Origin of the sequence: Bacillus sp. FSL W7-1354 (assembly GCF_038002405.1) — a bacterium.
Lineage (GTDB): Bacteria > Bacillota > Bacilli > Bacillales > Bacillaceae > Bacillus > Bacillus paralicheniformis.
On sequence record NZ_JBBOCL010000001.1, the window covers coordinates 626,400 to 683,080 of the forward strand.

The 56,681-nt window shown below is 46.4% G+C and carries 63 protein-coding genes (1 of these 63 only partly in view); 43 read left to right on the forward strand and 20 right to left on the reverse strand.

Features of this window, described 5'->3' with window-relative positions:
- The 3 genes from MKZ04_RS03335 to mreBH all read right to left on the reverse strand — a co-directional run.
- A protein-coding gene (locus MKZ04_RS03335; protein WP_341045300.1) for an aminopeptidase crosses the window boundary here: on the reverse strand, positions 1-599 show its 5' end (the start). Its footprint begins 634 nt before the window's first position; the window shows 599 of its 1,233 coding nt (coding positions 1-599); its start codon is at positions 597-599; its stop codon lies beyond the left edge, outside the window.
- An 89-nt stretch (positions 600-688) separates the two neighbouring features.
- Positions 689-820 (reverse strand): protein YkpC, encoded by a 132-nt coding sequence (locus tag MKZ04_RS03340; protein WP_003181378.1) that lies wholly within the window; start codon positions 818-820, stop codon positions 689-691.
- Between the two features lie 73 nt (positions 821-893).
- The gene (gene mreBH / locus MKZ04_RS03345; protein ID WP_020451234.1) at positions 894-1,901 is read right to left on the reverse strand and encodes a rod-share determining protein MreBH; all 1,008 of its coding nucleotides are present in this window, start codon (positions 1,899-1,901) and stop codon (positions 894-896) included.
- Positions 1,902-2,206: 305 nt separating this feature from the next.
- Here mreBH and MKZ04_RS03350 point away from each other — a divergent pair, with 305 nt between their 5' ends.
- From MKZ04_RS03350 to ade, 4 genes are all read left to right on the forward strand, one after another.
- Positions 2,207-2,494: an AbrB/MazE/SpoVT family DNA-binding domain-containing protein gene (locus MKZ04_RS03350; protein WP_020451235.1), complete on the forward strand. Its 288-nt coding sequence runs from the start codon at positions 2,207-2,209 to the stop codon at positions 2,492-2,494.
- Between the two features lie 167 nt (positions 2,495-2,661).
- On the forward strand, positions 2,662-3,999 hold the full coding sequence (locus MKZ04_RS03355) for an ATP-binding protein (protein ID WP_095290392.1): 1,338 nt from the start codon (positions 2,662-2,664) through the stop codon (positions 3,997-3,999).
- A gap of 63 nt (positions 4,000-4,062) precedes the next feature.
- Positions 4,063-4,725 (forward strand): potassium channel family protein, encoded by a 663-nt coding sequence (locus MKZ04_RS03360; RefSeq protein WP_020451237.1) that lies wholly within the window; start codon positions 4,063-4,065, stop codon positions 4,723-4,725.
- A 127-nt stretch (positions 4,726-4,852) separates the two neighbouring features.
- Complete coding sequence (ade, locus tag MKZ04_RS03365; RefSeq protein WP_020451238.1) at positions 4,853-6,574, forward strand: adenine deaminase; 1,722 nt, start codon at positions 4,853-4,855, stop codon at positions 6,572-6,574.
- Between the two features lie 46 nt (positions 6,575-6,620).
- Here ade and rnjA read toward each other — a convergent pair whose 3' ends face one another.
- Both rnjA and MKZ04_RS03375 read right to left on the reverse strand, forming a co-directional pair.
- Positions 6,621-8,288, reverse strand: a complete 1,668-nt coding sequence (rnjA, locus tag MKZ04_RS03370) for a ribonuclease J1 (protein WP_020451239.1) — start codon at positions 8,286-8,288, stop codon at positions 6,621-6,623.
- A 4-nt stretch (positions 8,289-8,292) separates the two neighbouring features.
- Entirely contained in the window at positions 8,293-8,502 is a 210-nt protein-coding gene (locus MKZ04_RS03375; protein WP_020451240.1) for a DNA-dependent RNA polymerase subunit epsilon, read from the reverse strand.
- A 397-nt stretch (positions 8,503-8,899) separates the two neighbouring features.
- Between MKZ04_RS03375 and MKZ04_RS03380 the strand changes: the two genes are divergently transcribed.
- Entirely contained in the window at positions 8,900-9,676 is a 777-nt protein-coding gene (locus tag MKZ04_RS03380; RefSeq protein ID WP_020451241.1) for a Cof-type HAD-IIB family hydrolase, read from the forward strand.
- 37 nt (positions 9,677-9,713) lie between these two features.
- Here the strand turns inward: MKZ04_RS03380 and def are convergent, their stop codons facing one another.
- Together def and MKZ04_RS03390 are read right to left on the reverse strand one after the other, a co-directional pair.
- Entirely contained in the window at positions 9,714-10,268 is a 555-nt protein-coding gene (gene def, locus MKZ04_RS03385) for a peptide deformylase (RefSeq protein WP_025811364.1), read from the reverse strand.
- Positions 10,269-10,388: 120 nt separating this feature from the next.
- Positions 10,389-10,520, reverse strand: a complete 132-nt coding sequence (locus MKZ04_RS03390) for a YjcZ family sporulation protein (protein ID WP_003181399.1) — start codon at positions 10,518-10,520, stop codon at positions 10,389-10,391.
- A gap of 257 nt (positions 10,521-10,777) precedes the next feature.
- Between MKZ04_RS03390 and MKZ04_RS03395 the strand changes: the two genes are divergently transcribed.
- The 5 genes from MKZ04_RS03395 (at position 10,778) to lpdA (ending at position 16,809) form a co-directional block, all read left to right on the forward strand.
- Entirely contained in the window at positions 10,778-11,446 is a 669-nt protein-coding gene (locus MKZ04_RS03395) for a YkyA family protein (protein WP_256163735.1), read from the forward strand.
- Positions 11,447-11,843: 397 nt separating this feature from the next.
- Positions 11,844-12,959 carry a pyruvate dehydrogenase (acetyl-transferring) E1 component subunit alpha gene (pdhA, locus tag MKZ04_RS03400; RefSeq protein WP_020451244.1) on the forward strand — a complete coding sequence of 372 codons (1,116 nt, stop codon included), beginning with the start codon at positions 11,844-11,846 and terminating at the stop codon, positions 12,957-12,959.
- A gap of 3 nt (positions 12,960-12,962) precedes the next feature.
- Positions 12,963-13,940 carry a pyruvate dehydrogenase complex E1 component subunit beta gene (gene pdhB / locus MKZ04_RS03405; protein ID WP_020451245.1) on the forward strand — a complete coding sequence of 326 codons (978 nt, stop codon included), beginning with the start codon at positions 12,963-12,965 and terminating at the stop codon, positions 13,938-13,940.
- Between the two features lie 159 nt (positions 13,941-14,099).
- Entirely contained in the window at positions 14,100-15,392 is a 1,293-nt protein-coding gene (locus tag MKZ04_RS03410) for a dihydrolipoamide acetyltransferase family protein (protein ID WP_020451246.1), read from the forward strand.
- A 4-nt stretch (positions 15,393-15,396) separates the two neighbouring features.
- The gene (lpdA, locus tag MKZ04_RS03415) at positions 15,397-16,809 is read left to right on the forward strand and encodes a dihydrolipoyl dehydrogenase (protein WP_020451247.1); all 1,413 of its coding nucleotides are present in this window, start codon (positions 15,397-15,399) and stop codon (positions 16,807-16,809) included.
- A 92-nt stretch (positions 16,810-16,901) separates the two neighbouring features.
- On the opposite strand, the gene MKZ04_RS03420 is transcribed toward lpdA, so the two are convergent.
- Entirely contained in the window at positions 16,902-17,282 is a 381-nt protein-coding gene (locus tag MKZ04_RS03420) for a hypothetical protein (RefSeq protein WP_020451248.1), read from the reverse strand.
- A 377-nt stretch (positions 17,283-17,659) separates the two neighbouring features.
- Here MKZ04_RS03420 and MKZ04_RS03425 point away from each other — a divergent pair, with 377 nt between their 5' ends.
- Positions 17,660-17,779, forward strand: a complete 120-nt coding sequence (locus MKZ04_RS03425) for a GapA-binding peptide SR1P (protein ID WP_020451249.1) — start codon at positions 17,660-17,662, stop codon at positions 17,777-17,779.
- Positions 17,780-17,824: 45 nt separating this feature from the next.
- Here the strand turns inward: MKZ04_RS03425 and MKZ04_RS03430 are convergent, their stop codons facing one another.
- On the reverse strand, positions 17,825-19,297 hold the full coding sequence (locus MKZ04_RS03430) for an aminotransferase class I/II-fold pyridoxal phosphate-dependent enzyme (RefSeq protein ID WP_095290397.1): 1,473 nt from the start codon (positions 19,295-19,297) through the stop codon (positions 17,825-17,827).
- Positions 19,298-19,545: 248 nt separating this feature from the next.
- Here MKZ04_RS03430 and MKZ04_RS03435 point away from each other — a divergent pair, with 248 nt between their 5' ends.
- Positions 19,546-19,821 carry a UPF0223 family protein gene (locus tag MKZ04_RS03435; protein ID WP_020451251.1) on the forward strand — a complete coding sequence of 92 codons (276 nt, stop codon included), beginning with the start codon at positions 19,546-19,548 and terminating at the stop codon, positions 19,819-19,821.
- A 52-nt stretch (positions 19,822-19,873) separates the two neighbouring features.
- Here the strand turns inward: MKZ04_RS03435 and MKZ04_RS03440 are convergent, their stop codons facing one another.
- Positions 19,874-20,509: a YktB family protein gene (locus MKZ04_RS03440; protein ID WP_050820754.1), complete on the reverse strand. Its 636-nt coding sequence runs from the start codon at positions 20,507-20,509 to the stop codon at positions 19,874-19,876.
- A gap of 243 nt (positions 20,510-20,752) precedes the next feature.
- Here MKZ04_RS03440 and MKZ04_RS03445 point away from each other — a divergent pair, with 243 nt between their 5' ends.
- The 7 genes from MKZ04_RS03445 to MKZ04_RS03475 all read left to right on the forward strand — a co-directional run bounded on the left by MKZ04_RS03445 (position 20,753) and on the right by MKZ04_RS03475 (position 25,449).
- Positions 20,753-20,941, forward strand: coding sequence for a hypothetical protein (locus MKZ04_RS03445; protein ID WP_020451253.1), 189 nt, complete (start codon positions 20,753-20,755; stop codon positions 20,939-20,941).
- Between the two features lie 141 nt (positions 20,942-21,082).
- Complete coding sequence (locus MKZ04_RS03450) at positions 21,083-21,877, forward strand: inositol monophosphatase family protein (protein WP_020451254.1); 795 nt, start codon at positions 21,083-21,085, stop codon at positions 21,875-21,877.
- Complete coding sequence (locus MKZ04_RS03455; protein WP_048350112.1) at positions 21,870-22,325, forward strand: GNAT family N-acetyltransferase; 456 nt, start codon at positions 21,870-21,872, stop codon at positions 22,323-22,325. Before MKZ04_RS03450 ends, MKZ04_RS03455 begins: the two co-directional genes overlap by 8 nt.
- A 122-nt stretch (positions 22,326-22,447) precedes the next feature.
- The gene (locus MKZ04_RS03460; protein ID WP_048350113.1) at positions 22,448-24,370 is read left to right on the forward strand and encodes a hypothetical protein; all 1,923 of its coding nucleotides are present in this window, start codon (positions 22,448-22,450) and stop codon (positions 24,368-24,370) included.
- A complete protein-coding gene (locus tag MKZ04_RS03465) occupies positions 24,360-24,632 on the forward strand; it encodes a hypothetical protein (RefSeq protein WP_020451257.1) in 273 nt (90 codons plus the stop codon). Before MKZ04_RS03460 ends, MKZ04_RS03465 begins: the two co-directional genes overlap by 11 nt.
- A complete protein-coding gene (locus MKZ04_RS03470) occupies positions 24,633-25,148 on the forward strand; it encodes a sigma-70 family RNA polymerase sigma factor (protein WP_048350114.1) in 516 nt (171 codons plus the stop codon).
- Between the two features lie 4 nt (positions 25,149-25,152).
- Positions 25,153-25,449 carry an anti-sigma factor family protein gene (locus MKZ04_RS03475; protein ID WP_020451259.1) on the forward strand — a complete coding sequence of 99 codons (297 nt, stop codon included), beginning with the start codon at positions 25,153-25,155 and terminating at the stop codon, positions 25,447-25,449.
- Positions 25,450-25,526: 77 nt separating this feature from the next.
- Here the strand turns inward: MKZ04_RS03475 and MKZ04_RS03480 are convergent, their stop codons facing one another.
- A complete protein-coding gene (locus tag MKZ04_RS03480) occupies positions 25,527-25,715 on the reverse strand; it encodes a YlaF family protein (RefSeq protein ID WP_020451261.1) in 189 nt (62 codons plus the stop codon).
- A 160-nt stretch (positions 25,716-25,875) separates the two neighbouring features.
- Here MKZ04_RS03480 and typA point away from each other — a divergent pair, with 160 nt between their 5' ends.
- Both typA and MKZ04_RS03490 read left to right on the forward strand, forming a co-directional pair.
- Positions 25,876-27,714, forward strand: a complete 1,839-nt coding sequence (typA, locus tag MKZ04_RS03485) for a translational GTPase TypA (RefSeq protein ID WP_020451262.1) — start codon at positions 25,876-25,878, stop codon at positions 27,712-27,714.
- 57 nt (positions 27,715-27,771) lie between these two features.
- Positions 27,772-28,092 (forward strand): YlaH-like family protein, encoded by a 321-nt coding sequence (locus MKZ04_RS03490; protein WP_003181448.1) that lies wholly within the window; start codon positions 27,772-27,774, stop codon positions 28,090-28,092.
- A 21-nt stretch (positions 28,093-28,113) separates the two neighbouring features.
- Here MKZ04_RS03490 and MKZ04_RS03495 read toward each other — a convergent pair whose 3' ends face one another.
- The 4 genes from MKZ04_RS03495 to MKZ04_RS03510 form a co-directional block, all read right to left on the reverse strand.
- On the reverse strand, positions 28,114-28,620 hold the full coding sequence (locus tag MKZ04_RS03495; protein WP_023857268.1) for a MarR family transcriptional regulator: 507 nt from the start codon (positions 28,618-28,620) through the stop codon (positions 28,114-28,116).
- Positions 28,621-28,692: 72 nt separating this feature from the next.
- Positions 28,693-30,189 carry a monooxygenase gene (locus MKZ04_RS03500; RefSeq protein ID WP_020451264.1) on the reverse strand — a complete coding sequence of 499 codons (1,497 nt, stop codon included), beginning with the start codon at positions 30,187-30,189 and terminating at the stop codon, positions 28,693-28,695.
- A gap of 138 nt (positions 30,190-30,327) precedes the next feature.
- A complete protein-coding gene (locus tag MKZ04_RS03505; protein WP_003181456.1) occupies positions 30,328-30,534 on the reverse strand; it encodes a YlaI family protein in 207 nt (68 codons plus the stop codon).
- Positions 30,535-30,653: 119 nt separating this feature from the next.
- Positions 30,654-31,268: a YhcN/YlaJ family sporulation lipoprotein gene (locus MKZ04_RS03510; RefSeq protein WP_020451265.1), complete on the reverse strand. Its 615-nt coding sequence runs from the start codon at positions 31,266-31,268 to the stop codon at positions 30,654-30,656.
- Between the two features lie 155 nt (positions 31,269-31,423).
- Between MKZ04_RS03510 and MKZ04_RS03515 the strand changes: the two genes are divergently transcribed.
- Positions 31,424-32,752: a PhoH family protein gene (locus MKZ04_RS03515; protein WP_020451266.1), complete on the forward strand. Its 1,329-nt coding sequence runs from the start codon at positions 31,424-31,426 to the stop codon at positions 32,750-32,752.
- 142 nt (positions 32,753-32,894) lie between these two features.
- Here the strand turns inward: MKZ04_RS03515 and MKZ04_RS03520 are convergent, their stop codons facing one another.
- Positions 32,895-33,377 (reverse strand): hypothetical protein, encoded by a 483-nt coding sequence (locus MKZ04_RS03520; RefSeq protein WP_020451267.1) that lies wholly within the window; start codon positions 33,375-33,377, stop codon positions 32,895-32,897.
- A 102-nt stretch (positions 33,378-33,479) separates the two neighbouring features.
- Here MKZ04_RS03520 and glsA point away from each other — a divergent pair, with 102 nt between their 5' ends.
- The 4 genes from glsA to pyc all read left to right on the forward strand — a co-directional run bounded on the left by glsA (position 33,480) and on the right by pyc (position 39,905).
- Positions 33,480-34,424, forward strand: a complete 945-nt coding sequence (gene glsA / locus MKZ04_RS03525) for a glutaminase A (protein ID WP_371268713.1) — start codon at positions 33,480-33,482, stop codon at positions 34,422-34,424.
- Between the two features lie 132 nt (positions 34,425-34,556).
- Entirely contained in the window at positions 34,557-34,838 is a 282-nt protein-coding gene (locus tag MKZ04_RS03530) for a YlaN family protein (RefSeq protein ID WP_003181465.1), read from the forward strand.
- Between the two features lie 333 nt (positions 34,839-35,171).
- Positions 35,172-36,383 carry an FtsW/RodA/SpoVE family cell cycle protein gene (locus tag MKZ04_RS03535; RefSeq protein WP_020451269.1) on the forward strand — a complete coding sequence of 404 codons (1,212 nt, stop codon included), beginning with the start codon at positions 35,172-35,174 and terminating at the stop codon, positions 36,381-36,383.
- Positions 36,384-36,461: 78 nt separating this feature from the next.
- Positions 36,462-39,905, forward strand: a complete 3,444-nt coding sequence (gene pyc / locus MKZ04_RS03540) for a pyruvate carboxylase (protein ID WP_020451270.1) — start codon at positions 36,462-36,464, stop codon at positions 39,903-39,905.
- A gap of 81 nt (positions 39,906-39,986) precedes the next feature.
- Here the strand turns inward: pyc and MKZ04_RS03545 are convergent, their stop codons facing one another.
- Positions 39,987-40,895 carry a COX15/CtaA family protein gene (locus tag MKZ04_RS03545; protein ID WP_020451271.1) on the reverse strand — a complete coding sequence of 303 codons (909 nt, stop codon included), beginning with the start codon at positions 40,893-40,895 and terminating at the stop codon, positions 39,987-39,989.
- Between the two features lie 402 nt (positions 40,896-41,297).
- On the opposite strand from MKZ04_RS03545, the gene cyoE reads away from it, so the two are divergent.
- The 6 genes from cyoE (at position 41,298) to ctaG (ending at position 47,360) form a co-directional block, all read left to right on the forward strand.
- Positions 41,298-42,224, forward strand: coding sequence for a heme o synthase (gene cyoE, locus MKZ04_RS03550; protein ID WP_341045311.1), 927 nt, complete (start codon positions 41,298-41,300; stop codon positions 42,222-42,224).
- A 278-nt stretch (positions 42,225-42,502) separates the two neighbouring features.
- A complete protein-coding gene (coxB, locus tag MKZ04_RS03555) occupies positions 42,503-43,570 on the forward strand; it encodes a cytochrome c oxidase subunit II (RefSeq protein WP_020451273.1) in 1,068 nt (355 codons plus the stop codon).
- Between the two features lie 32 nt (positions 43,571-43,602).
- A complete protein-coding gene (ctaD, locus tag MKZ04_RS03560; RefSeq protein ID WP_020451274.1) occupies positions 43,603-45,471 on the forward strand; it encodes a cytochrome c oxidase subunit I in 1,869 nt (622 codons plus the stop codon).
- Positions 45,471-46,094, forward strand: coding sequence for a cytochrome c oxidase subunit III (gene ctaE / locus MKZ04_RS03565; protein ID WP_020451275.1), 624 nt, complete (start codon positions 45,471-45,473; stop codon positions 46,092-46,094). The genes ctaD and ctaE overlap by 1 nt, the downstream gene beginning before the upstream one ends.
- 2 nt (positions 46,095-46,096) lie before the next feature.
- The gene (ctaF, locus tag MKZ04_RS03570; protein WP_020451276.1) at positions 46,097-46,426 is read left to right on the forward strand and encodes a cytochrome c oxidase subunit IVB; all 330 of its coding nucleotides are present in this window, start codon (positions 46,097-46,099) and stop codon (positions 46,424-46,426) included.
- Between the two features lie 34 nt (positions 46,427-46,460).
- Entirely contained in the window at positions 46,461-47,360 is a 900-nt protein-coding gene (gene ctaG, locus MKZ04_RS03575) for a cytochrome c oxidase assembly factor CtaG (protein ID WP_025811368.1), read from the forward strand.
- Positions 47,361-47,416: 56 nt separating this feature from the next.
- On the opposite strand, the gene MKZ04_RS03580 is transcribed toward ctaG, so the two are convergent.
- On the reverse strand, positions 47,417-47,776 hold the full coding sequence (locus tag MKZ04_RS03580) for a YugN family protein (protein WP_020451278.1): 360 nt from the start codon (positions 47,774-47,776) through the stop codon (positions 47,417-47,419).
- A gap of 168 nt (positions 47,777-47,944) precedes the next feature.
- On the opposite strand from MKZ04_RS03580, the gene MKZ04_RS03585 reads away from it, so the two are divergent.
- The 10 genes from MKZ04_RS03585 (at position 47,945) to coaD (ending at position 52,824) form a co-directional block, all read left to right on the forward strand.
- Positions 47,945-48,391, forward strand: coding sequence for a CBS domain-containing protein (locus MKZ04_RS03585; RefSeq protein WP_023857262.1), 447 nt, complete (start codon positions 47,945-47,947; stop codon positions 48,389-48,391).
- 141 nt (positions 48,392-48,532) lie between these two features.
- A complete protein-coding gene (locus MKZ04_RS03590; protein ID WP_020451280.1) occupies positions 48,533-49,576 on the forward strand; it encodes a CAP domain-containing protein in 1,044 nt (347 codons plus the stop codon).
- A 178-nt stretch (positions 49,577-49,754) separates the two neighbouring features.
- The gene (locus tag MKZ04_RS03595; protein WP_020451281.1) at positions 49,755-50,153 is read left to right on the forward strand and encodes a YlbD family protein; all 399 of its coding nucleotides are present in this window, start codon (positions 49,755-49,757) and stop codon (positions 50,151-50,153) included.
- A 14-nt stretch (positions 50,154-50,167) separates the two neighbouring features.
- The gene (locus MKZ04_RS03600; RefSeq protein WP_020451282.1) at positions 50,168-50,407 is read left to right on the forward strand and encodes a YlbE-like family protein; all 240 of its coding nucleotides are present in this window, start codon (positions 50,168-50,170) and stop codon (positions 50,405-50,407) included.
- A gap of 78 nt (positions 50,408-50,485) precedes the next feature.
- Positions 50,486-50,614: a hypothetical protein gene (locus tag MKZ04_RS03605; protein ID WP_256163750.1), complete on the forward strand. Its 129-nt coding sequence runs from the start codon at positions 50,486-50,488 to the stop codon at positions 50,612-50,614.
- A gap of 72 nt (positions 50,615-50,686) precedes the next feature.
- Complete coding sequence (locus MKZ04_RS03610; protein WP_020451283.1) at positions 50,687-51,136, forward strand: YlbF family regulator; 450 nt, start codon at positions 50,687-50,689, stop codon at positions 51,134-51,136.
- Positions 51,137-51,206: 70 nt separating this feature from the next.
- The gene (locus MKZ04_RS03615) at positions 51,207-51,479 is read left to right on the forward strand and encodes a YlbG family protein (protein WP_009328559.1); all 273 of its coding nucleotides are present in this window, start codon (positions 51,207-51,209) and stop codon (positions 51,477-51,479) included.
- A 108-nt stretch (positions 51,480-51,587) separates the two neighbouring features.
- Positions 51,588-51,722 carry a hypothetical protein gene (locus MKZ04_RS03620; RefSeq protein WP_256163752.1) on the forward strand — a complete coding sequence of 45 codons (135 nt, stop codon included), beginning with the start codon at positions 51,588-51,590 and terminating at the stop codon, positions 51,720-51,722.
- A gap of 48 nt (positions 51,723-51,770) precedes the next feature.
- Positions 51,771-52,337 (forward strand): 16S rRNA (guanine(966)-N(2))-methyltransferase RsmD, encoded by a 567-nt coding sequence (rsmD, locus tag MKZ04_RS03625; protein ID WP_020451284.1) that lies wholly within the window; start codon positions 51,771-51,773, stop codon positions 52,335-52,337.
- Positions 52,330-52,824: a pantetheine-phosphate adenylyltransferase gene (gene coaD, locus MKZ04_RS03630; RefSeq protein ID WP_020451285.1), complete on the forward strand. Its 495-nt coding sequence runs from the start codon at positions 52,330-52,332 to the stop codon at positions 52,822-52,824. Before rsmD ends, coaD begins: the two co-directional genes overlap by 8 nt.
- Positions 52,825-52,832: 8 nt before the next feature.
- Here the strand turns inward: coaD and ylbJ are convergent, their stop codons facing one another.
- Positions 52,833-54,053, reverse strand: a complete 1,221-nt coding sequence (gene ylbJ, locus MKZ04_RS03635) for a sporulation integral membrane protein YlbJ (protein ID WP_020451286.1) — start codon at positions 54,051-54,053, stop codon at positions 52,833-52,835.
- Between the two features lie 322 nt (positions 54,054-54,375).
- On the opposite strand from ylbJ, the gene MKZ04_RS03640 reads away from it, so the two are divergent.
- Positions 54,376-55,398, forward strand: a complete 1,023-nt coding sequence (locus MKZ04_RS03640; RefSeq protein WP_020451287.1) for a SepM family pheromone-processing serine protease — start codon at positions 54,376-54,378, stop codon at positions 55,396-55,398.
- Positions 55,399-55,417: 19 nt separating this feature from the next.
- On the opposite strand, the gene MKZ04_RS03645 is transcribed toward MKZ04_RS03640, so the two are convergent.
- Positions 55,418-56,668, reverse strand: a complete 1,251-nt coding sequence (locus MKZ04_RS03645; protein WP_035338835.1) for a nucleotidyltransferase — start codon at positions 56,666-56,668, stop codon at positions 55,418-55,420.
- Between the last annotated feature and the right edge of the window lie 13 nt (positions 56,669-56,681).

Here is a 56,681-nt window from a genome sequence, read left to right on the forward strand (position 1 = left end):
CTTACTTTATCGCGCAAAGTTTGATCGTGGTCTTTCCACGCCTGGACAGGATCTTCACGGTCGACGCGGGTCGTTTTGAAGATCTCATTCCACAGCTTTTGCATCGCTGTCTTTTCATCTGCGTCAGGGAATACTTTTTTGGCCCAGGCCGGTGAAGGTGCTGCGACGACAGTCCAGCTGACTTTATCCGATTGAATCATTTGCCTGTATGTATGCATCGCCTTTCCGGCGGCTTTTTGCTGGGTCGCGATTTTTTTGGAATCGATGCCTTTCAAAAGATCAGGGCTTGAAGAGACAATGGAAATAAAAGCGGCGCCTTCCTTAGCGAGCGTCTCCAGACCTTTCGCTTCCCACTCAGGGAATTCTTCAAAGGCTTCCGTTGGGGCCAGCTCATATTTCAGCCTTGTCACCTCATCATCCTGCCAGCGGACCGTTACGTTTTTTGCCCCTATTTGATAGGCGCTTTTGACGAGGAGCCGTGCAAAATCGCGTACTTCTGTTGACGCGTTGATAACGACTTTCTGTCCTTTTTGAACGTTTACACCGACTTCGGCTACAAGCTTCGCATATTTGCTCAGTTTATCAGTAAACGAATTCATTGGCAAAACCTCCTTTATTGTCCATAACATCATATCAAATATTTGATTGAAAAGAAAAAAAGACGCAGCCCGGTAAGGCTGCATCTTTTTTAACGGTTGATTTTGGCCGTTTGGCCGGGGGGCGAGCTTGGCATGTTTGCAAGGGAGATGCTCATCCCCCCGAGAATAATACCGCTTAAAATAACGGTGATGGCCAGGCGTCTTCCCATATCTCTAAGCATGTTCTTCCTCCTTATCGTTTCTCCATTCCTCACGATATGAAAGAAGCAGGGAAAAAAGACGCGAAAACAAAAATTATTTAGCCGCTTTTTGCAATTTATCGATCACTTCAAGAGAGCGGCCCGTTCCGATGGCGACAGACTCGAGCGGATTTGCAGCAACATGCACGGGCACAACGATTTCCTGTGATAGCCATTCTTTGATGCCGTTCAATAGCGCGCCTCCTCCGGTTAAAATCACGCCCCGGTCGACAATGTCTCCGCTCAGCTCGGGAGGACAGTCTTCAAGCGTCGCTCTGATGGCTTCGATAATATGAAGGAGCGATTCGCGCATCGCCTTCTGAATCTCTATTGATTCCAGGGTAATCGTTTTCGGCAGGCCTGTGACAAGGTCGCGCCCTCTGACTTCCATCGTTTTCGTCTCATGGTCAATCAATGCGTAGCCGATCTCAATCTTGACTTCTTCGGCCGTCCGTTCACCGATCAGCAGGTTGTATTTTTTTCTGACGAATGACACGATGTCTTCATCAAGCTGGTCGCCGCCGATCCGGATCGAGTGGCATGAGACTACGCCTCCGAATGAAATGATCGCCACTTCTGTCGTGCCGCCGCCGATATCGACGACAACGTTTGCGACAGGTTCATCGACAGGCAGGTCTGCGCCGATGGCGGCAGCGACAGGCTCCTCAATCAAATGGACTTGCTTGGCTCCGCAGTTTTTGACAGCATCGCTGATCGCACGCCGTTCAACCGCGGTTGAACCGGATGGCGTGCAGACGACGACGCTCGGCTTTCTGAAAGTAAAGCCGATGTTCTTTCCGGCTTTTTTCATAATCTGCTTCAAGAGGTCTGTCGTCATGTCATAATCGGCGATGACTCCGTCTTTCATCGGTCTGACCGCGACGATTTTTCCCGGTGTCTTTCCGATCATGTTTTTGGCTTCTGTTCCGACCGCCAATACGCTCTTTGTTTCCGTATCCACGGCGACAACGGAAGGCTCATTTAAAATGATTCCTTTGTTTTTGCTGTAAACCAATATGTTAGCTGTGCCTAGATCAATTCCGATCTCGGTTGTTTGAAACATGTTTTCACCCAATCTCTATTTAAAATTTTTCCGAAAAACGAAATTTTCTTCGTGCTGAAAAAATGAATTTCATTTAAATTTTCTCAAATGATCGGCGATTTTTGGGGGTTTGTGACGAGTTTGAAACCAATCTGTAAAATGCTGTCCTCATATTGACATGATGAGAAAAATATTCATTTTTATGACCGAATTTTTGTCAAAGAAACGTTCAATAAGGGAAACCTTTTTCAGTCTTCATTCGTCTATCGTTATGCTAAGACAATATCTTAGAAAAATAGAAACAAAAGAGGAAGTAGGCGAAAGTTTTGAAAGCAATTGGAGTTGTGAGAAAAGTAGACGAACTCGGCCGGATCGTGATGCCGATTGAATTGAGAAGAGCTTTGGATATTTCGATCAAGGACAGCATCGAATTCTTTGTCGACCAAGATAAAATTGTCCTGAAAAAATATAAACCGCACGGTGTGTGCCTGATGACCGGTGAAATCACTTCTGAAAACCGCGAGTACGGAAACGGGAAAATTACGCTGAGTCCTGAGGGGGCCGAATTGCTTTTGGAAGAAATAAAAGCTGCCTTAAACGAAGTGAAAGCATAAGATTTGAAGCCCTTCATCAGAAGGGCTTTTTCTTGCGTCGGCAGAAGATAAAACCGCCGTCACTGAAAAATTCAGCCATAGAGACGATAAATACTTCGAACAATCCTCTCAAATGTGGTGTAAAGAATGTTACAATTGACTGAGAAATACAAGTGGCAGGTGGGGGTATGAAAAGATATCAAGGACGAATCATTGCAACCGTGCTGGCAATGACTTTTATCATGTTTTGGAATTTTTTATTCTATGGGGTGTTGGGAAATAAAATCAATTGGACGGTTGATCTGCTGTTTACACTGGTGACATTAATCAGCGTTTGGTGGCTCACGCTTTATATCGATGAGTCCAATCAGCTTGTCTATAAACTGAAGGAGAGCGAAAAGAAATATAAAGAACTTTCTTCAGAAACCAACCGCATCATGGATAACCTTCAGGAAATCGTCTTTCAGACGGACCGGATAGGATACATTACATTTTTGAATCAGGCGTGGACAACGTTGACCGGATACAGTGTTGAAGAGAGTCTTGGAACGATGTACAACGATTACTTTGACCATGAAGAACGGATCTCGAATCACCTGATCGCCCAGCTGAAGAACAAGGAGCCTGAAGGCAGGATCGAGGTGCTCTACCATCGCAAAGACGGAAGCAAGTTCTGGGGCGAAGTTCACTATAAACTTTATTATAAAAACGGTCAATTTACGAGCAGCTTGGGGACGCTGACTGATGTGACGGAACGGAAAAAAGCGGAGATGGAATTGTTCAAGTCGAATCAGCGGCTGGCTATGCAGTCTCAGAAGCTGGCGATGGCCGGGCAGCTCGCCGCGGGAATCGCTCACGAAGTCAGGAACCCGCTGACATCGGTAAACGGATTTTTGCAGCTGATGAAAGCGGAATATCCCGACCGGAAAGATTACTTTGACATTATTTTCTCAGAGATTAAACGAATCGATTCCGTGCTCGGCGAACTGCTTGTACTGGCCAAACCGCACCAGGTTCAATTTAAAAAGATCAACATCAATTCGGTTCTTCAGCAGGTGACAACGCTTCTTGAGACCAACGCCGTGCTTTCCCACATTAAGATCGAAAAAGCGTTTCAGCACGGGGAGGAGTGGGAAATAAACGGCGATGAAAATCAAATCAAACAGGTATTCATCAATTTAATAAAAAACGGGATAGAAGCGATGCCTGACGGTGGAAAAATCACGATCTCCTCGGAGGTTGAAGGTGACTATGTGAAAATCAGCATCAAAGACGAAGGGGGCGGCATTTCCCAAGCCGATTTGGCAAAGCTCGGGGAGCCTTTCTTCTCAACGAAAGAAGAAGGGACGGGTCTTGGGCTGACGATTTGCCTGAATATTATCGGCGCTCACAACGGAGAAATGAAAATCGACAGCGAATTGGGCGAGGGAAGCACATTCCACATCCTGCTTCCGATCGACAAAGGGGCGGCATCTGAAGAAAACGATATTCAGCAAGGATGCTGCAGCCGCGCAACGATAAAATAAAAGAGGGAAAATTCCACTTCATATGATAGAATTTGTTCAGATTGACCCATGGAGGAATTACCGATGAAAAAAGAATTTGCAGTAATTGGACTCGGCCGGTTCGGCGGCAGCATTTGTAAAGCATTGAGTGAAGAAGGGCTTGAGGTAATGGCGATCGACAGAGATGAAGATCGCGTAAACGAATACGCCAAAATTGCCTCACATGCTGTGATAGGAGACACTACAGACGAATCAGTGCTGAAAAACCTTGGACTGCGCAATTTTGACCACGTCATTGTAGCGATCGGGGAGAACATTCAAGCGAGCATTTTGACAACGCTGATTTTGAAAGAGCTTGGTGTGAAAATGATTACCGTCAAAGCTCAAAACGATTATCACGAAAAAGTATTATCCAAAATCGGAGCGGACCGGATCGTTCATCCGGAGCGTGAAATGGGAAAAAGAATCGCCCACAACATCGTCTCCAACAATGTGCTTGATTATCTTGAACTTTCTGATGAACACAGCCTTGTCGAAATCGCAGCGAACGGCAAACTGGCCGGAAATACGCTGCTTGATCTTGATATCCGGGCCAGATACGGAATTAATATTGTCGCGATCAAGCGGGGGAAAGAAGTCATCGTATCTCCGCTTGCCACCGAAGAGATTCAAAAAGACGATATTTTAATCGTCATCGGCTCAAATCCTGACATTGAGAGATTTGAAAAAAAAGTTTTTCAACATTAAAATGCCATCGATCAGCCGCGGGAACCCCACTGCCCGCGGTTTTTTTGATCTTTTCATTGACTGTTTCAAACGATTCGGCTACGATATTGAACCATATCCATATAAAAATGAGAGGGGACATATATCTTTGGACAATGAGATGTTCATTCACCGGCTTGGCGCCGCCAGTCATCGCAAAAAAGCGGATACTGTAATTAAAAACGGAAAGATCATGGATGTTTTTAATCAGGAATGGTTGAAGACAGACATAGCTATCACAGACGGGGCCATCGTCGGTTTGGGCGATTATGAGGGGGAGAATACCATTGACGCAGAAGGACAAATGATCGTTCCAGGCTTTATCGACGGTCATGTCCACATTGAGTCTTCAATGGTGACGCCGCCCGAATTTGCCAAAGCGGTGATTCCCCACGGTGTAACAACCGTTGTCACCGATCCCCATGAAATCGCGAATGTCTCAGGAGTGAGGGGTCTTGAGTTCATGTTGGAGCAGGCTAAGATGACAAGGCTGAACATTCGTTTTATGCTCCCTTCTTGTGTGCCTGCGGCACCATTTGAAAAATCGGGTGCGGTTTTGAACGCTGCGGATTTACATCCTTTTTACAGCCGCGAAGAGGTGCTCGGGCTTGCGGAAGTGATGGACTATGTGGCCGTTGAAGCGGGAGAGCCGGATATGGTGCAAAAACTCATGGATGCCCATAAAGCGGACAAGCGGATCGACGGACATCTGGCCGGCTTGTCAGCTGGGTTCGTCAATGTCTACAGAGCGGCGGGCGTGCTGACAGACCATGAGGTCACGACACCTGAAGAGGCGCTTGAACGGGTCAGAAGAGGAATGTACGTCATGCTGAGAGAAGGCTCTGCGGCAAAGAATACACGTCATGTTTTGCCTGCGGTTAATGAGAAAAATGCGAGACGCTTCTTTTTCTGTACGGATGATAAGCATTTGGATGAACTGGTCGATGAAGGAAGCATTAACCATCAGGTCAAGCTTGCCATTCAAGAGGGACTTGACCCGTTTCTCGCATATCAAATGGGCAGCCTCAATGCAGCGGAATGCTTCGGGTTAAAGACGAAGGGAGCGGTTGCCCCGGGTTATGACGCAGACCTCCTTTTCATCAGCGATTTTGAGAACGTCAGCATTTCAAAGACGATGATCAACGGCGTGATCTGGAGCGGGGCAGAACAAAGCGAATGGACGGACGGCAAAGCGGCACCTGCTCTGCTCAAATCTGTCCATCTCCCTGATTTACATGAGGATGATCTGGAAATTCCGATCGTTCAAGGGAGTGAAATCAGGGTCATTGACATTATCCCCAATCAGCTTGAAACAAAGCTGTCCCTGACCAAGCCGAAAAGCGGCGCTTTTTTTCAGCCGGATCTGGAAAGCGATCTGTTGAAAATTGCAGTGATTGAGCGCCATCGCGGCGTTAAAGGAATCGGACTCGGCGTTGTCAGGGGCTTCGGTTTAAAAGAAGGCGCCATCGCGACAACGATTTCTCATGATTCCCACAATTTAATCGCTGTCGGTACAAATGATCAAGACATCTTAAAAGCGGTTGAACGTCTCGGAGAAATCGGGGGAGGCCTCACCATTGCAAAAGGAGGGAAGGAGCTTCAATCCGTCGCTCTGCCGATTGCCGGCCTCTTGTCGGACAAACCGCTTGAGACGGTAAACGAAAGCTTAAAATCTCTTCATGTAGCATTAACGGAGACAGGATTTTCAGGAGCGTTTAATCCTTTTCTGACGCTTTCTTTTTTAGCGCTTCCTGTTATCCCCGACATTAAAATGACGACAGAAGGCTTGTTTGATGTTAAAGCGTTTAGGCATATCCCGATTCAACCATAAAAAAACGGATGCACACCGGTGCATCCGTTTTTTGTTCAAGCCGCGATTAGACTTCCATAATAATCGGAAGGATCATCGGGCGGCGTTTTGTTTTTTCGTAGAGGAACGGAGCGAGCGTGTCTGTGATCTCGTTCTTAATTTCAGACCACTGCGTCGTTTTGCGTTCCATCACTTTTTTAAGGTGTCCTGCAATCAGGTCCTGGGCATCGTTGATTAAATCACCGGATTCTCTCATGTAGACAAATCCTCTGGAAATTAAGTCAGGTCCTGCGGACACTTTGAACTCTTTCATGTTGATGCTGACAACGACAATGACAAGCCCTTCTTCAGAAAGAATCCGGCGGTCGCGAAGCACGATGTTCCCGATGTCGCCGATGCCGCTTCCGTCAATATAGACATTGCCTGACGGGATTTTACCTGCGACTGAGGCTTCTTCGCTTGTCAAAGCAAGCACTTCGCCGTTGTCCATAATAAAGCAGTTTTCCTCAGGAATTCCGCAGTCTGTCGCAAGTTTGACGTGCATTTTCTGCATTCTGTATTCACCGTGAATCGGCATGAAAAACTTTGGCTTGATGAGGCGGAGCATCAGCTTTTGCTCTTCCTGTCCGCCATGTCCTGATGTATGAATGTTAGTCACAGCTCCGTGGATGACATCGGCGCCCGCCCGGTAAAGCTGGTTAATTGTGCGACTAACGCTGATTGTATTGCCCGGGATCGGAGATGATGAAAATACGACCGTATCCCCGGGAATGATGGAAATTTGCCGGTGTGTGCCGTTAGCAATTCGGGATAGCGCAGCCATCGGTTCACCTTGGCTTCCGGTACAAAGAATCGTCACTTTGCCGGCAGGAAGCCTGTTGATTTCATTCGCTTCAACAAACGTATTTTTCGGACACTTAATATACCCGAGCGTTTGGCCGATTTCAATCGCCGACTCCATGCTTCGTCCAAATACGGCAACCTTCCGTCCGTTTGCAACAGCTGCTTCGATCACCTGCTGCAGGCGGTGGATGTTTGACGCGAAGGTTGCGAAGATGATCCGCCCTTCAACTTTTCGGAAAATATCATCAATGCTTTCTCCGACTTTGCGCTCTGACATCGTGAAATCAGGGATTTCACTGTTGGTGCTGTCAGAAAGCAGGCAAAGCACGCCTTCTTTTCCGATTTCGGCCATCTTGGTCAAGTTGGCAGGTTCGCCTACCGGTGTAAAATCGAATTTAAAGTCACCGGTATGTACGATGTTTCCTTGCGGTGTTTTTACGACAATCCCGTATGAGTCCGGAATGCTGTGGGTCGTCCTGAAAAAAGAAACCGACGTTTTTCTGAATTTGACGATATCGTCTTCTTCAATGATATGAAGCTTTGTTTGACGCAGCAGACCGTGCTCTTCAAGCTTCTTTCTGAGAAGGCCGATGGCGAGCTGTCCGCCGTAAACGGGAATGTTCACCTGTTTGAGCAGGTACGGAATTCCGCCGATATGGTCTTCGTGGCCGTGCGTAATAAAAAGACCTTTGATTTTTTCTTCGTTTTTGACTAAATAAGTGTAGTCGGGGATGACATAGTCGATTCCGAGGAGCTCGTCTTCCGGAAACTTAATCCCCGCATCGATGAGCACGATCTCGTCCTGAAACTGGACCCCGTACGTGTTTTTGCCGATTTCCCCAAGTCCTCCAAGGGCAAATACAGCCGTTTGATCATTTTTTACAAATTTCATTCATTCATAACTCCAATACTTTAAAATTTTCGCTTTGCTTTTCATATTCTAAAAAAGCGTCTTCAACTTGCTGTATAAACTCAATATTGTAGTTGTATTGTTTTAATTTAGATCTGACTTCACGTTCAGATTGAGCTTCCACAAAAATTGAATCTGTTTTTTCACGAACAGGTACTTCGTCATTGCTTGCTTGATAAAATACCTTATAGATCATCCAAATCTCTCCTTAACTGCCGATTGTTAGACTCATCTTTCTATTATATTCGAAATTGCCTCATAAGAAAAGCGCTTGAGAAAAAAAGGACTCTTCCACATGAGTGAAGGTCCTTTTAGGCAATCGACTTTCTGCGCATCATGCCATTCAGCTGTTTTTTTAATTTTTTCCGCAGTCGGCGTAGCATACGGATTCCTCCTTTCTCTGACTTGTCCGGTCACTACCGTATCTCTTTAGTTCTATTATATGATGAATCCGTCTATTGTTACATGGATATTATTGGCATGTTGATTTTGTTTTGATTTTGGAGTGAAAAGGTTTTCTCGCGTACGCAGTTTTTGTATGATGTACAGGAGAACCATCAATCATACTAGCTAAGGGAGAAGGATTCACTGCCATGGATAAAAAGCTGATTTTCTTTGATATCGACGGAACGATTTATGATCATGATAAACGGATTCCCGACACCGCGAAACAGGCTGTCTCCGATTTAAAAGCGCAAGGCCATCATGTTTTCATCGCATCAGGCCGGGCGCCGTTTATGGTCAGGCCTGTGCTTGAAGAATTGGGCATCGATTCTTTTGTCTCTTATAACGGACAATATGTCGTTTTTGAAGGAGAGGTCATTTATAAAAACCCCATTGCCGAACAGTCACTGGAAGCGCTGCTTGCGCATTCGGACAGCTGCGGCCATCCCCTCGTCTTCATGGGAGAAGAGGGGATGCGCACTACATCTGCCGGCCATCCGTTCGTCCACGAAGGAATCGGCAGCTTAAAAGTCAATCCGCCGGAAGAGGACCGCGCCTATTTTAAAGGTAGGGACATTTTTCAGGTCCTCTTGTTCTGTACGCAAGACGAGGAAGAGCGGTACAGCCGGTTTCAGGAGTTTGATCTCGTCCGCTGGCACGAGCGCTCCACAGATGTGCTGCCTTCTGGCGGTTCGAAAGCGGAAGGAATCAAAAAAGTCATTGAAAAGCTTCCGTTCGACAGAGAGGATACTTACGCGTTTGGAGACGGTCTGAACGACCTGCAGATGATCGAGTTTGCGGGAACCGGAGTGGCGATGGGCAACGCTGTGCCCGAGCTGAAAAAAATAGCCGACTTTGTCACAAAGCCCGTCGATGAAGACGGCATTCAATACGCGGTAGAAGCCCTCGGGCTTTTGAAACCATAAAAAAACGGATCATGTCTGATCCGTTTTTTTATGTGCATTATCTGCCGACAGGCGTTGCGTTTTCGGGTTGTTTCAGAGGGTTTTCTTTGTCGATATGGTCGTAAAACATAATGCCGTTTAAATGATCGATTTCATGCTGGAATACGATTGCCGGAAATCCTTTTAAGCGGATGTCGACGTTTTCGCCATCAAGTGTCGTTCCTTTGACCCGGATCCGTTCATAGCGCGGAACATATCCGGGAATCGGTTCGTCGACAGACAGGCAGCCCTCGCCGCTTGTCAAATAGCATTTTTGAACAGAGTGGCTGACGATCTTCGGATTGAAAAGCGCATAGCTGTAAAGTGTCCCGTCTTCATTTTCGGCATGAACTGCGATCATTCGTTTATTGATATTAATTTGCGGAGCGGCTAGGCCGACACCAGGACGAAGGTTGTACTTTTGAGCGATTTCAGGGTCCTGGCTGTTTTTGACAAACTCGATCATGTTGCTCAGCTGTTTGATTTCTTCTTCGCTAGCTGGCAATTGAACTTCTTCGGCGACGGTTCTTAAAGCGGGGTGCCCGTCGCGGACAATGTTTTCCATTGTGATCAACATCTTCACTCCCAACGATTCATTATGTAAAGTATAGCGGATCTTGCTCTTTTCGCGCAATCTCTGTGCATGATAAAATGACCAGCCGAAGGAGGCTGGTCATGACGGATTCATCAGGGGCTAGCAGCCTAAATAAGCGGCCCCTACAATAATCAGCAAAATAAAGAGAACGACGATCAAAGCGAATGTGCGGCCGTAGCCGTATCCATAACCGCCGCCGTACCCGTATCCAGGGCAGCAATAACCGTACATATGAAGACCTCCTCCGTTATTTTACGCCAGCCTTTTCTTTTTGGTAGGCATGGCGTCTAATATAAATTATGTAAAAGTCCAACGGTTGTATAGTCGAATGCCCAACTTCAAGGAATTTTCCCTAAATGTTTTGGTCTAAAAGCGAAGGCGGCGGCATACCGATCTGATATCGGCTTGTCCATACGCTTTAGACTTCTGTTGTCAAACAAACGAATTCATTTTATAGTGGAATTTGTCGAGATTGGGGGAAGTTCGAAGTGAAATTTTCAAACATGCGGGTGCCAGCAGGCATCGTTGTTCTTTTCACGGCAGCATTTGTACTATCAGGCTGTCTCTGGAAAGATCCTGTCGAGTCTTTTCACGGCTCGCTGGAGAAGATCGTGGAATTGGAAGAGCCTTTTAAACAAGAGCAGGGTTCCCTTAAAAGTCTGGAAAAGGCCGAATCTAAGCTTTACGAGGAAATGATCAGGCTCAATATGGATGATTTTGACCGAATCGCTGCGCTCTCCGACAAAGCGCTCAAGACAGCCGGAAACCGCGAGAAGCACTTGAATTCTGAGAAAGAAAGCATAGACGAAGCAAAGCAGGAGTTTGAAGCGAATAAAGCGTCGGCGGAAAAAATCGAAGATCAGAAGGTCAGGAAAAAAGCTGAGAACGCTGCTTCTTTTATGGAAAAGCGCTACAAAGCCTACGACTCGCTTTATGACGCCTATCAGAACGCAATCGGCCTTGACAAAGAGCTGTACAAGCTGCTCAAAAACAAAGGTCTTAAACTGGATGACCTTGAGGCACAGCTGAAAAAAATCAATCAATCGTATGACAAAGTGCTGAAAGAAAGCAAACATTTCAATGAGTATACAAAGGATTACAACAAAGCCAGAAAGGATTTTTACAAGGCTGCGGGATTTGAGATGAAAGAGGGCTGAATATTCAGCCCTCTTTTTTCGACAAAATCTGTATTGCTATTGTAATACAGAATGCTGTCTATACTAGAACAGTTTGAAACAGTCTGAACAGCGCTGAAACAGAAATTCAGTAAAGCGAATACATTTATTGAATTTCAGGAATGAAATCGATTGACGAGCATGATCGACTGGTGTAAACTTAGCCTTGGTGGAACTTGTTGTATTAGTTTGTCATAAACTATAAATGATACAGTTTTAGAACGCGTTGTGCTGTCCTTACATAAAAGTTTCGACAACCATCAAAGCGGCTAATAAGAAATAAATATGAGTTGCGCCCGTCAATTTAGGACACCCTAATTCTGTATGTATAAGGGATACACGTCTATGACTGTCAAAAGAAAGGAAGAGGTGACTTTATATGGCTGCAAAAACGAAAAAAGCAATCGTTGATAGCAAAAAGCAATTCGATGCCATTAAAAAGCAGTTCGAAACGTTTCAAATTTTGAATGAAGAAGGCGAAGTCGTTAATGAAGCGGCAATGCCTGATCTATCTGATGATCAATTAAAAGAATTAATGCGCCGCATGGTGTATACACGCATTTTGGATCAGCGTTCTATTTCTTTGAACAGACAAGGCCGCCTTGGCTTCTACGCGCCGACTGCCGGTCAGGAAGCGTCTCAAATTGCTACGCATTTCGCGCTTGAAAAAGAAGACTTTGTTCTTCCGGGCTACCGTGATGTTCCGCAGCTGATCTGGCACGGACTTCCGCTTTATCAAGCATTCTTGTTCTCTCGTGGACATTTCCGCGGCAACCAAATGCCGGATGATGTCAATGCGCTGTCGCCGCAAATTATTATCGGTGCGCAATACATCCAGACGGCTGGTGTTGCACTCGGCTTGAAAAAACGCGGCAAACAGGCTGTGGCGATCACTTATACTGGAGACGGCGGTGCTTCCCAAGGTGACTTCTACGAAGGCATCAACTTTGCCGGTGCGTATAAAGCTCCAGCTATTTTCGTTGTTCAAAACAACCGCTATGCGATTTCTACACCTGTTGAGAAGCAATCAGCAGCTCAAACAATCGCACAAAAAGCTGCGGCTGCAGGTATCGTCGGCGTTCAAGTAGACGGCATGGATGCCCTTGCTGTATACGCTGCGACACGCGAAGCACGCGAGCGCGCTGTAAACGGCGAAGGCCCTACCCTGATCGAAACGCTTTGCTTCCGTTACGGTCCTCATACTATGGCCGGTGACGACCCGACGAAATACCGTACGAAAGAAATCGAGAATGAGTGGGAGCAGAAAGATCCGCTTGTCCGTTTCCGCAAATTCTTGGAAAACAAAGGCCTTTGGTCTGAAGAAGAAGAAAGCAAGGTAATTGAAGAAGCGAAAGAAGAAATCAAGCAGGCGATCAAAAAAGCTGACGAAGAGCCGAAGCAAAAAGTGACCGACCTGATCGACATCATGTATGAAGAGCTTCCTTACAACCTTGCAGAACAAAAGGAAATTTATAAAGAGAAGGAGTCGAAGTAAGCCATGGCGCAAATGACAATGATTCAAGCAATCACTGATGCGTTACGCACAGAACTGAAAAATGACGAAAATGTCTTAGTTTTCGGAGAAGACGTCGGTGTTAACGGCGGCGTGTTCCGTGCGACTGAAGGATTGCAAAAAGAGTTTGGTGAGGATCGCGTATTTGACACTCCTCTTGCTGAATCTGGTATCGGCGGCCTTGCACTCGGCTTAGGCTTACAAGGCTTCCGTCCTGTAATGGAAATTCAATTTTTCGGCTTTGTGTACGAAGTGATGGACTCAGTTTCCGGACAAATGGCACGGATGCGCTACCGTTCCGGCGGCCGCTGGACTTCACCAGTGACAATCCGCTCTCCGTTCGGCGGCGGTGTTCATACGCCTGAACTTCACGCGGACAGCTTGGAAGGACTCGTTGCACAGCAGCCTGGACTTAAAGTCGTCATTCCTTCAACTCCGTACGATGCTAAAGGACTTTTAATCTCCGCGATCCGCGATAACGATCCGGTTGTCTTCCTTGAGCATATGAAACTTTATCGTTCATTCCGTCAGGAAGTTCCTGAAGAGGAATACACAATTGAAATCGGCAAAGCCGATGTGAAACGCGAAGGAACAGACCTTTCCATCATCACATACGGAGCGATGGTTCACGAGTCATTAAAAGCTGCGGAAGAGCTTGAAAAAGAAGGCGTATCTGCTGAGGTTGTCGACCTTCGCACAGTCAGCCCGCTTGACATCGACACGATCATCGCATCTGTGGAAAAAACAGGCCGCGCGATCGTCGTTCAAGAGGCGCAAAAACAGGCTGGAGTGGCTGCAAACGTTGTTGCCGAAATCAACGACCGCGCGATTTTGAGCCTCGAAGCTCCGGTGCTTCGCGTCACTGCTCCTGATACGGTATTCGCATTCTCTCAAGCTGAAAGCGTATGGCTTCCAAACCATAAAGACGTGCTTGAAACTGCGAAAAAAGTATTGGAATTCTAATAAGATCTGAACAATAAGGGAAAAGCTGATACCAGCCTTTTTCCCTTCATGCATTTCCACAGTCAGTCGGAGAAACTGTAGCCGTCTACTGACAGTCAGCCTAAATAAGCAGGCTGACCATTATATCAACTACGTAATAATCTTAGGAGGTCGAAAACTGTGGCATTTGAATTTAAACTTCCGGATATCGGGGAAGGAATCCACGAAGGCGAAATCGTAAAATGGTTCGTCAAGCCAAACGACGAGGTAAACGAAGATGACGTTTTGGCAGAGGTCCAAAACGATAAAGCAGTTGTAGAAATTCCTTCACCTGTTAAAGGAAAAGTATTAGAATTAAAAGTTGAAGAGGGAACAGTCGCAACCGTTGGGCAGACAATCATCACATTTGATGCACCAGGTTACGAAGATCTTCAATTCAAAGGCGACGAATCAGGCGAAGCGAAAGCGGAAGAAGCTGACAAACAAGAAACTGATGCACCAGCAGAAGCAGCGGAAGCAAACGAGCAAGCGGATGCAGATCCGAATAAGCGCGTCATTGCAATGCCATCTGTACGCAAGTATGCCCGTGAAAAAGGCGTTGATATCGTGAATGTTTCAGGTTCGGGCAAAAATGGCCGCGTTCTGAAAGAAGATATCGACAGCTTCTTAAACGCAGGAACTGCCGGAAACGCTCAGGCTGCTCAAGCTGAAGAAAAAGCAGAGCCTGCTGCACAAAAACCTGCAGCGGCGGTTCAAGTGCCTGAAGGCGAATTCCCTGAAACACGCGAGAAAATGAGCGGAATCCGCAAAGCCATCGCAAAAGCTATGGTCAACTCAAAACATACCGCTCCACACGTTACACTAATGGACGAAGTCGATGTGACAAATCTTGTCGCTCACCGCAAGCAGTTTAAACAAGTTGCGGCTGATCAAGGAATTAAGCTGACTTACCTGCCTTACGTGGTAAAAGCTTTAACATCAGCTCTGAAAAAATATCCAGTCCTGAATACATCAATTGACGACAATACAGATGAAGTGATTCAGAAGCACTACTACAACATCGGTATTGCGGCAGACACTGACAAAGGCCTGCTTGTGCCGGTCGTTAAAAATGCGGACCGCAAAGCTGTTTTTGAGATTTCAAATGAAATCAACGAACTTGCGACAAAAGCACGCGACGGCAAACTTGCTCCTGCTGAAATGAAAGGCGCTTCTTGCACAATTACGAATATCGGCTCTGCCGGCGGGCAATGGTTCACACCGGTTATCAACCATCCGGAAGTTGCGATCCTTGGAATCGGCCGCATTGCTGAGAAAGCTGTCGTTCGTGACGGCGAAATCGTCGCTGCACCTGTTCTGGCTCTTTCTCTAAGCTTCGACCACCGTATGATCGACGGCGCAACTGCACAAAACGCATTAAATCACATCAAGCGTTTGCTGAACGATCCACAATTAATTTTAATGGAGGCGTAATGTAATGGTAGTAGGAGATTTCCCTATTGAAACAGATACTCTTGTCATTGGTGCGGGACCTGGCGGCTATGTAGCTGCCATCCGCGCTGCTCAGCTTGGACAAAAAGTAACAATCGTTGAAAAAGGCAATCTTGGAGGCGTATGTCTGAATGTCGGATGTATCCCTTCAAAAGCGCTGATCAATGCAGGCCACCGCTATGAGAATGCAAAGCATTCTGAAGAGATGGGGATCACTGCTGAAAACGTAAAAGTTGACTTTACAAAAGTTCAAGAATGGAAAGCCTCTGTCGTTAATAAGCTTACCGGCGGTGTGGAAGGCCTTCTGAAAGGCAACAAAGTCGACATCGTAAAAGGCGAAGCGTACTTTGTAGACAGCAATTCTGTACGCGTGATGGATGAGAATTCAGCTCAGACATACACGTTCAAAAATGCGATCATTGCAACGGGTTCTCGCCCTATCGAATTGCCAAACTTCAAATATAGCGACCGCGTACTGAATTCAACAGGCGCGCTTGCACTGAAAGAAATTCCTAAGAAGCTCGTTGTCATCGGCGGCGGCTACATCGGAACTGAGCTCGGTACTGCATATGCAAACTTCGGCACTGAAGTTGTCATTCTTGAAGGCGGAGAAGAAATCCTTCCAGGCTTTGAGAAGCAAATGAGCTCTCTTGTTAAACGCAACCTGAAGAAAAAAGGCAACGTTGAAATCCATACAAAAGCTATGGCTAAAGGCGTAGAAGAAAAAGCTGACGGCGTAACCGTTACGTTCGAAGTGAAAGGCGAAGAGCAAACGATCGATGCGGACTACGTACTTGTCACTGTCGGCCGCGTTGCAAACACGGACGAGCTTGGACTTGAACAAGTAGGCGTTGAAATGACGGACCGCGGCATCATCAAAACGGACAAACAATGCCGTACAAACATTCCGAACATCTATGCGATCGGTGACATCATCGAAGGTCCTCCGCTTGCACATAAAGCTTCTTATGAAGGTAAAATCGCTGCTGAAGCGATTGCCGGAGAAGCAGCGGAAATCGACTATCTCGGAATTCCTGCGGTCGTCTTCTCTGAGCCTGAACTTGCATCTGTAGGTTACACTGAAGCACAGGCTAAAGAAGAAGGTCTTGCAGTGACTGCAGCCAAATTCCCGTTTGCTGCAAACGGACGTGCGCTGTCATTAAACGAAACTGACGGTTTCCTTAAACTTGTAACACGCAAAGAAGACGGTTTAGTCATCGGTGCACAAATTGCCGGAGCAAGCGCTTCTGACATGATTTCTGAGCTGAGCTTGGCAATCGAAGCAGGCATGACTGCTGAAGATATCGCCATGACAATCCATGCTCACCCTACATTGGGAGAAATCACAATGGAAGCTGCAGAAGTTGCCATTGGCATGCCGATTCACGTTGTAAAATAATTAAATAAAAAAACCCCCTATCAGGGGGTTTTTTTATGTATTTTAGCAATCGCTCAAGATAGAAAATCCCCTAGCACATACACAGGGGATTTTTAATGCTTCAATTCTTTTTGAAGAAGCTTTACAATTTTATCTTTATCTTTTATTTTTCCTTCAATTTTAACCAGTACTTTTTTATCATGAACAAGCAGCAAGCTTGGAAAGATTTTAACCTCTTTTTTCCACTGGCCTTTTTCATGTGAAATTTCCATATTTGAAACCTGTTCGGGAAATTCTTTTTTTAAATCCAAAAGCGCATCATAGTAAGCCACTTCCTGCCCCATATGCTCGTCATCGGAAAAAAAGATGAGCTTGAGGTGGCGTTGGTTGGCGCTTTGCTGCTGCTCATGGTCAGGCATGATGTGAGATAAAGAACATCCACTCGTCAAAAAAAGGAAACAAATTGCGGCGGTGAATATCGCTCGAAACCACATGACGTCTCCTCACCTCTCTATATAATGCAAGCCGATTTTCCTGTTCGATTAGTAAACAATTCCTATTTTATCATGATAATTGAAATAATCTTTCGTTGTTACCCATTTGTTACACAATTGATAACTGCTGTTTTATTTATGAGACGTTGCAGATTGAACGGATTTAATGGGTACATAGTCGGAATCAGCAGGGAAGCGTTCTGCATAAGCTTTAAGCAGGAATACATATATAACATGAATGGCCTTTTTTTAAAAAAAAGAGCAAAAATGATTTAAATGTGTTATACAATTAACCGTTGACAATATTAATGTGACATAATATTATAAAGGTAACAAATTTAAACGCTTCCATTTTGAAAAGAAAAGGGGAATGAAAGATGGGCACGATCGTTTGTCAAGACTGCAATGAAACCATTCAGCATTTTGAAGATGAGAAAGTGACGATTCTTTACGGAACGTGCGGACAGTGCAACTGCCATCTTAGAGAGGAAGAATAGAAAAAAGCATGCGGCCATTTACAGTGCCGCATGCTTTTCTGTTTTTTACAGGATTGCTTGCTGTTCTTTAATGACGCGGATCATATGGAGGGTGTCATCTTCCGGTCCCTGAACAGGCAGCCCTGCTTCGAGGTTCTTTTCGATGTAGTTGATATTATCCTCGGTAATGATCTCGCCTGGAATGAAGATCGGTATCCCTGGCGGATAAACCATCACAAATTCGGCAATGATTCTGCCGGCGGCTTTTTTAAACGGAATAATTTCCGTATTTGCATAAAAAGCGTCACGCGGTGTCATTGCAAGCGCTGGAATGTTTGGCAGAAGCACTTCAGGCTTGCGTCTGTTTTCCGCAGCAGAGGCGGCCTGTTGAGCGATGTCGGCTAAGCCTTTGATCAGCGCATCCGCATCCTCTTTCCGGTCTCCCGGTGTAAAAATGCACAGGATGTTGTATAAGTCAGAAAGCTCCACTTCGATTTGACATGACTCGCGCAGCCATTTTTCCACATCATGCCCGGTCAGCCCGAGGTCTTTCACAGATATGATCAATTTGGTCGGATCATAGTTAAAAGCCGCTTTGGAGCCGAGGATTTCCCTCCCGACGCATGAAATACCGTTGATTTCATTGATGCGATCCCTTGTTTCATCAGCGAGCTTAATCGTTTGTTCGATCAGTTCGTGTCCCTCTGTGGCTAAGCGTTTTCTTGCGACATCAAGTGAAGCGAGCAATAAATAGGAGGTCGATGTCGTCGTCAGCATGCTTAAAATCGATTGAACTCTTTCTTTTGAAACAAGACCTTCTTTCATATTGAGAATCGAGCTCTGTGTAAGGGATCCTCCGAGCTTATGAACGCTCGTCGCCGCCATATCCGCTCCGGCCTGCATGGCAGAAAGAGGCAGATCTTCGTGGAAATGGATGTGAACGCCGTGTGCTTCGTCAACAAGCACAGGGATATGAAATGAATGAGCCAGCTCCACGATGCTTCTTAAGTCTGCAGCTATGCCGAAATAAGTCGGGTTGATGACAAGAAGCCCCTTTGCGTCAGGATGCTCAAGCAGCGCTTTTTTCGCTGATTCAGGGGTGATTCCGTGTGAAATTCCCAACTCATCGTCAATTTCCGGATGGATGAAGATCGGTACTGCGCCTGAGAAGACGATCGCTGACATGACCGATTTATGAACATTTCTCGGCACGATGATTTTGTCTCCGGGTCCGCATACGGCCATGACCATCGTCATGATAGCGCCGCTCGTTCCCTGAACGGAAAAAAACGTGTAGTCGGCTCCGAATGCTTCAGCCGCCAGATCCTGCGCCTGTTTGATAATTCCTTTCGGTGCGTGCAGATCGTCGAGAGGCTCGATATTGATTAAATCTATGCTTAATGCGTTTTCTCCGATAAACGCCCTGAATTCAGGGTCCATCCCGGAGCCTTTTTTGTGCCCGGGTATATGGAACTGGATCGGGTTTTTGCCGGCGTGTTTTTTTAATCCGGTATATAGGGGTGTTTCGTGCTGCAACAATTGTTTTCCCACCTTCATGATAAACCTGCTATTTCCTTAAAGACTATTCTTTATCAAAAATCGTTGAGTTATTTTGCGTTTTTGCTTGATGGCATAAAACAAATGAATTATATTATGTTCTTGAAAGAATGTAAAGAACATTTTATCATCTTTAAGGCTTCTCTGTCCCTTTGGATAGTCGCAAAAAAGAAAACCAATACTAAAGCCAAACAAGCCGTCAGGCCGAACTGCACAAGGAGATGAACCAAATGGAAGAAGGATACCAATATCCGATGAATGAAGACTGGAGCACAGAGGAAGCGATAGACGTCATATCGTTTTTTCAGACGGTTGAGCTCGCTTATGAAAAAGGCGTAGAGCGCGATGTACTAATGAGTGCTTACCGCCGCTTTAAAGAAATCGTTCCGGGAAAAGCCGAGGAAAAAAAGCTCTGCAGTCAGTTTGAAGAAGCGAGCGATTACTCTCCGTATCAGGCAGTCAAAAAAGCAAAGGAACAAACGGAAAATACGAAAATTAAAATGTAATGAGAAAATCCAAAACAAAAAGGGATGGGCACAACAGGCCATCCCTTTTTGTTTAAACCGATACTTTCTGCGTCAGGCGGTAAAGGAAGGCGAGCTTTTCAAAAGCCGCTTCGATTTCGGATAGAAACGCCTCTTCACTCATTTGCAGGACTTCGTCTTTTGCAAGCTGAATACCGCAAAGCGCTTCTGCTTTCTTCACGTTGACGAGCCGTTCAAACAGGTTCTCCAGCTCTTTATCGTCCATCTCAGACTGTCTTATGACGCCCGGTTTCGTATGATCGGCCGACCAGACAAAACGGCTTGGAATGTTGCTTTCAATGTCCGGCAGATGCTTTTTAAACAGCTGGCCGTATTCCTGCTTGAGAGGAGACTCATAGATCAATGCAAACCATACGAACACGTGGGTTTCCCATAAACCAATTTGGAAATGAGGCAGCTTTTTATAGCCGCGCTTATTGTTTGCAAAAGCAACCCAGCTGTCGTCCGGCGGATTGACCGAGCGGCGCGCGTGCTTTGCGACGTGGACAAACATTTCATCTCCTGTCAATGCGGACAGTACAGGCGCAAAATGATCGCCGAGCCCTTCAAGTTTCGGGCGCACGGTTTCTTTCAGAACGCTCATCCGCGCATCTAAACCTTCTATTGTAAATGTACGAAAATCCTCTTCAGTAAAACGCAGACTGCTCATTGTGTTCCTCCTTGTCCAATCAGTAAAGATATTGTATCACAGTCGGCTTTTCAAACAAAAAATTACGTTTCGCTTCGCGGATTTTGGGGAATCGTTAGGTAAACACACAATTTTTAGAATAACGTTGCGAATGTTTGAGCACTTCATACGATATGAATAAGAAATTAATATAAATCACGCTTAGGACTAAAACCAGAAGGATTCTCTTTGACATCAATTTTCTCTGGAGGGGGCGTAGGGCACATGAAACCAATTGTGAAACAAGGATTGAAAGAGGAAAAAGACAATCGGGCCGCTGTTTGGAGGCTTGAGGTCGATTATGAACTTGCAACGCTTTTTGAAGCCATGGAAAAAAAGGATGAAACCCAAATCGAGTTGAGCAAGCGCAAACTGGAACGACTCAGAAAAGAATGGATTAGATTATATGGTTGAAACCATAATAAAAACGAACCGTTTGAGAGGTTCGTTTTTATCTGGGCCGCCTGATCATTTGTCATTTTTCTTGATTTTTCCCGGCTAATATCAGTATGCTATGAATAAATCAACAGGTATACATAGAAAAGAGGTAGTGTGATGACAAACTGGAAGGAAATCGACCGCCTGGCGAAAAGCTGGGTGAAAGAAGCTGGTCAGAGAATTCAGCAGTCAATGAAAGAAAAGATGACAATCGAAACGAAATCGAATCCAAATGACCTTGTCACAAACATTGACAAGGAAACAGAGCGTTTTTTCATTGAAAAAATCCAATCGGTTTTTCCGGATCATCATATTCTTGGCGAAGAAGGCCAGGGGGACAAGCTTACATCTTTGGATGGCATCGTTTGGATCATCGATCCGATCGATGGCACGATGAACTTTATTCATCAAAAACGCAATTTTGCGATTTCAATCGGCATTTTTGAAAACGGAAAAGGCAAAATCGGTTTGATTTATGATGTGACTCACGACGAGCTTTATCATGCTTTTCAAGGCGAAGGTGCTTACATGAATGATACAAAGCTCGGCAAGATGAAAGAAGTGCCGCTTGAAGAATCGATTCTGGCCATCAATGCGACATGGATCACCGAGAACAGACGGATCGATCCAAGCGTATTATCTCCGCTTGTCAAGCGCGTCAGAGGGACCCGGTCATACGGTTCAGCGGCTTTGGAACTTGCTTATGTTGCAGCCGGCAGAATGGATGTGTATGTGACGATGAGACTCGCTCCTTGGGATTACGCCGCCGGCTGCATCCTGCTTGATGAAGTCGGCGGAACATATACGACAATTGACGGGAAGCCGCTCAATTTTCTTGAAAACCACAGCATCGTAGCCGGCAATCCGGCAGCTCACCGGGCGATTTTCAACGAATATTTGCCGCATGAATAGCAGGTCTTTCTCTTCTTCCGATTTCGCCTTTTTTGAGGAGCTGGCCGAAGCAAGCCCCGGGTGGGCGAAGGAAGAGCTTGACGGAAACAGCCTGGAACGCTATATGAGTGCTTATGCGATGTATAACGGTGAATGGCTCGTGTGGGAAGACAGGGGCCTGCCGGCGGCTCTGAGCTTTCATCTCGAATGGGCGCCTTCTAACGGCAAGCCTTGGCTCGGAACGCTTCTTGTCCATCCCGATTTCCGCCAAAAAGGCCGGGCAAAAGAAGTGATTGAAACGATCGGCAAACGTTTGAAAGAAAAGGGACATAAAGCGTTGTTTGCGGCGGTGCCATATGAAAAGGACGCGTGGCTGAACATGCTCGCCTGTTCGGGATTTGAACAGCTGAAAACGGAAAAAGATAAAGAGGGAAAACGATATTTGATTATGGTGTTGCCCCTTGCTTGATGCTTCAATGAGACTTGTTTGACAACAGGTCTCATTTTTTTATGATTTTTTGAAACATAATGCTACTTCGTTTGTCTATGATGATGAGGCCTTAATTTGATGTAAAGGAATTGTGGTGGAAATTGATTGAACTATTCAGTGATTATGTGCTCCATTTTGAACGTTATTTTATTTTAAGCAGGCAGAGCATGCTTGTCATTCAGTGGTGTTTGACAGGCCTTGCCCTTCTGTATGTCGTGTCATTTCATCCGAAAGTGAGCAGGCGGCGCCTCTTTTTTTACGCAGGCATCGCGCTCAGGCTGATTTTGGTAGGCGCCCTTTCGTTTGAATTGGCTCACCAAATGAAAGCCGCTGAGTTTTCAAACCTGTACATAGAAGAACAAGATGCGCTCCTGCCTTTTATGCAGTTTTTGCTGTTCGGCTATATTTTGCTTGTCTCATTTCATTATATGATGACACTCGCAGAAAAAGGGGGCAAGGGGCTGTTTTTTGCATTTGACATTGCGGTGATGACGATGCCGTTTTTCCAATCGCTGTTCGGCTCTGCTGTCTATTTAAAGGAAAACGGGGCTGATCTCGAACAATTGCTGCTTGTATTGGTGCTGCTCATCGGGGTTCCGGGGCTGATGATCTGCTTGTTTTTTCAGCTTTATTGGAAAAGAAACCGTTACGTTCTCCTTTTGATTTTTTACATTGTGACGATCGGCGGTTTCTTCATCAAAAAGCTCGGCTACGAATTTTTTCCGCTGAACGTATTTCTGACCATGCTCGGTTTTCTTATGACATATCACTTGCTGAATGGCTCGAGAAAGCCTTTTTTGATGGTGAAGCGTGTTTTAGCCGCGGGCACCGCCGTATTTTTCACACTACTTCTTAACCCTTTTTACAATTTGGCAGATGCCGCTTTTACAATCTCACACCCTGAGGTTTCAGACGTGGTTGATGCCAATTTTCAACCTGTTTCGGTTAAAGAAGCGAAGCAGACTGTCAGCTCGTTTTTTCCGACGGACAGCTTGATCTATTTGTCAGCCACCAACCAGGATTTTCACAACGTTTATCATTTTAAAACGAAGGATTACGAGGCGTACGTTGACGGCTGGACGGGGGTGATCACCAATTATTACAATCAAAAAGAGCCTAGCGGGAATATCCTGTCCGATCAGGCGTATATCAAGCGGTCGAAGCAATTTCTGCGGGAACACGGCCGCGAACTTGACAAACAAATCAAGGCAAAAGTAAGCCGTGATGACGACGAAGCTACTGTTGAATTTTACCGTGAAGGCCAGGATCCTGAATTAAGCACAATGGGGTTTACTTGGAGGAAGGAAACACTGATAGGTTTTTCCGAGGACACGTCTGTTTACAACTTAGAAAGCGTGAAACAAGCCCGCGTTTCTGGTCAGGATATCGAGCGGGGTGTTGAAGCGGTCTATCGTAAGCTGGGTATACCCGTCTCAGCTTATCAGCTGACAGATATTGATTTATTATTTCCATCCAGCCTCAACTCGGCATCCATAAACGTGAAGACAAGCGACGGAACGGAGATGGCGTTCCATCCTGTAACAGGTGCATTAACGGCTATTACGTTCACATCTGAAAGCGCCTTGCCTTATCGCGGACAAGAGCTCGAAAAACGCTTGCTTTCATTATTTGATCAAGACCTTTCTCAGCTGAAAAGGGTGGAGTTAGAAAAGGATCTGATAGAATTTCAGAAAAAAGAAAGCGATGCTGTATTAAATACGAGCTGGACCATGACGAAGCATGAAGAGGGAGCTTATCTGACGGTGAGAAAATATTTTCGCAAAGCGGATGAAAAGCCCCCCTACACATATGCAGACGGGGAAAAGGCTTTTCGGAAAGTGTCTGAACACTATCAAAAAGGGTTGGTTTATTATAAACGGACGAAGCTTGTGATTGTTTCAGACGGGGATCAAAAGAGCCGGTATGCGTGGCTTGTCATCATCCAGCCGTTCGGCTCAAACGAACATGATGCATACTTGGTTGATGCCTTAACAAATGAGGTGAAACAATTTGATGACAAGTGAAGAAAAAAAAGCGGTGTTTCTTGATTTGTATGAGCTCTATCAAGAAGGTGAACTGGAAGAGGAAACCGTGATCTGGATGAAAGAGCATGAGCAGCTTTTTCAAGGCCAGGCTGAAGAGGCAGCAGTCGAGAATAGAACGCTTCCCGGCATACAAAAGGCAGATGATCGTCAGCAGCTCCGTCATATCATGGTTTTTGTTTACTCGTTGTATGGTGCTTTCCTGCTCCTTTCGATTTGGATGACGGTGTGGTTTTTTTTCTAAATGGCTTCCAATAAAAAACAGACGATTGAAGAACTGTACAGGGAATATTATCATGACATTATGTACTATTTGTACAGGCGAACCCATCAGCTTGAGACGGCGAAAGACCTGGCACAGGATACGTTTCTGAAAGCTTTTGCGGGCCTGGAGTCTTTCAGAGGCCATTCCTCGATCAAAACATGGCTGTATACGATCGCGCATCATACGTTTATCAACTGGTACAGAAAAGATAAAAAAATCCGGTTTTCCGATGTGACGGCCTGCGGCGACATGGAACAGCACACGTTTGAAATGCCTGAGCGCCATTTGGCAAACGCCATAAGGCAGGAGGAGCTGAAACATCACATTGACCGGCTGAAAGAACATTACCAGACCGTACTTATTTTAGGAGAGTTTCAGGAGCTTTCCTATGAGGAAATAGCGGAAGTGCTCGATTGGAAACTGTCAAAGGTAAAAACCAATCTTCACCGGGCCCGCCTTGAGCTGAAAAAAAGCTTGGAAGGCAGGGAGGTTTAACAATATGAAATGTCATCTTGTGAGAGATTTACTGCCTCTATACATAGAAGGCGATTGCAGCCGCAAAACGGAACATTTGGTTATGGCGCACATCAAAACGTGTGCAGATTGCCGGGAAATGTATGACATGATGAGGGAACCTGTCAATTTTCATGATGACGACAGATTGCCAACGGAAGCAGGAGAAGCGGAAGAACAAAAATTCAGGAAAGCATACTATCAAAGGCTGATTCTCAAAGGGGCAGCGCTTTTTGGCGGAGGCTACTTGCTGATGCTTTTGATTTATTTATTCTTTTTATAAGAACTGGCGGGCAACCTGCCGCCAGTTTTTTTGGAATTTAATAATCAAAAGCCCCTTCAGCCGGAAGGGGCTCTTTTTTATTCAAGCAGGCCTTTTTCGCGCATTCTTTTTTTGAGAGTAAAACCGCTCCCCATAATGACGATCAGAATTGCGACGGCAATTGCGACGCCGGCAGCGCTTTTTTCGGCGACTGCAACGCCGATCATCATGATGCTGATCACTGCAGCAAGTGCGAATAATAAGAATATCCATTTGATTTGTTTCACTGTTTTCCCATCCCCTTAGTATGAAGTCTACTCTTAGTTTACAGAAAATCGCGCTGAATAGAAAGGGTCAACCGAAGCTGGATATTTGAAAGAAATTGAAATAACTTCGTTCGTCAGTTATAATATGAAAGATTATCTAAATTTTTTAGGAGATGAAAATGTGAAACTTCGAGAAGATCTTCGCAATATCGCTATTATCGCCCACGTTGACCATGGAAAAACGACGCTTGTGGATCAGCTCCTCCATCAGGCTGGCACATTCCGTGCAAATGAAAACGTGGCGGAGCGCGCCATGGATTCCAATGACTTGGAAAGAGAGCGCGGCATTACGATTTTAGCGAAAAATACAGCGATTAACTATAAAGATACACGCATTAATATTTTGGATACTCCGGGACACGCAGATTTCGGCGGGGAAGTTGAGCGGATCATGAAAATGGTCGACGGCGTTCTGCTTGTTGTTGACGCTTATGAAGGCTGCATGCCGCAAACCCGCTTTGTGCTGAAAAAAGCACTTGAGCAAAACTTGACGCCAATCGTTGTTGTCAATAAGATCGACCGCGATTTTGCCCGGCCTGAAGAGGTCGTTGACGAAGTGCTCGATTTGTTTATCGAGCTTGATGCCAATGAAGAACAGCTTGAATTCCCGGTTGTTTACGCTTCTGCGATCAACGGCACCGCTTCAGCTGATCCGAAGCAGCAGGATGAAAATATGGAAGCTTTATTCGAAGCGATTGTCAACCATATTCCTTGTCCTGTCGATAACCATGAGGAGCCTTTGCAGTTCCAGGTCGCTCTGCTTGACTACAATGATTATGTCGGCCGTATCGGAATCGGACGCGTGTTCAGAGGAACGATGAAGGTCGGACAGCAAGTTGCTTTAATGAAGCTTGACGGTTCTATCAAGCCGTTCCGCGTAACGAAAATCTTCGGTTTCCAGGGCTTGAAAAGAGTCGAAATTGAAGAAGCGAAAGCCGGCGACCTTGTCGCGGTATCAGGAATGGAAGACATCAATGTCGGAGAGACCGTCTGCCCGATTGAGCATCAAGAGGCGCTTCCGGTTCTGCGCATTGACGAGCCGACGCTTCAAATGACGTTCGCGGTTAACAACAGTCCTTTTGCCGGTCGCGAAGGAAAATATGTCACGGCCAGGAAGATTGAAGAGCGCCTTGAACAGCAGCTTCAGACAGATGTCAGCCTTCGAGTCGATCCGACGCCATCTCCTGACGCCTGGGTCGTATCCGGTCGCGGTGAGCTGCATTTGTCGATTTTAATCGAAAACATGCGCCGTGAAGGCTTTGAACTGCAAGTATCGAAGCCGGAAGTCATCATTAAAGAAATCGACGGCGTTCGCTGTGAGCCTGTTGAACGTGTGCAAATCGATGTGCCTGAAGAGCATACCGGATCTGTAATGGAATCAATGGGCGCGCGCAAAGGTGAAATGATCGACATGATCAATAACGGAAACGGGCAGGTCCGCCTGATTTTCAACGTTCCTTCACGCGGATTAATCGGCTACTCAACCGAATTCCTTTCCCTTACACGCGGTTTCGGGATTTTAAACCATACGTTTGACAGCTATCAGCCTGTTGAGCCTGGGCAAGTCGGCGGACGCCGCCAAGGTGTGCTTGTTTCAATGGATACCGGGAAAGCTTCAGCTTACGGCATTCAAGGCGTTGAAGAACGCGGCGTGATTTTTGTCGAGCCGGGCACAGAAGTATATGAAGGCATGATCGTCGGCGAGCACAACCGTGAAAACGACCTTGTCGTCAACATCAATAAAATGAAGCAGCAGACAAACGTGCGCTCAGCGACGAAAGATCAGACGGTCAGCATGAAAAAACCGCGTATCATGTCGCTTGAAGAATCGCTTGAATACTTGAACGAGGATGAGTACTGCGAAGTCACGCCTGAATCCATCAGATTGAGAAAGAAAATTCTCGACAAAAACGAACGCGAAAAAGCAGCGAAAAAGAAAAAGCTGGCAGGATTGTCGTAACATTTGCAGAACCTAAAAAAAGAGCAACCCAACTAAGCAAAGGGGAGGGGAATCTTTTTGACTGATGTAAGTGAACGGCTGTCGTTTTTTGCCGCTCTTTATAAAGTGGACCAGAATCCTGAGGCGGGAATGTGGTGGCTTTATGCCACCATCTTCGTCCTGTCTGCGGTCGTCTTTAAACTGGGGTTCGCCAAACGGCTGCCGCTGTTGAAAACGGCGATCATTTACTTTTTTCTGGCGCTAGGCTGTACGTTTTTAACTTTTTTCGGCGTTTTTCTGCCGGTTGGAGAAGGGCTGATCGTAGCCGTTTTAATCCTTTCGATTTACAAAATCCGTCTGCACCGTTCGAAAAAAGAGCAGACGGGGGCGAATACGTAGAAAAGACATAGCCAAAGAAGGCTATGTCTTTTTTGTATCCGCCAGAAAATCCGCTGTTAATAAGTCCCGAAACAAAGCCCTGGCAAAAAGAATCTCATCTGCTGAATACCGGCTTAAAAATCGTTTAAACCTTTGTTCGATTTTTTCGTGCTCACGCTGGTGAAGGTGATGAATACTTCTCCCTTTATGGCTTAAGCGGAAGTAGATTTCTTTTTTATTGTCGCTGAGCTGTGTCTTGCTGACGAGGCCTTTTTCGGTCAGCTTTGCGGTGATCCTTGAGACCGTCGCTTTTGAAAATCCCATTTTCTCGGAAATCGAGGTGACGTTGATCGGTTCGTGGTCGCCAATGCAGCTGATCGTATGGATGTCAGACATGTTGAGTTTCAGTTCAGCTCCGAATTCGCGTTCCATCTTTTTCATTTCAGCGGAGATGCGCTCTTTCATGACGGTTTCTTGCTGCTCTTGCTGATGAATGAGCCTGATGTACAAATCGAATATTTCTTGTTTTGCGTGTGTTAAATGCTCCATGCAGAAAATCGGCTCCTTTAATCGATGTTTCTGCTTTGATTATATCATTTTGTTGCGCATGAAACAAAATGATTAAACAGACTGAATGTGAGAGTTCCCGCACCAGCGGTGGATACCATCGGCAATCAATTGCTCCGCGTTTTCCATGGATTCGTCGACAGCCCAGGCCACGTGGCCGTCGGGACGGATCAGCGCTGCTTTTACCCCATTCCATTCAGGCCTGCCGTCAATTGCTTTCACTTGTATACGGCGGACGTGAGGAATGGTGGAAAATTCCTTCGTTTCTATCCCGAATGCTGCTAATAAAAAGCGTCCATCACGGAGAAAAGTGTAGAGCCGTTTGACAGTACCATCTGAAAGGGTCAGATCGATATCTGGGAGACGTTTTCCGTTCAGCTCATGTTCAGGCATCTTTTCATCTGCTTTGTATTTCACGCTGAGCGCCGCAATTTGTTCTGCCAGATAGCGATTGACGTCTGAAAATCCGAGAATGCCGGATAATAATTCGCGGAGGTACAGGCCTTCACGTGTAAAATCAAACAGCTTTGTTTGGATTTGTGTATTGACGAGCAGCGCTTCCCCGACAGTATGTCTTTCATTATGGTAACTGTCAAGCAGCCAGTCGGGGCACCGTCCGTTGATCTTTGCTGCGAGCTTCCAGCCAAGGTTCATTGCGTCCTGAAGTCCGACATTTAAACCTTGCCCTCCTGCAGGAAAATGAATATGCGCGGCATCTCCAGCCAAGAAAATTCTGCCGGAGCGGTAATGCTCTGCCAACTTGCTGGCATTTCCGAAGCGGGACATCCAAACCGGGCTGTCAATTCCAAAGTCCGTGCCGCAGATGCGGTTGAGTTCTTTTTTTAATTCTTCCAGTGTGACGGGCTCGTGAAGCAAAGCTTGAGGCATGTGCGGCGCCGTTATGAGGACGCGGAAAATGCCGTCGTCTAAAGGCACGATCACAACGCCGCCTTCACGGTTCACGCAAGTATAAAAATGCGATTCCGGCGGATTTTCAAGCGACACATCCGCAAGCATTGCGGTGATATTCGCATCAGTTCCTGAAAAAGCGATACGCGCCTGCTTGCGGATGGTACTTCCGGCTCCGTCAGCACCGACGATATAGGAAGCGGTTAGAAAGGACAGGCCGTCGGGTCCCTGGACGACGAGCTCGGCCGTTTCCTCATACTCGCGGAAAGCGAGAACTTCATGATCGCGAAGGATGCAGACACCGAGATTTCGCGCATGTTCCTCAAGCACCTTCTCGGTTTCGTACTGAGGGATGATCAATGTAAAATTGGCTTGCGTATCAAGCGCAGAAAAGTCCAATCCAGTCTTTAGACCGGCAAAATGCCCCGAAGGGCTCGGCTTGCCAATTTCCTTAAACCGTTCTCCAAGCCCCCTCATTTCAAGTATTTCGATTGAGCGCGGATGCAGCGTGAGCGCTTTTGAGAATGGCGAAGGCTCTTTCAGCCGTTCGACAATACAGGTCCGGACACCGGCCAAAGCCAGCTCGGAAGCCGTCATCAGACCGACGGGGCCGCCGCCTGCAATCAGTACATCAAAATCCATGATGAATCACTCCTTTTTTGTTACGCATGAAACAATTTTAACATACTACAAATGAAAATGTTTATCAACTATAATCTTTAATTTTGTTACTCGTGTAACAAAAAAGCCGATAAAAAAGCATGGAGCTTGTCCATGCTTTCATGACTTGATCTGCTCTTTATCTTTTCTGTGCGGATATAGCTTAAAACGGCCGGTTTTCATCCGGTTTTCTGTTTTGATTTTAATTCGTTCGCTGCATTCATGGCACATATAAGTATGTATCGGCCGGTTTCGGAGACGTTTGGCAATGAGTGTGTCATCATCGATTTTTTCGATTTTGTCACACAATGAACACTTTACCCTCACTTGATTCACCTCACTTACGATTCATTATACCTTAATCAATCGGACAAATAAATTTTCTCCTATAGAAAAAAGGAAAAAGCCTGTGCCGTCAAGAAAACAGTGGCACAGGCTTTTAAAAGTTATGGCTGCCGATTTTTCATATGCTTGTTTGATTGCTTATTCTGCTCCTTTTCAAGCTGTTTCTGGTTTCTGTCATTCAACTGGTCGTTGTTGGATTTTGTAGGATTTGTTTGCTGATTGTCTGTTGCGTCGTTCGGCACTTCAGGAAGGACGCGCCCGACGATGGCTGCCAGCTCGTCGAGAATCCCTTTGACAGGGCGTCCCGCTTGAATTTCCCTGCCCATTGCCCGCAGGCGGTTGACGGTGTCGGGATCTGCGACAACGGCGGCGTTTGCTCCGTAAGGGTCATTCTGCAGCGCTTCAGCCACGGAATACTTAATAGATTCGACTTTGCTGCGCTCCAAATTGTCTTTCACATCAATTCCGACGACGGCTAGCCTGCCGAGCACGACGGCGGTTGCATCATTGACACCCGGAACGCTTTCGGTGATCTTCACAAGGCGCCGCGAGATGGCTTGCCCGTCTTTACGGTTCACCGGCTCTTGGGAGCTGTTTTTTACTTGAATCGGTTTGTTGCCGGGAAGCTCGTTCGCTTCATTTCGGGCATTATTTTGAATGCCGCAGGCTGAAAGCAGCATAACGGTTTGAATTAGGATCAAAAAAAAGATTCGCACTTGAGGTTGCCTCCTTAAAAATGCTTTCATTAATTTTTATTGTTGAATTAACCTTCTATCTTTATTCACAAAAACATATATTTTAGCGGGCGCTCCATCAGCTTTTAACCCAATTGAAAAGAAAAGGCTAAAAATCCTGATCAGGAGGCGGAAGATTGAGTAAAATTTATGTGCTGGATACGAATGTGTTATTGCAGGATCCGAATTCAATCTTTTCTTTTGAAGATAACGAGGTTGTCATCCCGGCTGTCGTATTGGAGGAAGTCGACTCAAAGAAACGCTACATGGATGAAATTGGGAGGAATGCAAGGCGCGTATCTAAATTGATAGATGATTTGCGTTTAAAAGGAAGGCTGTATGAAAATGTTCCCCTACCAAACGGAGGAAGCTTGAGAATCGAGCTGAACCATCGCTCTTTTCAGCAGCTTCAAGAAATTTTTATCGAAAAAACAAGCGACAACCGTATTTTAGCCGTAGCGAAAAACCTCAGCCTGGAAGAGGAAACGAAAGAAGACGGCAGGCCGGTTATCCTTGTCAGCAAAGATATGCTGATCCGTGTCAAAGCCGATGCCATCGGCTTGATGTCAGAGGATTTTTTGCACGACAGGGTTGTCGACAATGATGATATATACAGCGGTTATACAGACGTGTACATTCGCCCGGATCAGATGAATTCCTTTTTTGAACATCACGATTTGCCGCTTCACGAAATCAGCAGTGAGATGCTGCGTCCGAACCAGTTTGTCGTCATGAAGGACGCGCTCGGCGGATCATCCTCTGCCGTAGGGATCGTAGATCAAAGCGGAAAAGCCGTTAAAAAGCTTGTTTTCGATCAGGAACAGGTTTGGGGCATACGTTCGCGAAATGTACAGCAGACGATGGCTTTGGAACTTCTTTTAAGACAAGATATTCCGCTTGTCACCCTGATTGGAAAAGCCGGCACAGGAAAAACCCTGCTTGCGTTGGCAGCAGGGCTGCTGCAGACAGAAGACCTGGGGAATTTTAAAAAACTTGTTGTCACAAGGCCGATCGTTCCTGTCGGAAAAGATCTCGGCTATCTTCCGGGTGAAAAAGAAGAAAAACTTCGTCCGTGGGTCCAGCCTATTTTTGATAACCTGGAATACTTGTTCAATGCAAAAAAGCCGGGGGAGCTTGATGATATTTTAGCGGGGATGGGCTCCATTCAAGTCGAAGCCCTCACATATATAAGGGGCAGAAGCATTCCTGACCAATTCATCATCATTGATGAGGCTCAAAATCTGACCAAGCATGAAGTCAAAACGCTTCTGACCCGCGTCGGGGAAGGCAGTAAAATCGTATTGATGGGAGACACCGAACAGATCGACCATCCTTATTTAGATGCGATGAACAACGGCCTGGCCTATGTTGTCGAGCGCTTTAAGGATCAAAAAATTTCCGGAAACGTGAAGCTTTTAAAAGGAGAGCGCTCCCGGCTCGCCAGGCTTGCAGCCGATCTGCTGTAAATAAAAAAACCCGGGCGTTTAACCCGGGTTGCAACTTGCATGGCCCGCGGGCCGGGTTGCCGGCAAGTGCCGATAGCCCGGCCGGGAAAGAGGAGGCGGAGTTTTTCATCGCCTCCGGCGCACCCGTTGCAGTGTTGTAGCTTTAAACAATGTGAATTTCTTTTACTCGTTTCACAGGAGTCATCCTGTTTGAACCGTCGGGAAAATAAACGTGTACAGGCCCGTCTTCGCCAAGCGGCTTGCCATTGTTGCTGAAGCAGAGAATCATGCCGCCCGCTTCTTCGATCGGAACGGAAACGTCTTCACCTTCCGTTTTGAAGAGGCATTTGACGGCGGAGCCTGTCACCTCCGCATTTTTTAAAAAAGGTTCAAGCTTGATCCCGAAAGTGCCGTCAAGCAATTTCTCCTTTTCATATTTTTTCTCTGATTTCAGTGTCGGCGGCGATACAGTACCTTCCCTGATTTGCCGTTCCCGGTCAATCACAAGGTCGTCTTCTTCATCTTTTACCTCTCTGAAATCTGAAAAGAACTGATCGAGATCAAATTTTCGGTCATCAAAAATCCAAACGCTCGGATCGAGCGTAATCGAATACTTTACATTTCCTGTGATCGTTACAATGCTCATGTCTCTACCACTCCCTCACAAAAATTATAAGCGCTTTCTTTCAAATTGTCACTTCTCATAACAAAAGCCCTCTCCGGGAAAGATAACAGCAACGACGCTCGGATGGAGGGAAAAAACTTGAATTGCCGGGATAATGAGGAGCTTGAATATTTTGTCACGGAAGCGAAAAAAGTGACGGACAAAGGAAAGGTTGCATCTTACATACCGGCTTTGGCTGAATTATCGGAGGACGATTTATCGGCGGCGGTCTACTTTACGGACGGGACGTGTATATCAGCGGGAGACGTGGAAAAAGCCTTCACTCTGCAAAGCATCTCAAAAGTATTGTCGCTTGCTCTCGTCCTGATCGATCACGGTCCGGAAACAGTGTTTCATTATGTAGGACAAGAGCCGACTGGTGATCCGTTTAACTCCATCATCAAACTTGAAACCGTCAACCCGGGGAAGCCGCTGAATCCGATGATAAATGCCGGAGCATTGGTGGTGACAAGCATGATTAAAGGAGAGACGAATGCCGATAAGATCGGCAGGCTTCTTGATTTTATTAAAAAACTGGCAAATAACCGGAATATTACCTTTTGTGAGAAGGTCGCCGAATCTGAATTTGAAACCTCGATGGTCAACAGGGCGATGTGCTACTACATGAAAGAGCACGGTATTTTTCAGGCTGAGGTTGAGGATGTCATGGATGTGTATACAAAGCAGTGCGCCATTGAAATGAACAGCTTAGACTTGGCGAAAATCGGTTCTGTTTTTGCTTTGAACGGCAAGCATCCCGAAACGGGAGAACAAATCATACCGAAGGATATCGCGAGAATTTGCAAAACATTTATGGTGACATGCGGAATGTATAATGCCAGCGGCGAATTCGCAATCAAAATCGGCATACCCGCCAAAAGCGGGGTTTCAGGGGGAATCATGGGTCTATCCCCATACCGTTTCGGCATCGGCATCTTCGGGCCCTCGCTTGATGAAAAGGGAAACAGCATCGCTGGAATCCGGCTTTTAGAGCTGTTATCGGCGAACTACAGTTTAAGCATTTTTTAAAACGTGAGCGGAAGCTTAAAATGCGAGTCTTTGAAATACGGCGAAAGGACAGAAATAGCTTGCTTTTTTTCGGCTGAGGCTTTATCATAAATAGAAGAATTAGGTACTCGCCTGGGGAACGGAGGGATACTTTTGGCGTCTGAGATTGTAGTCGACCATCGTGAAAAAGCACTTGCCCTGTTAAAACGTGATGCTGATAAAATCTTAAAGCTGATTCAAGTGCAAATGGACAACTTAACGATGCCTCAATGTCCTCTTTATGAAGAGGTTTTAGATACACAAATGTTCGGACTCTCTAGGGAAATTGATTTTGCTGTCCGCCTTGGATTAGTGGATGAAGAAGAGGGTAAAGAACTGCTTTACAGGCTGGAACGTGAATTGTCTGCATTACATGATGCATTTACAAAAAAATAAATGAACACCTCAGAAGAATCTTTCTGTCTGAGTCAGCTTGTCGACGACGTTTCGATAGAAACAAACTGCCGGCAGGCTTTTTTTGTTATGGAATGAGAAAGAAAACGTCCGCTGATGAAGGAATGAATGCTGTTCGTGCCGAATAAACGAAGACGCATGGTATGCCGATAAAAAAATAGAACGGCAGTCTTGGAACAGACGGACTTTTCTTTCAGACGAGATTCGAAGTCTTATGAAAAGGGTATCTTTCGTGCTTTTTAAGAAAGTGTAGTAAAATAACGAAGGAGTTACCACAAACACATTTTGAAGGCAAGTAAGGAAGAGGATAATAATATGATAAAAAGAATGCTCAAATCCTATGATTATTCATTAATCTTCGCTGTATTCCTGCTGTGCGGGTTCGGGCTCGTCATGGTGTACAGCTCAAGCATGATCACAGCCGTGACAAGGTACGGACAAGACAGCAGCTACTTTTTTGACAGGCAGCTGATGTTTTTGGTGCTCGGAACCGTCATATTTTTATGCGCGGCGCTTTTTCCGTATAAGGCTTTTGCCAATCAAAAATTCCAAAAGTTTTTGCTGCTCATTTCCGTTGTCGCTTTGTTCGGGCTGTTCGTTGTCGGACACGTGGCCGGGAATGCCCAAAGCTGGTTCAGGGTTTCGAATTACGGCATCCAGCCGGGGGAGTTTGTCAAGCTGACCGTCATCTTGTATCTTTCTTCCGTCTATGCCAAAAAGCAAAGCTATATTGACAACTTGGGAGCCGGAATCGCCCCTCCCGCGATCATCACGCTTTTCATTTGCGCACTGGTCGCTGCTCAGCCGGATGTGGGAACGGCCTTTATCATCGCTTTAATCGCTTTGTGCATTATTTTGTGCTCGGGATTCAGCGGCAAAACGCTGTTAAAGCTCGTACTTTTGGCCGGGGCTGTCCTTGTGCTCGTCAGCCCGCTCATTTATTTCAACTGGGACAGCATTTTAACAGAAGGACGGATGAATCGGTTTGAAAGCTACCAAAACCCGTTTAAAGACGCACAGAAATCTGGTTTTCAAGTCGTCAACTCCTACTTGGCGATCGGTTCGGGAGGGCTGTTCGGCCTGGGTCTCGGCGAAAGCGTGCAGAAGTATGGATATCTGCCTGAAACGCACACCGATTTCATTATGGCGGTCATCGCCGAGGAGCTCGGCATTTTCGGCGTCCTTTTTGTCGTGCTGCTGCTCGCTTTCATCGTTTTAAAAGGGTTTTATATTGCGAGAAAATGCGACGACCCGTTTGGAAGCCTGCTTGCGATCGGGATATCAAGCATGATCGCCATCCAGTCTTTCGTGAACCTGGGCGGCATATCCGGCTTGATTCCTTTGACAGGGGTGACGCTTCCGTTTATCAGCTATGGAGGGTCATCGCTCATTCTGCTGATGGCAAGCGCGGGGATATTGGTGAACATCAGCATGTTTAATGAATACTTTGACCGGTTCAAACGAAAACAGCCTGTCGATACTACAAAAACCAAAGAAAATCAATATAAAAAAAGTATAAATTTTTAAAAAACTAAGCGTGTACAATGTCCATCCGATTCATTTAGAATAGATACATACTTAAAACAGCGGATGAGGGGGAACGACATGTCACAACAGTCTATTCAAAAAGTTCTTGTTGCAAACAGAGGGGAAATCGCTATCCGCGTATTTCGCGCCTGCACAGAACTGAATATCCGTACGGTAGCGATCTATTCTAAAGAAGACAGCGGATCATACCACAGATACAAAGCCGATGAAGCATACTTGGTCGGCGAAGGGAAAAAGCCGATTGATGCTTATCTTGATATTGAAGGGATCATCGAGATTGCGAAACGCAACCATGTGGATGCCATCCATCCGGGCTACGGCTTCCTGTCTGAAAACATTCAGTTTGCCAAGCGGTGTGAAGAGGAAGGCATCATCTTTATCGGACCGACCTCCAAGCACCTCGATATGTTTGGAGACAAAGTAAAAGCCCGTGAACAAGCTGAAAAAGCAGGAATTCCCGTCATACCGGGGAGCGACGGCCCAGTGGCTGATATCGCGGAGGTCAAACAATTTGCGGAGGAGTTCGGATATCCGTTTATCATCAAAGCGTCGCTGGGCGGCGGCGGCCGCGGCATGCGGATCGTCAGAGACGAATCGGAGCTGGAGGAATCCTATAACAGGGCAAAATCAGAGGCGAAAGCCGCTTTTGGCAATGATGAAGTGTATGTCGAAAAGCTGATCGAAAAGCCGAAGCACATTGAAGTTCAAGTCATCGGAGACAAAGAAGGTAACGTGGTTCACCTTTACGACCGTGACTGCTCTGTGCAAAGGCGCCATCAAAAGGTTATCGAAATAGCGCCGAGCGTTTCGCTTTCTGAGTCCCTCCGGGAAAAGATTTGCGATGCTGCCGTTAAGCTTGCGAAGAATGTTGATTATGTCAATGCCGGTACGGTCGAATTTTTAGTTGCGAACGATGAGTTTTTCTTTATTGAAGTCAACCCGCGTGTTCAGGTGGAGCACACCATTACGGAAATGGTGACGGGTGTCGATATCGTTCAGACACAAATCCTGATTGCTGCCGGACTCAGTCTGGGCAGCAGCGAAATCAGCATTCCGAACCAGGATGCCATCACGCTGCACGGATATGCGATCCAGTCAAGGGTTACGACTGAAGACCCGTCAAACAATTTCATGCCTGACACAGGCAAAATCATGGCATATCGCTCAGGCGGCGGTTTCGGGGTGAGGCTTGATACCGGAAACAGTTTTCAGGGCGCTGTCATTACGCCTTATTATGACTCGCTGCTTGTTAAGCTTTCAACCTGGGCGCTGACGTTTGAACAGGCGGCGGCCAAAATGGTCCGCAACCTACAGGAATTCAGGATAAGGGGAATCAAAACGAATATTCCTTTCCTTGAAAACGTGGCGAAACACGAAAAATTTCTCACAGGGCAATACGACACGTCATTTATTGATACAACACCGGAACTCTTTGTCTTTCCTAAGCAGAGAGACCGTGGAACAAAAATGCTGACGTATATCGGGAACGTAACGGTCAACGGCTTCCCGGGCATTGATAAAAAGAAGAAGCCGGAGTTCGACAAGCCCCAGATCGTCAAAACGGATGTCGATCAGCCGATCGCGAGCGGAACAAAACAGATTCTTGATGAACGCGGAGCTGAAGGGCTCGTCAAATGGGTGAAAGATCAAGAGGAAGTGCTCCTCACTGATACGACGTTCCGCGATGCCCATCAGTCACTGCTTGCGACAAGATTCAGAACGCATGATTTGGAGAAAATCGCCAATCCGACAGCTGCGCTCTGGCCTGAGCTTTTCAGCCTTGAAATGTGGGGCGGCGCCACTTTTGATGTCGCTTACCGTTTCTTGAAAGAAGACCCGTGGAAAAGGCTTGAGAAGCTGCGGAAGGAAATTCCAAATACGATGTTTCAAATGCTGTTGAGATCTTCGAATGCCGTCGGGTATACAAACTACCCTGACAACCTGATTAAAAAGTTTGTCAGCGAATCCGCTGCGGCCGGAATCGATGTATTCCGCATTTTTGACAGCTTGAACTGGGTTAAAGGGATGACGCTCGCCATTGATGCAGTGCGCGAGTCGGGCAAACTTGCCGAAGCCGCGATCTGCTATACCGGAGACATTCTCGATCCGAACAGAACAAAATATAACCTTGAATATTATACGTCAATGGCAAAAGAGCTTGAATCAGCGGGGGCGCATATTCTCGGCATTAAAGATATGGCCGGCCTGCTGAGACCTCAAGCAGCATACGAACTGGTGTCAGCTTTGAAAGAGACGATCGATATTCCGATCCACTTGCATACACACGACACGAGCGGCAACGGTATTTTTATGTACGCGAAGGCGATAGAAGCAGGCGTCGACATCGTCGACGTAGCGGTCAGCTCTATGGCGGGCCTGACATCACAGCCAAGCGCAAGCTCGCTTTATCATGCGCTTGAAGGCGATAAACGCCGTCCGCAGCTGAATGTCGATGCGGTAGAGTCGCTGTCTCAATATTGGGAGTCTGTCAGAAAATACTACAGCGAGTTTGAGAGCGGCATGAACGCGCCTCATACCGAAATTTACAAGCATGAAATGCCTGGCGGCCAATACAGCAACCTTCAGCAGCAGGCTAAGGGAGTCGGCCTCGGTGATCGCTGGAATGAAGTGAAAGAAATGTACAGCCGGGTCAACCACCTGTTCGGGGACATCGTAAAGGTTACGCCGTCATCTAAAGTCGTCGGGGATATGGCACTTTACATGGTGCAAAATAACCTGACGGAAGATGATATTTACGAAAGAGGAGAATCACTCGATTTTCCTGACTCAGTAGTCGAGCTTTTTAAAGGGTATATCGGCCAGCCTCACGGCGGATTCCCTGAGAAATTGCAAAAGCTGATTTTGAAAGGGCAGGAGCCGATTACAGTGCGCCCTGGAGAACTTCTCGAACCCGTTTCGTTTGACGATATAAAAGCGGAGTTTAAGGAAACGCATGATCTGGAGCTTTCCGATCAGGATGCTGTTGCATATGCGCTTTATCCGAAAGTGTTTACCGAGTATGTTAAGACAGCGGAACTGTACGGGGACATCTCAGTGCTTGATACACCGACCTTCTTCTACGGCATGACGCTCGGCGAAGAAATCGAAGTCGAGATCGAAAGAGGGAAAACGCTGATCGTCAAACTTGTCTCTATCGGCGAACCGCGTCCTGATGCAACGAGAGTCGTCTACTTTGAACTGAACGGCCAGCCTCGCGAAGTGGTCATTAAAGACGAAAGCATTAAATCGTCCGTTCATCAAAAGGTGAAAGCCGACCGTTCAAACCCGAATCATATCGCGGCGTCCATGCCGGGAACGGTGATTAAGCTTCTTGTAAGCAAAGGGGACCAAGTGAAGAAGGGCGATCATTTAATGATCAATGAAGCAATGAAAATGGAAACGACCGTTCAGGCTCCGTTTTCAGGAACTGTTGAAAACATTCATGTGACAAACGGAGAAGCCATTCAAACCGGCGACCTCCTCATTGAGCTGAAAAAATAAAAGTGCTGCCGCTGACTTTTGTCGGCGGCCTTTTTTTATGAAAAAATCCCCCGCAACAGGCGGGGGATCAACCGTTTATTGTTATTTTTGCGCCTGTCTGCGATAGCGCGCAACAAGCAGCAGGAAGTAGCAAAGGATTCCGAACAGGCAGGAAATGAAGAAAGCGTGGGCGAGTGCAAATCCCAAATCCAGCCTGCTGTAGACAACCGCAATTCCTGAGGCAGCCTGAAGGATAATCAGGATCAGGGAAATCATCCAGCCCCAATAAATGCGTTTTTGATTTTTATACTGTTTGGCCGCATGTATCGCTGCCGCAATGATCCAAGCGAACAGAAGAAGCGCCGCAGCCCTGTGTCCCATCTGCACCCATTCGTGAAACTTCCCTGGGAGCCAGCCGTTTTGTGTGCTGCACATCGGAAAGTCAAGGCACGCAAGGCTTGACTTCGTATGCCGGACATATGCGCCTGTATAAACGACGACATATGTGTATATAATGATTCCTATCATATGAAACTGCATGGTTTTTCCTATATAAAACGATTCGGCTTTCTGCTTGCTGTCAGCTTCAAACACGAGGAGCGTCAACAGCAGAACAGATGCAAAGGAAATAAGCGAGATTCCGAAGTGCAAAGCCATGATCAGGGCCGAAGACCCGAAGACGACCGCCGCAGCGCCCAGGAGCGCCTGAAGAATGAGGAAGACGACCGACATCACCGCAAGAAATTTCGTTTCTCTGATATGGCCGATTTTTTTCCATGTCCAAATGGCGAGAGCCAGCACAAGGACGCCGGATGTGCCGCTGACAAACCTGTGGCTCCATTCGATAATCGATTCAAGGGTTAGAGCCGGGAATATGCTTCCGTTGCAAAGCGGCCAAGATCTGCCGCAGCCCATTCCCGAACCCGTCTTTGTGACGAGGGCGCCGCCGATCAGCACGAAAAGCATGGCGATAGTTGTGATAATTCCCAAGCCTTTTAATGCTTTATTCATAAATTCAATTCTCCTTTTTTAATGCAAACTGACTAATAAAAAGATATTTGCCACCTTCAAGTGTAAGCGAATTGATGTTCTGCTGCAATTCATAATGATTATTGTTCACAAAAATGCAATAGAAGGCGTTCACATTTTTATTGGTTTTGAAGACTTGATAATTGTGGCTTCGTTTGATAGAACTATATTAGAATGACAGTGGTTTTCCGCTCTTGTTCACAATTTTTCCTTCATCTGTAAAGAAAGTCATAAAAAGTTCACAAATATAAACCGGTTTGTCGATTAATATTTAATAGGCTGTTTTTTTCCAACCGGTAATCTTGTATGATAGAGTTGTAGGTTTTTTATGAATATACCGCTTCTCTTGACGTGATGAAGGTTTGAGTAAGGGGGGTTAGTATTATGGCTGAAACAAGAATTACAGCTGATACAGCAATGAATGGACAAATAGAAGAGACGACAGCATGGAAAGATTTCCTCGCCCTTATCAAAGTCGGGATTGTTTACTCGAACCTGATAACAACTTTTACGGGCTTGTGGCTCGCTTTTTACTTTTCAAATCTGAGCTTTCTAGGAAACCTTGATATCGTGCTGTTCACTTTAGCGGGATCCTCGCTTATTATCGCAGGATCATGCGTCATCAACAACTATTATGACCGTGATATTGACCAGCTTATGCAGCGGACGAGAACAAGGCCGACGGTGACTGGTAAAATCCAGCCTTCACATGCATTGTGGTTCGGCATTCTGCTGACTGCGCTCGGTTTTATCATGCTGCTGATGACCAATCTGACAACTGCCGCAGTAGGCTTTGTCGGCGTCTTTACGTACGTGTTTCTATACACGATGTGGTCAAAGCGCCGCTATACCGTTAATACGATTATCGGAAGTGTGTCAGGGGCTGTTCCTCCTTTGATCGGATGGACCGCTGTCCAAGGCTCCATCGGAGTTGAGGCATGGGTGCTGTTTTTAATCATGTTTATTTGGCAGATTCCCCACTTTCTGGCGCTTGCGATTAAGAAAACGGAGGAATACAGAGCTGCAAATATACCGATGCTGCCTGTTGTACACGGTTTTGAAGTGACGAAAAGGCAAATCATCATTTGGATTGCCTGCTTAATGCCGCTGCCGTTTTTCCTGGGCGGACTCGGACTGCCGATCGTCATTTTGGGAACGGTACTCAATATCGGCTGGCTCGTTTGCGGTCTGGTCGGTTACAGAAGCAAAAATATCATGAAGTGGGCAACGCTCATGTTTGTATATTCATTAAATTACTTGACCATATTCTTCGTTGCCATGGTCGTATTCACACTTTTTAAAATTGGATAGAACTCTATAATTCATCACATTGAAGGCTGTCACTTAACACTTCAAACAGACAACAATCATGTAAAAGCCGCCTTATCGATTTTTTTCGATTATGTTTAACAAGGCGGCTTTACGTTCATACATAGATGGTATTTTGAGTAAAAAACCTCATTATTTAAGAAATGAGGAAATGTAAGTGCTTTAATTTAAGTGGGGAGTCAGATGAATGAATAGGTGTCCTATAAACGTTTGAACAGTGAAAGTTTCAAAAGGATTGATTGAAAAGGGGTTGGGAAGAAATGTTAAAGAAATGGCGTCTGATGTCGCTGTTCACTATTTTGGCGCTCGTTTTAGCAGGGTGCGGAGAACCGTTCATATCAACGCTGCAGCCGGCGGGCGAGGTGGCTGATCAGCAGTATTTCCTAATGATTCTCAGCACGCTGATCATGGTTGTTGTTGTAGTGGTGGTAAGTTTCATTTTCGTATTTGTCATCGTCAGGTACAGAAGATCTAAGCTCGGTGATGACCACATCCCGAAACAGGTTGAAGGAAACCGCAATTTAGAAATTTTATGGACTGTTATTCCAATTCTTCTCCTTCTTATCCTGGTTGTTCCTGTTGTCGCACAGACCTTTGATCTTGCTGATACAAAACCGATGGATAAGAAAAACAGGGATCCGGAGAAGGCGCTGGTCGTCAATGTCCGGGCGAACCTTTACTGGTGGGAATTCGAATATCCTGACTACGGCGTGGTGACGAGCCAGGAGCTGGTCGTGCCGACCGATGAACGCGTTTACTTTAAGCTGAAAGCTTCCGATGTCAAACATTCATTCTGGGTTCCTTCAGTCGGGGGTAAGATTGATACGAACACAGACAATGAAAACAAATTCTTCTTAACGTTCGATTCAAAACGCGCTGAAAAAGCCGGAGACTATTTCTACGGGAAATGCGCCGAGCTCTGCGGACCTTCCCATGCTTTAATGGACTTTAAAGTTAAAGCGGTTTCGAAGGATGAGTTCAAGGAATGGATGAGCGATATGGAAAACTATAAAGCGGGGGCGAAAACCGATCTCGCTGTTGAAGGAGAAAAAGTGTTCAAAGAGAAAAACTGCCTGAGCTGTCATGCGACCGATTCAAAAGACCAAAGGGCGGAAGCGGCCAGAACGGCTCCGAACCTCGCGACTTTTGGAGACCGGTCGACGATCGCCGGTGTGAAGGAATTCAGCGATGAAAACTTGAGAGCGTGGCTCAAGGATCCTGAAAGCATAAAACCGGGCAACAAAATGACCGGCACATACCCTGATTTGAGCGACAAGGAACTTGATGCACTGACTGAATATTTAAAGGGGTTAAAAACGGAAGACTAACGCTTCAAAGGGAGAATGAGGGAGGTTACATTGTGAGTACGCTTAAGAAAAAGCAAGGTTTTGGGGCTGTATTATGGGACTATTTAACGACTGTCGATCATAAAAAGATTGCCATCCTTTATTTGCTGGGCGGCGGGTTCTTCTTTGTGCTCGGCGGAATCGAAGCGATGCTGATCAGGGTTCAGCTGATGATACCGAACAATGACATCATGAGCGGCGGAGTCTACAATGAGATCATGACGATGCACGGTACAACGATGATTTTCCTGGCAGCGATGCCGCTTTTGTTCGCACTGATGAATGCCGTCGTTCCGCTGCAGATAGGCGCGAGGGATGTTGCGTTTCCATTTTTGAACTCGCTCGGCTTCTGGCTGTTCCTTTTCGGCGGCATCTTTCTGAATTTAAGCTGGTTTTTGGGAGGGGCACCCGATGCCGGCTGGACGTCTTACGCGTCGCTTTCCCTTCATTCCGAAGGGCACGGGATCGATTTCTATGTTCTCGGTCTGCAAATTGCCGGGATCGGTACGCTGATTGCCGGAATTAACTTTCTCGCGACGATTATCAATATGAGGGCGCCGGGCATGACATACATGAGGCTGCCGCTTTTCACATGGACGACATTCGTCGCTTCGGCTTTGATTTTATTCGCGTTCCCGCCGCTGACCGTAGGCATCGCGCTCTTGATGCTGGACCGGTTGTTCGGAACGAGCTTTTTCAATCCGGAATTAGGCGGTAATACGATCATTTGGGAGCATCTGTTCTGGATCTTCGGACACCCTGAAGTTTATATTCTCGTACTCCCGGCGTTCGGAATCTTTTCGGAAATCATTCCGGTTTTTGCGAGAAAAAGGCTGTTCGGTTATTCTTCAATGGTATTTGCGACCGTATTGATCGGCTTTTTAGGCTTCATGGTTTGGGCCCACCATATGTTTACAACGGGACTCGGGCCTGTGGCGAACGCCATTTTTGCGGTGGCGACGATGGCCATTGCCGTCCCGACCGGAATTAAAATCTTCAACTGGCTGCTCACGGCTTGGGGCGGGAGCATTAAGTTTACAACGCCGATGCTTTATGCGATTTCTTTTATCCCGTCGTTTGTCATGGGCGGGGTGACAGGTGTCATGCTTGCTGCTGCACCGGCTGACTATCAGTTCCACGACACGTACTTTGTCGTGGCTCACTTCCATTACGTCATCATCGGCGGAGTGGTGTTTGCCATCCTCGCCGGCGCTCATTACTGGTGGCCGAAAATGTTCGGGAAAATGCTGAGCGAAGCGTTGGGCAAAATAACATTTGTGCTCTTTTTCATCGGGTTCCATCTGACTTTCTTCATCCAGCATTGGCTCGGGTTGTGGGGAATGCCGAGACGCGTGTTCACATACTTGCCGAATCAGGGATTTGACATGGCGAACTTAATCAGTTCAATCGGAGCTGTGTTTATGGCGGCTGCTGTCATCATACTCGTGATCAATATTATCGTGACGACTGCCAAAGGGGAAAAAGTCGGCAGCGATCCTTGGCATGACGGAAGAACGCTTGAGTGGGCCGTTTCTTCACCGCCTCCTGAATACAACTTTAAACAGCTGCCTCTGGTCAGAGGCCTTGATGCTTTATGGATCGAAAAAAGAGCCGGCAAGCAGTCAATGACCGCCGCGGAGCCGCTTCAGGACGTCCATATGCCAAACGGATCGATTCTCCCGTTCATCATGTCACTCGGGCTGTTTATATCCGCTTTCGGCTTCATGTACCGGACGGAATTTGCCTGGGGGCTGCCTGTCATTCTGATTGGATTAGGAATCACATTATTTATGATGCTTCTCCGGTCTGTAATTGATGACCACGGGTATCATATTCATAAAGAAGAACTGATGGATGATGACGACAAAGGGGTGAAGGCATAATGCATACAGAAGAGAAATTAACGGCTGAAACCTTCCCGGCTTCTCCTGAAAAAGCTACATTAGAAGGAAAAAATAAGTTTATCGGCTTTTGGCTATTTCTCGGAGGAGAGACGGTTCTTTTCGCGTCTCTCTTCGCAACATACCTTGCGCTGAAGAATTCAAATGCAGGAGGGCCGAAAACGACTGAGATGTTTGACATGGGGCTGGTCTTTCTGGCGACAATGCTCCTTTTAACGAGCAGTTTAACGAGCGTATATGCCATGTATCATATGAAGAACTTTGCTTTTAAAAAGATGCAGGTTTGGCTCGGAATCACTGTTCTGCTCGGTGCAGGCTTCCTGGCGCTTGAAATATATGAATTCACCCATTATATTCACGAATATGGGTTCACCATTCAAAGCTCGGCTCTCGGCTCCGCTTTTTATACGCTAGTCGGCACGCACGGTGCGCACGTTACGTTCGGGCTGCTCTGGATTCTTTCTTTGATGATCAGAAATGCGCGCCGCGGATTAAGCCTTTACAACGCGCCGAAGTTTTTTGTCGCAAGCCTCTATTGGCATTTTATCGACGTTGTCTGGGTGTTTATCTTTACCGTTGTATACTTGATGGGGATGGTGGGATAAAAATGGTGAATAACGAAAACAGAGGGAATCCCAAAACAGATCTTGCCTACCGCAAAAAGAAAAACGCGGAGGACATGAGATATCAGGTTATTTCATTCGGTTTGATGATCGGCTTGACCCTTGTCGCTTTTTTAACGGTCGCCTCAGATGCAGGCGTATGGTTTACGGTGCCGTTCATTCTGCTGCTGGCCGTTATTCAGGTTGCATTTCAGCTGTACTACTTCATGCATATGAGTCAGCGGGGGCATGAAGCGCCGACTTTGTTCCTTTATTCGGGCGTTTTGGTCGCTTTTGTTACCGTTTTGGCTTTTGTGACGCTTATCTGGTGGTAATCGAACCGACATACAGAAAGGAGGATGCCTCATGTTGGGCAGCCTTGAAATATTCGGTTTTCGCGCCCTGTGGAGCCCCTATTTCCTAGGGGCTGTCGTTTTCATAACCGTCCTTTACTTTTTTCTGATGAAACGATTTGGATCAGAAGAAGAGCGGGCATCCAGGAAAGAAATCGGTTTATTCGTGACAGCGATGTTTCTTTTATACGCGTCTAAAGGCAGTCCGATTGATTTGCTGGGACATATTATGTTCAGCGCGCATATGGCGCAAATGGCGGTTTTGTATTTGATCGTACCGCCTTTGATCATCCTTGGCATACCGCCTTGGTTTTGGAAAAAGGTCATTTTTCTGCCGGTCGTCAAGCCGCTGTTCCGGTTTTTTTCAAAACCATTGATCGCGATTATCGTGTTTAACGGTTTATTTTCGATGTATCACATTCCTTTGGTGTTTGATTTTATTAAGACAGATGCCGTTTATCATGCCGTCATTACGGTGCTGATCTTCATTGCGGCGTTTTTCATGTGGTGGCCGCTCGTTCACAAGGTCGAGGAGCTTCCGCAAATGAACGGACTTTTGAAACTCGGCTACATTATGGCTGACGGCATTTTGCTGACACCGGCGTGCGCGCTGATCATGTTCAGCGATACGACCCTGTATTCGACATATTCAGATCCTTCCGCATGGGCGGAGGCAATGAAACTGTGCGTTCCTCTCGATACGCTGAGCGGAATGACGCTTACAGGTCCGGAAATGTTCAGCAGCATGCCTGTTCTGGAAGATCAGCAGCTTGGCGCGATCGTCATGAAAATCTTACAGGAAATCGTGTACGGGACATTTTTGGCGATTATCTTTTTCGGATGGGCGAGGAAGGAAAGAGCCAAAGACGAAAAAGAACTGGAAGAAGAACGATACTCGCCGTCTACGGTTCATTAAGATGAAAAAAGGGTACAGCCTCATCAGAGGGGCTGTACCCTTTTTATGTACGTCTGCTACACTTCAAGCGCTGAAACTTTTTCTTTGATTGAATTCAGCACCGTCTTGCTTGTTTTGAGGAGCTGCGGCGGGAAATGTTCGTTTTCACCGTATTCCACTCCATGCGGATAATAATATTTGCCCAGAAGCGGTGTCATCAGTTTGATGACCGCGCGCCGGGCGCCCACATCGCCTTCGACGGCATATCCGAACACGCGGAGGTAGTACCTGCCTTCCACCATATCGAATTTGCGGTCATATGTGACGCGTTCATAATCCCATTGGCCAGCTCTTACGAACCCTTCGTTTTCCATGATGTCGTCTAACCGGTTAAGGTCAGCAGTCAAGCCTTCGATACCGGATTCTTCAAATTTCATCCCGTAAAACCCCCTTTAAAAAATTACCTTTACTGACAATCATAGTATGAAAGCGTTAAACTTTCAATCCTGGCTTTAGCCGATATATAAATATTTTTGTGAACAGTATGAATCGCGGGCGGCTTGACGACAATATGAACAAACGAAAGACAAGAGGAGGTCTTCTGATTGACACGTGTGAAAGATATTATGACAAAGGAAATATTATATTGTACAGTTCTTGATAATGTGTACGAGGCTGCCGTGAAAATGAAAGACGGAAATGTCGGAGCGATTCCGGTTGTGCTTGATGACGGTTTGGAACTGGTTGGGATCGTTACTGACCGGGATTTGGTGCTGCGGGGGATCGCCGTTAAAAAACCAAATTCGCAAAAAATTACAAATGTCATGACGACGGATCTCATTACGGTAAGTGAAGACGATTCAATTGAAAAAGCGGTTGATCTCATGGGAGATTATCAGATCAGGAGGGTCCCGGTTACACGGGGAAAGACGCTTGCGGGCATCATTACGCTAGGCGATGTTTCAACCCACAAAAAATCAAACCGGCAGGCTGGCGACGCGCTGACATTTATATCGGAAAACGAAGAGAGGCCTGGAGATTTTCTTCATTAAAACATATTTTGTCGCACATCTTAATAGGCTGTATTATCATTGAAAATTCATGTCAGTTCTGTTTAAATGACACTAAAGGCAAGTTTTTGATGCGGTGCGCCGTTTTATGGATAGATTGATCCGTCAGTCGGAGGTGAAAGTTTGAAAAATATATTAAGAGCGATTGTGATCCTTCTCATCGTTGCGGCTTCATACACCCTGTTTATTCAATACGGTTCAACACCTGAGAAAATTGTGAAGGAAGACAAGCCGCAAGTCTCAAACGAGGATGCGAAAAAAGAGAAATCCTTGAACATTCCCGATTCCGGCTTGCTTTCTTTTATCGGAGAGTCGGCTGAGACGATCGAAAAGAAACTGGGGAAACCGGACAGGGTCGATCCTTCAGCATATGATTATGAATGGTGGGTCTATAGCCAAGGGGCAAAACAGTACGTTCAAATCGGCTTGCTTGGCGGCAAGGCCGTGACATTGTTTGCGACAGGCGACGGGTTGAACACCGCTCCGTTTAAAATTGGACGGCCGTCAAGGGAAGTTTTCAAAACCGCCCAGATCGCCCCGTATGTCAATGTTCAATATAAAGGCAGTTCATACCGTTTTGAGTTTTCTGAGGAAGACATGAATACAAGGCCGACGGTGAAAGTCGGAGACATTTATGTTCAGCTGTATATGGATAAATTCGAGGGGACGCTGTCAAGCATCAGGGCATTTGATGCGCCGACTTTCATCAAGCAAAGGCCGTATGAAGTTGTCTACAGAGGCACCCTGATCGAACCTCAAGCATTGACAGAATCGGATTGGAAAAAAATCGAGAAAGCAAATGAGAAGCAGATCTTTGATTTGACGAATGTCATCCGCGCAAGACACGGTCTTTCCCAGCTCTCTTGGGATGAAGGCGTATCAAAAGTGGCATACGGCCACAGCAGCGACATGAAAGAGCACCATTATTTCTCCCATGTGTCAGAAACAGAAGGCACGCTCAAAGACAGGCTGGAAAAAGGGAAAGTGAACTTTGAGCAGGCGGGGGAAAATATCGCGCTCAACTATGTCGACGGGCCTGCGGCGGTTGAAGGCTGGTTAAACAGCGAAGGACACAGAAAAGCGCTGTTAAATGCCGACTATACTCATCTCGGAGTCGGGGTGGACGAGAAATATTATACGCAGAACTTTATTAAAGAATGGCACTAGAGCCCGGGATCATACCCGGGTTTTTAGTTTTTAGAGAAAACCATGAAACTTTTAATGTTTGGTCTGCTGCTCACTCTTCCGCACGGACTCCTATAAAAAGAGGAATTTTTAGGCGAACACATTTTGCCGGGGCGGATTACACTATAGCAGGCATATGTTTTCGGAGGGGGTGTAGACGTTGGCAAATCAAAACGCGCAATCATCCATTGATGAATTTAAGCAATTTATTAAACGGCATCCTAAGTTGATTTCCGAAGTCCGGAAACAAGAAAAAAGCTGGCAGGAAGTATATGAAAACTGGGTTTTGCTCGGGGAAGACGATTCGATTTGGGATCCGTACAGGGAAAAAGAAGCTTCGGCAGAAAAGGAGCCTTCTGCTGGCGGCAAAAACGATTTCATTTCAAAAATGGTGACGGCCGTCCGAAAGATGGATGCCAATCAAATGAATGAGCAGATCAATAAAATGAGCCAGTCTATTTCTTCGCTGCAAAGCTTGCTCAGCCAGTTTTCGGGCGGAAGCCAAAAACAGCAGAATCAAAGCGGCGGCGAGCATCCGTTTTCTTTCCGAAAAGATTAGGGAAGGAGTCAGACATGCGTAAAGAAGTGCAAGAGTATGTGTTCGCTGATGAAGAGCGCCGCCGGTTCATCCGTGAGCAGCCGGTCTGGTACCGCAAGCTTTCGCGGAATCCGAATGACTTGTCAGCCTTTCATCTCGATATGATGAACTTTTATGAAAAAACGATTCCTCACAGGGTCAACCAGCTATCGGGCGGCATTCAGATGGCCCAGATGATGCTTCAAATGTTTCATGCGATGCGCACTCAGGATTAATTTAAAGCCTGAGTCTTTTTTTTATGATGATAAATCGCGTCATTCTGGCAAAGCTAGGTGTAAAGGAGTTGATCTGTGATGAAAAAGTGCTGGCTTGTAATCATGTTGTGCCTCTTGCTGGCCGGCTGCGCCACCCATAAACCAAAACCCAAGGGCGTTTCAGAATGGCGCGATGCAGCTTGTGCAAGCGAAGTTTTTGGAAAATAATAGTTTGGAGGCGGCACAGACATTTTTGAAAACGGCTGTTTTGTGATACACTATAGCTGGAGGTGCATGTCTATGTTTGCCACAATGGAATCGTTGCGGCTTCAAAATGAAGCATATGATTTGGCCAACATGATTCTTCAATCAGAGGCGGCTGAACATTACAGAAAATGCTACAAGCGTCTCCGCGAAGATGAAGAGGCCGGACGTATTATCGCTTCGTTTACGAAAATAAAAGAACAGTATGAGGATGTGCAGCGCTTTGGCAAGTATCATCCTGATTATAAAGAGATATCCAAGAAAATGAGGGAAATCAAACGGGAGCTTGACCTTCACGATACAGTAGCCGAATTTAAAAAGGCGGAAACCGAGCTGCAATCTATCCTAGATGAAGTCAGCGTGGAAATCGGTCAGGCTGTATCAAAACATATCAAAGTACCGACTGGAAACCCTTATTTTGATAATCTTTCATCTTGCGGCGGCGGCTGCGGGTCAGGCGGAAGCTGCGGCTGTAAAGTTTCCTGATGAGGCTCGGTCGCCCCGAGTCTCGTTTTTTTTAGAACTTCATGCACAGAGCGACAGGCAGGTGAACAATTTGGAAATCAGGCGTCAAGGCTTAATCGTTTGGCTGCACTCCTTGAAGCAGGCGAAAATGCTCAGGAAATTCGGAAATGTTCATTACGTTTCAAAGCGGCTGAAATATGTAGTGGTTTATTGCAATATGGAAGATGCCGAAAGAATCATCGCTAAAATACGTTCGTACTCTTTTGTCAAACAGGTGGATCTTTCATACAAACCGTTCTTGAAAATGGAGTTTGAATCCAAGCAGGATAAAGCGAAAGAATACGACTATAAAGCCGGGCTCTAACTTGCTTTATTTTAAAAAAATCCCCGCAGAAATACCTCTGCGGGGTCCTTCTATTCCTTAAAAATCAAGGAGAAGGCAAAGGGAGAGGAGAAACCGGAGGAAGAACTTATGGGGAAACGTAAGTCTTCTCCGCGGTTGGCAACAACATCAATCGATGCTGTTGCTATTATTATCACCACTGAGCCTTTTTGCTATACATATGAATTTGTACTTTGGGTGTTTGTGCCAGAAAACACTTTATGATAAGATAGGAATGATTTTTTTCGAGTTTTAAGAAAAAGTGGTGGAAGTATGAGAGTGATTTCTGGGACGTATAAGGGACGTGCCTTAAAAGCGGTTCCCGGCACGTCGACAAGGCCGACGACTGATAAAGTAAAGGAATCCATCTTTAATATGATCGGCCCGTATTTTGAAGGCGGCACGGGTCTTGATCTGTACGCGGGAAGCGGCGGATTGGGGATTGAAGCGCTGTCGCGGGGGTTTGACCGCTTCATTTTTGTCGACCGTGATTTTAAAGCGATTCAAACCGTAAAAGGCAATTTGAAAACACTGGGCTTGGAAAAACGGGCCGAGGTATACAGGAATGACGCTGAACGGGCTCTCCATGCGCTGGTGAAAAGGGGCGCAAGCTTTGACGCCGTCTTTTTGGACCCGCCATATCGAGAACAAAAGCTGGAAGCGCTTTTATCGAAGATTGATGAAGCGGATATGCTGACTGACAGAGGTTTTATTGTAGCTGAGCATGGGAAGGAAGTTATCCTTCCGACCGAGGCGGGCGGACTTCAGCTTGCCCGTCAGGAAATATACGGCTTAACAGGCGTGACCATATACAGAAAGAGAGGGAATGGGGATGGCTAGCATTGCCGTTTGTCCCGGAAGTTTTGATCCGGTGACTTTTGGACATTTGGATATCATCAGGCGCGGGGCGAAAGTGTTTGACAAAGTGTATGTATGCGTCTTGAACAATTCTTCGAAAAAGCCGCTGTTTACGGTGGAAGAACGCTGTGGGCTGCTTCGCGAAGTGACGAAGGATATCCCGAATGTGCAAGTGGAATCTTTCCAGGGGCTATTGATTGATTATGCAAAGAGCAAGCAGGCGAACGTCATCCTGCGAGGGCTTAGAGCGGTATCTGACTTTGAATACGAGATGCAGGGAACCTCGATGAACAAAGTGCTTGATGAAAATATTGAAACGTTTTTTATGATGACGAATAACCAATACTCATTCCTTAGTTCAAGCATTGTCAAAGAAGTGGCAAAATATAAAGGTTCAGTCGCAGAACTCGTGCCGGAAGCGGTCGAGGCTGCACTTGAAAAAAAGTTTGCAAAAAATGAGCGGCCGTAACCGGCTGCTCATTTTTTAGCAGGGGCGTAAGATTTGGCATAAAGAATGCTGTAAATGAGAAGGGTGCCGATCGTAAGGAGCGGACCAATCTCTGCCAACGCGTTCCACATCTGCAGAAAGAAAGATTCCGTTTTCCCGGCCGTCAGAAAGGAGAAGGCCGGCTCCGTCGGAGAATAGAACGATGTATAAAGAGGCTTCCAAAGAATAAGAACAAAGATCGCTGCATAAATGCCCTGGAGGATGCGGGCGATAAAAAACGGCTTAAAGCGAATATCGGTTTCAGCAAGAATGCCTGCAACCTGCGCCTGAACGCAGAAGCCGCTGAAACCCAAAATAAAGCTGACAATCACCGCTTGCTGGAGAAGCGCCGCATCCGTGGCACTGACCAGTTTGCTGCCGAGCGTAATTTCAAACAATCCCGATAATAACGGTTTATCAAAATCACCGGGGAATTGAAGAGCAGTCAAAATCATTCGTGTGGCGTGCGAAAGAATGTCGGTGATGTGCATCACAGAAAGAATGTTATTAAAAACCGAAAAAAGAATGATGAAGCCGCCCACCATTAACAGCGTTTGGACAGAAGAGATGACAGCATCGCTCAAAAGTTTGCCGAGCGGCCGCTTTTCTTCAAGTCTTGCCTGATGGAGCGCTTTTAAGGCTTCTTTAATAGAAGGCAAAGGAAGCTTCTTTCGCACAGCGGTGCGGTTCTCTTCTTTTCTTCCGTAAGTACGCATCGTCAACCCGACTGCGAAATTGCCCAAATAATGGGCTGCCGCAAGCACGACGCCGAGAGAAGGATTATGGAAAAAGCCGACCGCAACGGCTCCGAAAATAAACAGCGGGTTAGATGAGTTGGTGAACGAAGCGAGCCGCTCTGCTTCGACCCGTGAAATCTGCCGCTCTTGTCTCAGCCTTGAAGTCAGTTTTGCACCGGCCGGATTTCCTGATGCCATTCCCATCGCAAGCACGAACCCTCCGACGCCGGGAACGCGGAACACCGGTCTCATGAAAGGCTCTAGCAGCAGCCCGACAAACCTGACGACACCAAATCCGATCAAGAGCTCTGATAAAATAAAAAAAGGCAAAAGGGAAGGGAATACGACCTCCCACCACATGGCAAGTCCACTTTTAGAAGCGTCAAATGATTCTTGCGGATGGGTGATGACGGCGGCTGTAAACGAAAGCAGCAAAACGGCAATCATAAGTGTCTTTACCTTTGACATGTCCATTTCTAACCCCCTTTGCGGCTGTGAATACACATTGGAAACAGGATCATGATAAAATAAACGAAAAGCTTGCCCGATTTGTGCGGAAGCCTTCTCCGTGAAACTTCTTTATCATTATACGAAGGCTGGTCCTCATTTTAGACCACCAGATTGCAGATCGGCGATACAAATGAACCGGAAGCTGCTTGAGACTTGCTGAAGCCCTTCTCCTTAATAAGCATCAATAGAAGGTATGGCATACATCTGTGAATTCATGCAGGCTGAAAATTTGGAACCGGACCGAAGATGTGAGCCGGTGAAAATAAAGATGGAGGGTTACATATACATGCTGAAAAAAAGAATTATACGCATCGCATTACTGATCGTTATCATCACGGCCGCGCTGTCATTTGTGAAGCTGCCTTATTACATCACAGAACCCGGCGAAGCGACTGAGCTGAAACCTTTAATTAAAGTTGATAACGGCTATCCTGAAAAAGGGAGCTTTTCTTTAATGACAGTTAAAGTCGGCCCTGCAAATCCGCTTACTTACATGTGGGCAAAAGTGCGCCCTTACCACGAAATTCTTCCGGAAGAAAATTTCAAACAAGAAGGCGAATCTGATCAGGAATATATGAAGCGCCAGCTGCAAATGATGAGAGATTCCCAGGAAAATGCGATGATCGCCGCTTATAAGCGGGCCGGAAAAGAAGTCAGCTACACGTTTAACGGCGTATATGCCATGACGGTCGTCAGCGGCATGCCTGCAGAAGGGAAAATACAAGTCGGAGACAAAATTAAAAAAGCTGACGGAAAAACGTTCCGTTCAGCGGAGAGCTTCGTCCGCTACATCGAATCAAAAAAAGCCGGAGACCCCGTGAAAATCGTAGTTGAACGGGATAAAGAAGAAAAAACATATGAGATGAAGCTGAAAACATTTAAAGAAGATCCGAAGAGAGCCGGGCTTGGCGTATCCCTCATCACAGACCGCAATGTCAAGGTGAAGCCGGAGGTCGATATGGACATTGAAAACATCGGCGGTCCTTCGGCGGGGCTGATGATGTCAATGGAGATCTATAATCAGCTGACAAAAGAAGACGAGACGAAAGGACACCATATTGCGGGAACCGGAACGATCGATGACGAAGGCAAAGTCGGTCCGATCGGCGGCATCAGCCAGAAAGTCGTTGCCGCAGATAAGGCGGGAGCCGACATCTTTTTTGCTCCGAACGAAGGCGGAAAAAAAGGATCTAACTACGAAGAAGCGGTCAAAACGGCAAAAGATATTAAAACCGATATGAAAATCGTCCCTGTCGACACGATGGATGATGCGATTCATTATTTGGAAGATAAAGTGAAAACCGCCTGATGAGCAACATCAGGCGGTTTTATTTGCGCAAAAATATCCGGTTGTCTTCGTCATACCTGATCGGCGAAAGGGAATATTCCTGCTCTGTCAGCATCGTCCGCCCCGGCTCTTTGAGCGGGGCGCTGTATACTTGACCCGCTTTTATGTCGAGCTGAAGGGAAGGGTGGGAAAAAGATCCCGTCTTTGTAATAAGGGGTACGCTCAAGCTTTTTTTCTTTTCCGCTAAATAGGCCTGTCCTTTTTTTGTCATGCCGAGAAGTCTGATGTATGCCGGATACGGTTCGCTTAACATGCGCTTGACGTCGGCTTTCTTCGTTTTTGTGAGGATATGGGTGTTCATGCGCTGCAGCCTTGTCCACGTATAGCGCTTCGTTTTCAAAAGCTCCATGTATTCCTTAAATGAGCCTGCTTTTCGGATCGCTTTTTTGGCGCGGTGCTCAAGTCCTTCTTCCACTTCATAAATCCCTTTCAGCTCTTCTGTATCCATTGTATGGAGGCTGTATTTCAAAAAGGGGAAATAATCTTCGGGCGAGTGCCACATGCCGAAAGTCCGGGCGTATTCATCAAGCTCGTCGATCGATGGCTTTGGAAGGTAGAAGCGGCTGTTCGCGAGGCTTCCCGTTTCAAAGATCGATTTGCGTATGCTTGTGGCGCTTGCGATTCGGTCCGCTTCCGGGAAGGCCGAATCGTGATAGCCCGAGGATCGGCGCTTGACGGTTTCAGGCTTCATGCTCAATTGCTTTTGCACGATGGCTTTCACATAATGGAATCCGAGTATGTTGTTCGGCTTTGAAAGGTCAACAATGTTTCTGCCGTCTCCGGTTACAGCCCGGAACGCCTTTGCCATCGCTTGCGGGTAGCTCAGCCCAAACGCTATTTGTTTTTTTGCTTCTTCGTTGAGCCCGTCTTCGTGCTCTATCGTATGTGCGGCTGTATTGAGAAACGCCTCAATATCGCCGTGCTCGCTTCCGAAAAACAAAGAAGCACACCCTAACTCATTTAAAATCGCGACGGCGCCTTCAGCAAACGTTTCCGCTTTTTGAACAGCGAATATGTAAGGAAGTTCAACGACGACATCGGCAAAAGATGCGAGCGCCATCTTCGTTCGCGCCCACTTTGAGACGATGGCGGGTTCGCCGCGCTGCAAAAAGGAACCGCTCATAACGGCAACCGCCACCTCGCTCCGGGTTTCCGATTTTGCTTCCTTTATATGATATAAATGTCCGTTATGAAAAGGGTTGTATTCCACAACAAGGCCGACCGCTTTCATTTTTTCACCTCTC

Excerpts from the sequence above, each read along its gene's own strand:
- rnjA (WP_020451239.1), bottom strand. The coding sequence starts at position 8,288 with ATGAAATTTGTAAAAAATGATCAAACGGCTGTATTTGCCCTTGGAGGA.
- pdhB (WP_020451245.1), top strand. The coding sequence starts at position 12,963 with ATGGCGCAAATGACAATGATTCAAGCAATCACTGATGCGTTACGCACA.
- MKZ04_RS03495 (WP_023857268.1), bottom strand. The coding sequence starts at position 28,620 with ATGGAGCATTTAACACACGCAAAACAAGAAATATTCGATTTGTACATC.
- MKZ04_RS03440 (WP_050820754.1), bottom strand. The coding sequence starts at position 20,509 with ATGAGCAGTCTGCGTTTTACTGAAGAGGATTTTCGTACATTTACAATA.
- glsA (WP_371268713.1), top strand. The coding sequence starts at position 33,480 with ATGGAGGGAAAAAACTTGAATTGCCGGGATAATGAGGAGCTTGAATAT.
- coaD (WP_020451285.1), top strand. The coding sequence starts at position 52,330 with ATGGCTAGCATTGCCGTTTGTCCCGGAAGTTTTGATCCGGTGACTTTT.
- MKZ04_RS03475 (WP_020451259.1), top strand. The coding sequence starts at position 25,153 with ATGAAATGTCATCTTGTGAGAGATTTACTGCCTCTATACATAGAAGGC.
- MKZ04_RS03425 (WP_020451249.1), top strand. The coding sequence starts at position 17,660 with ATGGGCACGATCGTTTGTCAAGACTGCAATGAAACCATTCAGCATTTT.
- MKZ04_RS03420 (WP_020451248.1), bottom strand. The coding sequence starts at position 17,282 with ATGTGGTTTCGAGCGATATTCACCGCCGCAATTTGTTTCCTTTTTTTG.
- MKZ04_RS03640 (WP_020451287.1), top strand. The coding sequence starts at position 54,376 with ATGCTGAAAAAAAGAATTATACGCATCGCATTACTGATCGTTATCATC.
- MKZ04_RS03375 (WP_020451240.1), bottom strand. The coding sequence starts at position 8,502 with ATGATCTATAAGGTATTTTATCAAGCAAGCAATGACGAAGTACCTGTT.
- pdhA (WP_020451244.1), top strand. The coding sequence starts at position 11,844 with ATGGCTGCAAAAACGAAAAAAGCAATCGTTGATAGCAAAAAGCAATTC.
- MKZ04_RS03380 (WP_020451241.1), top strand. The coding sequence starts at position 8,900 with ATGGATAAAAAGCTGATTTTCTTTGATATCGACGGAACGATTTATGAT.
- mreBH (WP_020451234.1), bottom strand. The coding sequence starts at position 1,901 with ATGTTTCAAACAACCGAGATCGGAATTGATCTAGGCACAGCTAACATA.
- MKZ04_RS03470 (WP_048350114.1), top strand. The coding sequence starts at position 24,633 with ATGGCTTCCAATAAAAAACAGACGATTGAAGAACTGTACAGGGAATAT.
- MKZ04_RS03600 (WP_020451282.1), top strand. The coding sequence starts at position 50,168 with ATGCGTAAAGAAGTGCAAGAGTATGTGTTCGCTGATGAAGAGCGCCGC.
- MKZ04_RS03520 (WP_020451267.1), bottom strand. The coding sequence starts at position 33,377 with ATGAGCATTGTAACGATCACAGGAAATGTAAAGTATTCGATTACGCTC.
- lpdA (WP_020451247.1), top strand. The coding sequence starts at position 15,397 with ATGGTAGTAGGAGATTTCCCTATTGAAACAGATACTCTTGTCATTGGT.
- MKZ04_RS03605 (WP_256163750.1), top strand. The coding sequence starts at position 50,486 with ATGAAAAAGTGCTGGCTTGTAATCATGTTGTGCCTCTTGCTGGCCGGC.
- MKZ04_RS03545 (WP_020451271.1), bottom strand. The coding sequence starts at position 40,895 with ATGAATAAAGCATTAAAAGGCTTGGGAATTATCACAACTATCGCCATG.
- MKZ04_RS03645 (WP_035338835.1), bottom strand. The coding sequence starts at position 56,668 with ATGAAAGCGGTCGGCCTTGTTGTGGAATACAACCCTTTTCATAACGGA.
- rsmD (WP_020451284.1), top strand. The coding sequence starts at position 51,771 with ATGAGAGTGATTTCTGGGACGTATAAGGGACGTGCCTTAAAAGCGGTT.
- ylbJ (WP_020451286.1), bottom strand. The coding sequence starts at position 54,053 with ATGGACATGTCAAAGGTAAAGACACTTATGATTGCCGTTTTGCTGCTT.
- MKZ04_RS03450 (WP_020451254.1), top strand. The coding sequence starts at position 21,083 with ATGACAAACTGGAAGGAAATCGACCGCCTGGCGAAAAGCTGGGTGAAA.
- ctaF (WP_020451276.1), top strand. The coding sequence starts at position 46,097 with ATGGTGAATAACGAAAACAGAGGGAATCCCAAAACAGATCTTGCCTAC.
- MKZ04_RS03360 (WP_020451237.1), top strand. The coding sequence starts at position 4,063 with ATGAAAAAAGAATTTGCAGTAATTGGACTCGGCCGGTTCGGCGGCAGC.
- MKZ04_RS03610 (WP_020451283.1), top strand. The coding sequence starts at position 50,687 with ATGTTTGCCACAATGGAATCGTTGCGGCTTCAAAATGAAGCATATGAT.
- MKZ04_RS03435 (WP_020451251.1), top strand. The coding sequence starts at position 19,546 with ATGGAAGAAGGATACCAATATCCGATGAATGAAGACTGGAGCACAGAG.
- ctaE (WP_020451275.1), top strand. The coding sequence starts at position 45,471 with ATGCATACAGAAGAGAAATTAACGGCTGAAACCTTCCCGGCTTCTCCT.
- MKZ04_RS03580 (WP_020451278.1), bottom strand. The coding sequence starts at position 47,776 with ATGAAATTTGAAGAATCCGGTATCGAAGGCTTGACTGCTGACCTTAAC.
- coxB (WP_020451273.1), top strand. The coding sequence starts at position 42,503 with ATGTTAAAGAAATGGCGTCTGATGTCGCTGTTCACTATTTTGGCGCTC.
- MKZ04_RS03535 (WP_020451269.1), top strand. The coding sequence starts at position 35,172 with ATGATAAAAAGAATGCTCAAATCCTATGATTATTCATTAATCTTCGCT.
- MKZ04_RS03340 (WP_003181378.1), bottom strand. The coding sequence starts at position 820 with ATGCTTAGAGATATGGGAAGACGCCTGGCCATCACCGTTATTTTAAGC.
- cyoE (WP_341045311.1), top strand. The coding sequence starts at position 41,298 with ATGGCTGAAACAAGAATTACAGCTGATACAGCAATGAATGGACAAATA.
- MKZ04_RS03355 (WP_095290392.1), top strand. The coding sequence starts at position 2,662 with ATGAAAAGATATCAAGGACGAATCATTGCAACCGTGCTGGCAATGACT.
- MKZ04_RS03620 (WP_256163752.1), top strand. The coding sequence starts at position 51,588 with ATGGGGAAACGTAAGTCTTCTCCGCGGTTGGCAACAACATCAATCGAT.
- pyc (WP_020451270.1), top strand. The coding sequence starts at position 36,462 with ATGTCACAACAGTCTATTCAAAAAGTTCTTGTTGCAAACAGAGGGGAA.
- MKZ04_RS03390 (WP_003181399.1), bottom strand. The coding sequence starts at position 10,520 with ATGTACGGTTATTGCTGCCCTGGATACGGGTACGGCGGCGGTTATGGA.
- MKZ04_RS03455 (WP_048350112.1), top strand. The coding sequence starts at position 21,870 with ATGAATAGCAGGTCTTTCTCTTCTTCCGATTTCGCCTTTTTTGAGGAG.
- MKZ04_RS03465 (WP_020451257.1), top strand. The coding sequence starts at position 24,360 with ATGACAAGTGAAGAAAAAAAAGCGGTGTTTCTTGATTTGTATGAGCTC.
- MKZ04_RS03445 (WP_020451253.1), top strand. The coding sequence starts at position 20,753 with ATGAAACCAATTGTGAAACAAGGATTGAAAGAGGAAAAAGACAATCGG.
- MKZ04_RS03500 (WP_020451264.1), bottom strand. The coding sequence starts at position 30,189 with ATGGATTTTGATGTACTGATTGCAGGCGGCGGCCCCGTCGGTCTGATG.